The 54,845-nt window shown below is 72.0% G+C and carries 54 protein-coding genes and 2 pseudogenes (2 of these 56 cut by a window edge); 24 read left to right on the top strand and 32 right to left on the bottom strand.

Translation table 11 applies throughout. The features are described 5' to 3' along the window. Positions 1-262: the 3' portion of a hypothetical protein gene (locus tag E4U91_RS02305; RefSeq protein ID WP_137304965.1), read on the top strand. 173 nt of this gene lie to the left of the window's left edge; only the last 262 of its 435 coding nucleotides appear in the window; the start codon falls outside the window, past its left edge; the stop codon is at positions 260-262. A gap of 258 nt (positions 263-520) precedes the next feature. Further along, positions 521-1,804: a glycoside hydrolase family 16 protein gene (locus tag E4U91_RS02300; protein WP_137304964.1), complete on the top strand. Its 1,284-nt coding sequence runs from the start codon at positions 521-523 to the stop codon at positions 1,802-1,804. Positions 1,805-1,847: 43 nt separating this feature from the next. Here E4U91_RS02300 and E4U91_RS02295 read toward each other — a convergent pair whose 3' ends face one another. Beyond that, positions 1,848-2,333, bottom strand: a complete 486-nt coding sequence (locus E4U91_RS02295) for a DUF6174 domain-containing protein (RefSeq protein ID WP_137304963.1) — start codon at positions 2,331-2,333, stop codon at positions 1,848-1,850. 81 nt (positions 2,334-2,414) lie between these two features. Continuing rightward, positions 2,415-2,882: a winged helix-turn-helix transcriptional regulator gene (locus tag E4U91_RS02290; RefSeq protein WP_137304962.1), complete on the bottom strand. Its 468-nt coding sequence runs from the start codon at positions 2,880-2,882 to the stop codon at positions 2,415-2,417. A gap of 97 nt (positions 2,883-2,979) precedes the next feature. On the opposite strand from E4U91_RS02290, the gene E4U91_RS02285 reads away from it, so the two are divergent. Continuing rightward, the gene (locus tag E4U91_RS02285; RefSeq protein WP_137304961.1) at positions 2,980-3,474 is read left to right on the top strand and encodes a PaaI family thioesterase; all 495 of its coding nucleotides are present in this window, start codon (positions 2,980-2,982) and stop codon (positions 3,472-3,474) included. 106 nt (positions 3,475-3,580) lie between these two features. Continuing rightward, on the top strand, positions 3,581-4,549 hold the full coding sequence (locus E4U91_RS02280; protein ID WP_137304960.1) for a hypothetical protein: 969 nt from the start codon (positions 3,581-3,583) through the stop codon (positions 4,547-4,549). Positions 4,550-4,574: 25 nt separating this feature from the next. Here E4U91_RS02280 and E4U91_RS02275 read toward each other — a convergent pair whose 3' ends face one another. From E4U91_RS02275 to E4U91_RS02265, 3 genes are read right to left on the bottom strand one after another with little or no spacing between them, the layout of a single operon-like run. Then, positions 4,575-5,384, bottom strand: coding sequence for a hypothetical protein (locus tag E4U91_RS02275; RefSeq protein ID WP_137304959.1), 810 nt, complete (start codon positions 5,382-5,384; stop codon positions 4,575-4,577). A 54-nt stretch (positions 5,385-5,438) separates the two neighbouring features. Continuing rightward, entirely contained in the window at positions 5,439-5,870 is a 432-nt protein-coding gene (locus E4U91_RS02270; protein ID WP_241678482.1) for a hypothetical protein, read from the bottom strand. A gap of 53 nt (positions 5,871-5,923) precedes the next feature. Beyond that, positions 5,924-7,825, bottom strand: coding sequence for a hypothetical protein (locus E4U91_RS02265; protein ID WP_137304958.1), 1,902 nt, complete (start codon positions 7,823-7,825; stop codon positions 5,924-5,926). 366 nt (positions 7,826-8,191) lie between these two features. Here E4U91_RS02265 and rpmG point away from each other — a divergent pair, with 366 nt between their 5' ends. From rpmG to E4U91_RS02250, 3 genes are all read left to right on the top strand, one after another. After that, positions 8,192-8,356: a 50S ribosomal protein L33 gene (rpmG, locus tag E4U91_RS02260; RefSeq protein WP_067228403.1), complete on the top strand. Its 165-nt coding sequence runs from the start codon at positions 8,192-8,194 to the stop codon at positions 8,354-8,356. Positions 8,357-8,433: 77 nt separating this feature from the next. Beyond that, positions 8,434-8,556: a type B 50S ribosomal protein L36 gene (ykgO, locus tag E4U91_RS02255; RefSeq protein WP_067228404.1), complete on the top strand. Its 123-nt coding sequence runs from the start codon at positions 8,434-8,436 to the stop codon at positions 8,554-8,556. 198 nt (positions 8,557-8,754) lie between these two features. Beyond that, positions 8,755-10,563 (top strand): RecQ family ATP-dependent DNA helicase, encoded by a 1,809-nt coding sequence (locus E4U91_RS02250; RefSeq protein ID WP_137304957.1) that lies wholly within the window; start codon positions 8,755-8,757, stop codon positions 10,561-10,563. A 90-nt stretch (positions 10,564-10,653) separates the two neighbouring features. Here E4U91_RS02250 and E4U91_RS02245 read toward each other — a convergent pair whose 3' ends face one another. Both E4U91_RS02245 and E4U91_RS02240 read right to left on the bottom strand, forming a co-directional pair. Then, a complete protein-coding gene (locus E4U91_RS02245) occupies positions 10,654-11,235 on the bottom strand; it encodes a DUF488 domain-containing protein (protein WP_137304956.1) in 582 nt (193 codons plus the stop codon). Between the two features lie 45 nt (positions 11,236-11,280). Then, positions 11,281-12,456, bottom strand: coding sequence for a serine hydrolase domain-containing protein (locus tag E4U91_RS02240; RefSeq protein WP_137304955.1), 1,176 nt, complete (start codon positions 12,454-12,456; stop codon positions 11,281-11,283). 218 nt (positions 12,457-12,674) lie between these two features. Between E4U91_RS02240 and E4U91_RS02235 the strand changes: the two genes are divergently transcribed. Then, complete coding sequence (locus E4U91_RS02235; RefSeq protein ID WP_137304954.1) at positions 12,675-12,923, top strand: hypothetical protein; 249 nt, start codon at positions 12,675-12,677, stop codon at positions 12,921-12,923. Positions 12,924-12,949: 26 nt separating this feature from the next. Here the strand turns inward: E4U91_RS02235 and manD are convergent, their stop codons facing one another. Further along, complete coding sequence (manD, locus tag E4U91_RS02230) at positions 12,950-14,191, bottom strand: D-mannonate dehydratase ManD (RefSeq protein ID WP_137304953.1); 1,242 nt, start codon at positions 14,189-14,191, stop codon at positions 12,950-12,952. A gap of 135 nt (positions 14,192-14,326) precedes the next feature. Here manD and E4U91_RS02225 point away from each other — a divergent pair. Then, positions 14,327-15,133 (top strand): annotated as a pseudogene (locus E4U91_RS02225) (NAD-dependent epimerase/dehydratase family protein); the annotation flags it as partial. A gap of 360 nt (positions 15,134-15,493) precedes the next feature. Continuing rightward, positions 15,494-16,699 (top strand): PP2C family protein-serine/threonine phosphatase, encoded by a 1,206-nt coding sequence (locus tag E4U91_RS02220; protein ID WP_241678481.1) that lies wholly within the window; start codon positions 15,494-15,496, stop codon positions 16,697-16,699. 55 nt (positions 16,700-16,754) lie between these two features. Here E4U91_RS02220 and E4U91_RS02215 read toward each other — a convergent pair whose 3' ends face one another. Then, positions 16,755-17,456, bottom strand: a complete 702-nt coding sequence (locus E4U91_RS02215; RefSeq protein WP_137304952.1) for a 2-phosphosulfolactate phosphatase — start codon at positions 17,454-17,456, stop codon at positions 16,755-16,757. A gap of 292 nt (positions 17,457-17,748) precedes the next feature. Here E4U91_RS02215 and E4U91_RS02210 point away from each other — a divergent pair, with 292 nt between their 5' ends. Further along, positions 17,749-18,522, top strand: a complete 774-nt coding sequence (locus tag E4U91_RS02210; RefSeq protein WP_137304951.1) for a DUF5995 family protein — start codon at positions 17,749-17,751, stop codon at positions 18,520-18,522. Positions 18,523-19,528: 1,006 nt separating this feature from the next. Here E4U91_RS02210 and E4U91_RS02200 read toward each other — a convergent pair. From E4U91_RS02200 to E4U91_RS02190, 3 genes are all read right to left on the bottom strand, one after another. Next, complete coding sequence (locus tag E4U91_RS02200) at positions 19,529-20,374, bottom strand: NlpC/P60 family protein (RefSeq protein ID WP_241678480.1); 846 nt, start codon at positions 20,372-20,374, stop codon at positions 19,529-19,531. A gap of 176 nt (positions 20,375-20,550) precedes the next feature. Continuing rightward, positions 20,551-21,501 (bottom strand): WD40 repeat domain-containing protein, encoded by a 951-nt coding sequence (locus tag E4U91_RS02195; protein WP_241678479.1) that lies wholly within the window; start codon positions 21,499-21,501, stop codon positions 20,551-20,553. Positions 21,502-21,710: 209 nt separating this feature from the next. Continuing rightward, complete coding sequence (locus tag E4U91_RS02190; protein WP_137304948.1) at positions 21,711-22,499, bottom strand: TetR/AcrR family transcriptional regulator; 789 nt, start codon at positions 22,497-22,499, stop codon at positions 21,711-21,713. A gap of 200 nt (positions 22,500-22,699) precedes the next feature. On the opposite strand from E4U91_RS02190, the gene E4U91_RS02185 reads away from it, so the two are divergent. Then, entirely contained in the window at positions 22,700-24,412 is a 1,713-nt protein-coding gene (locus tag E4U91_RS02185) for an MFS transporter (RefSeq protein WP_137304947.1), read from the top strand. 108 nt (positions 24,413-24,520) lie between these two features. Here E4U91_RS02185 and E4U91_RS02180 read toward each other — a convergent pair whose 3' ends face one another. Then, the gene (locus E4U91_RS02180) at positions 24,521-24,997 is read right to left on the bottom strand and encodes a MarR family winged helix-turn-helix transcriptional regulator (protein ID WP_404767351.1); all 477 of its coding nucleotides are present in this window, start codon (positions 24,995-24,997) and stop codon (positions 24,521-24,523) included. A 61-nt stretch (positions 24,998-25,058) separates the two neighbouring features. Here E4U91_RS02180 and E4U91_RS02175 point away from each other — a divergent pair, with 61 nt between their 5' ends. Continuing rightward, positions 25,059-25,901 carry an alpha/beta fold hydrolase gene (locus E4U91_RS02175; RefSeq protein ID WP_137304946.1) on the top strand — a complete coding sequence of 281 codons (843 nt, stop codon included), beginning with the start codon at positions 25,059-25,061 and terminating at the stop codon, positions 25,899-25,901. A 50-nt stretch (positions 25,902-25,951) separates the two neighbouring features. On the opposite strand, the pseudogene E4U91_RS02170 reads toward E4U91_RS02175, so the two are convergent. Together E4U91_RS02170 and E4U91_RS02165 are read right to left on the bottom strand one after the other, a co-directional pair. Next, a pseudogene (locus tag E4U91_RS02170) lies at positions 25,952-26,903 on the bottom strand (ADP-ribosylglycohydrolase family protein). Positions 26,904-26,968: 65 nt separating this feature from the next. Further along, positions 26,969-28,039, bottom strand: a complete 1,071-nt coding sequence (locus tag E4U91_RS02165) for a thaumatin family protein (protein ID WP_137304945.1) — start codon at positions 28,037-28,039, stop codon at positions 26,969-26,971. Positions 28,040-28,227: 188 nt separating this feature from the next. Between E4U91_RS02165 and E4U91_RS02160 the strand changes: the two genes are divergently transcribed. Next, positions 28,228-30,171, top strand: coding sequence for a sigma-70 family RNA polymerase sigma factor (locus E4U91_RS02160; RefSeq protein WP_137304944.1), 1,944 nt, complete (start codon positions 28,228-28,230; stop codon positions 30,169-30,171). Between the two features lie 117 nt (positions 30,172-30,288). Here the strand turns inward: E4U91_RS02160 and E4U91_RS02155 are convergent, their stop codons facing one another. After that, positions 30,289-30,822, bottom strand: a complete 534-nt coding sequence (locus E4U91_RS02155; RefSeq protein WP_137304943.1) for a GNAT family N-acetyltransferase — start codon at positions 30,820-30,822, stop codon at positions 30,289-30,291. Positions 30,823-30,945: 123 nt separating this feature from the next. Here E4U91_RS02155 and E4U91_RS02150 point away from each other — a divergent pair, with 123 nt between their 5' ends. Next, on the top strand, positions 30,946-31,140 hold the full coding sequence (locus E4U91_RS02150) for an antitoxin (RefSeq protein WP_137304942.1): 195 nt from the start codon (positions 30,946-30,948) through the stop codon (positions 31,138-31,140). A gap of 104 nt (positions 31,141-31,244) precedes the next feature. On the opposite strand, the gene E4U91_RS02145 is transcribed toward E4U91_RS02150, so the two are convergent. Together E4U91_RS02145 and E4U91_RS02140 are read right to left on the bottom strand one after the other, a co-directional pair. Further along, on the bottom strand, positions 31,245-31,481 hold the full coding sequence (locus E4U91_RS02145; protein WP_137304941.1) for a hypothetical protein: 237 nt from the start codon (positions 31,479-31,481) through the stop codon (positions 31,245-31,247). 185 nt (positions 31,482-31,666) lie between these two features. Beyond that, positions 31,667-31,942: a DUF3253 domain-containing protein gene (locus E4U91_RS02140; RefSeq protein WP_266813986.1), complete on the bottom strand. Its 276-nt coding sequence runs from the start codon at positions 31,940-31,942 to the stop codon at positions 31,667-31,669. 219 nt (positions 31,943-32,161) lie between these two features. Between E4U91_RS02140 and E4U91_RS02135 the strand changes: the two genes are divergently transcribed. The 3 genes from E4U91_RS02135 (at position 32,162) to E4U91_RS02125 (ending at position 34,309) form a co-directional block, all read left to right on the top strand. After that, the gene (locus tag E4U91_RS02135; protein ID WP_137304939.1) at positions 32,162-32,971 is read left to right on the top strand and encodes a maleylpyruvate isomerase family mycothiol-dependent enzyme; all 810 of its coding nucleotides are present in this window, start codon (positions 32,162-32,164) and stop codon (positions 32,969-32,971) included. Positions 32,972-33,030: 59 nt separating this feature from the next. Beyond that, positions 33,031-33,423, top strand: coding sequence for a TraR/DksA family transcriptional regulator (locus E4U91_RS02130; protein ID WP_137304938.1), 393 nt, complete (start codon positions 33,031-33,033; stop codon positions 33,421-33,423). A 211-nt stretch (positions 33,424-33,634) separates the two neighbouring features. Further along, positions 33,635-34,309 (top strand): pyridoxamine 5'-phosphate oxidase family protein, encoded by a 675-nt coding sequence (locus tag E4U91_RS02125; RefSeq protein ID WP_137304937.1) that lies wholly within the window; start codon positions 33,635-33,637, stop codon positions 34,307-34,309. A 55-nt stretch (positions 34,310-34,364) separates the two neighbouring features. Here E4U91_RS02125 and E4U91_RS02120 read toward each other — a convergent pair whose 3' ends face one another. Both E4U91_RS02120 and E4U91_RS39545 read right to left on the bottom strand, forming a co-directional pair. Then, positions 34,365-35,249, bottom strand: a complete 885-nt coding sequence (locus E4U91_RS02120; RefSeq protein WP_241678477.1) for a serine hydrolase — start codon at positions 35,247-35,249, stop codon at positions 34,365-34,367. Between the two features lie 47 nt (positions 35,250-35,296). Continuing rightward, on the bottom strand, positions 35,297-36,268 hold the full coding sequence (locus tag E4U91_RS39545) for a LysR family transcriptional regulator (protein WP_137304935.1): 972 nt from the start codon (positions 36,266-36,268) through the stop codon (positions 35,297-35,299). A gap of 144 nt (positions 36,269-36,412) precedes the next feature. Here E4U91_RS39545 and bla point away from each other — a divergent pair, with 144 nt between their 5' ends. The 3 genes from bla (at position 36,413) to E4U91_RS02100 (ending at position 39,080) form a co-directional block, all read left to right on the top strand. Continuing rightward, positions 36,413-37,321: a class A beta-lactamase gene (bla, locus tag E4U91_RS02110; RefSeq protein WP_137304934.1), complete on the top strand. Its 909-nt coding sequence runs from the start codon at positions 36,413-36,415 to the stop codon at positions 37,319-37,321. 190 nt (positions 37,322-37,511) lie between these two features. Then, positions 37,512-38,081 (top strand): HdeD family acid-resistance protein, encoded by a 570-nt coding sequence (locus tag E4U91_RS02105; protein ID WP_137304933.1) that lies wholly within the window; start codon positions 37,512-37,514, stop codon positions 38,079-38,081. 162 nt (positions 38,082-38,243) lie between these two features. Continuing rightward, entirely contained in the window at positions 38,244-39,080 is an 837-nt protein-coding gene (locus tag E4U91_RS02100; RefSeq protein ID WP_371558318.1) for an RNA polymerase sigma factor SigF, read from the top strand. Positions 39,081-39,219: 139 nt separating this feature from the next. On the opposite strand, the gene E4U91_RS02095 is transcribed toward E4U91_RS02100, so the two are convergent. The 3 genes from E4U91_RS02095 to E4U91_RS02085 form a co-directional block, all read right to left on the bottom strand. Next, positions 39,220-41,490 carry a prolyl oligopeptidase family serine peptidase gene (locus E4U91_RS02095; RefSeq protein ID WP_137304932.1) on the bottom strand — a complete coding sequence of 757 codons (2,271 nt, stop codon included), beginning with the start codon at positions 41,488-41,490 and terminating at the stop codon, positions 39,220-39,222. Further along, on the bottom strand, positions 41,487-43,268 hold the full coding sequence (locus E4U91_RS02090) for an N-acetylglutaminylglutamine amidotransferase (protein ID WP_137304931.1): 1,782 nt from the start codon (positions 43,266-43,268) through the stop codon (positions 41,487-41,489). Before E4U91_RS02090 ends, E4U91_RS02095 begins: the two co-directional genes overlap by 4 nt. Positions 43,269-43,453: 185 nt before the next feature. Beyond that, on the bottom strand, positions 43,454-44,644 hold the full coding sequence (locus E4U91_RS02085) for a carboxylate-amine ligase (protein ID WP_137304930.1): 1,191 nt from the start codon (positions 44,642-44,644) through the stop codon (positions 43,454-43,456). A 401-nt stretch (positions 44,645-45,045) separates the two neighbouring features. On the opposite strand from E4U91_RS02085, the gene E4U91_RS02080 reads away from it, so the two are divergent. After that, positions 45,046-45,969, top strand: a complete 924-nt coding sequence (locus E4U91_RS02080; protein ID WP_137304929.1) for an NADP-dependent oxidoreductase — start codon at positions 45,046-45,048, stop codon at positions 45,967-45,969. Between the two features lie 66 nt (positions 45,970-46,035). Here the strand turns inward: E4U91_RS02080 and E4U91_RS02075 are convergent, their stop codons facing one another. The 6 genes from E4U91_RS02075 to E4U91_RS02050 form a co-directional block, all read right to left on the bottom strand. Further along, on the bottom strand, positions 46,036-46,452 hold the full coding sequence (locus E4U91_RS02075; RefSeq protein WP_137304928.1) for a nuclear transport factor 2 family protein: 417 nt from the start codon (positions 46,450-46,452) through the stop codon (positions 46,036-46,038). 98 nt (positions 46,453-46,550) lie between these two features. Further along, positions 46,551-46,982 (bottom strand): Rrf2 family transcriptional regulator, encoded by a 432-nt coding sequence (locus tag E4U91_RS02070; RefSeq protein ID WP_137304927.1) that lies wholly within the window; start codon positions 46,980-46,982, stop codon positions 46,551-46,553. A 170-nt stretch (positions 46,983-47,152) separates the two neighbouring features. Beyond that, on the bottom strand, positions 47,153-48,001 hold the full coding sequence (locus E4U91_RS02065; protein ID WP_137304926.1) for an endo alpha-1,4 polygalactosaminidase: 849 nt from the start codon (positions 47,999-48,001) through the stop codon (positions 47,153-47,155). Positions 48,002-48,063: 62 nt separating this feature from the next. Next, complete coding sequence (locus E4U91_RS02060; protein ID WP_137304925.1) at positions 48,064-49,395, bottom strand: sensor histidine kinase; 1,332 nt, start codon at positions 49,393-49,395, stop codon at positions 48,064-48,066. Beyond that, complete coding sequence (locus tag E4U91_RS02055; RefSeq protein WP_137304924.1) at positions 49,392-50,066, bottom strand: response regulator transcription factor; 675 nt, start codon at positions 50,064-50,066, stop codon at positions 49,392-49,394. Before E4U91_RS02055 ends, E4U91_RS02060 begins: the two co-directional genes overlap by 4 nt. A gap of 297 nt (positions 50,067-50,363) precedes the next feature. Continuing rightward, complete coding sequence (locus tag E4U91_RS02050) at positions 50,364-50,786, bottom strand: winged helix-turn-helix transcriptional regulator (protein ID WP_137304923.1); 423 nt, start codon at positions 50,784-50,786, stop codon at positions 50,364-50,366. Between the two features lie 85 nt (positions 50,787-50,871). Between E4U91_RS02050 and E4U91_RS02045 the strand changes: the two genes are divergently transcribed. Continuing rightward, complete coding sequence (locus tag E4U91_RS02045) at positions 50,872-51,768, top strand: NAD(P)H-binding protein (RefSeq protein WP_241678476.1); 897 nt, start codon at positions 50,872-50,874, stop codon at positions 51,766-51,768. Here E4U91_RS02045 and E4U91_RS02040 read toward each other — a convergent pair. Continuing rightward, a complete protein-coding gene (locus E4U91_RS02040) occupies positions 51,743-52,318 on the bottom strand; it encodes an RICIN domain-containing protein (RefSeq protein ID WP_137304922.1) in 576 nt (191 codons plus the stop codon). The two genes, E4U91_RS02045 and E4U91_RS02040, sit on opposite strands and share 26 nt — an antisense overlap. A 338-nt stretch (positions 52,319-52,656) precedes the next feature. Here E4U91_RS02040 and E4U91_RS02035 point away from each other — a divergent pair, with 338 nt between their 5' ends. Continuing rightward, positions 52,657-53,040, top strand: coding sequence for a hypothetical protein (locus E4U91_RS02035; RefSeq protein WP_137304921.1), 384 nt, complete (start codon positions 52,657-52,659; stop codon positions 53,038-53,040). Between the two features lie 202 nt (positions 53,041-53,242). On the opposite strand, the gene E4U91_RS02030 is transcribed toward E4U91_RS02035, so the two are convergent. Both E4U91_RS02030 and E4U91_RS02025 read right to left on the bottom strand, forming a co-directional pair. Continuing rightward, a complete protein-coding gene (locus E4U91_RS02030; protein ID WP_137304920.1) occupies positions 53,243-53,662 on the bottom strand; it encodes a hypothetical protein in 420 nt (139 codons plus the stop codon). Between the two features lie 921 nt (positions 53,663-54,583). Continuing rightward, positions 54,584-54,845 carry the end of a SpoIIE family protein phosphatase gene (locus E4U91_RS02025; protein ID WP_241678475.1) on the bottom strand. 2,189 nt of this gene lie beyond the right edge of the window, so the window shows 262 of its 2,451 coding nt (coding positions 2,190-2,451); its start codon lies off the right edge, out of view; the stop codon is at positions 54,584-54,586.

Genomic DNA, 54,845 nt, shown 5'->3' with positions numbered 1-54,845 from the left:
CACGCCGACGCCCATGTACCTGGCCATGACCGACCGCCGCTTCTTCGTGTTCCGGGCCAACCCCCACTTCGCCCGCCCGGAGGAGCACCTGATGACGATCCCGCGCGCCGGACTCGCCCGCACGGCCGTCAAGGAGCGCCTGCTCAACTCGTCGTTCGTGGTGTCGTCCCCGTACGACCAGCAGGGCCTGAAGATCATCTTCCCCCTGATCAGCCGTCGTGAGCGCCACCTGATAGCAGCCGCCCTGCCCGTGGCCGCCTGACCGCGGGGGTCCGGTACGGACCTGCGTACAGCAGGTCCGTACCAGTCTCTTGACACCCGCATTGCTCATCTCTTAAATCACGTAGTGAATTAACTCCTTCCGGCGAGGAACTCCCACCTGATCCGCACTTCCTGACGGGGTGACGGACGCAGTGCCGCATGGCCTGGCGTGCCGATATGTCATGAACACGACATTCGGACACAGGTGTGTGCGGCCACCGCGACCCGTCGAACCGTCAGGCACGAACGAGGGAGAGTCATGCATCCCCCACGCCTCCGCCGACGCCTGCTGACGTCGCTCGTCTCGCTCGCCGCCTTCGCCTCGGTGTCGTCCGGGCTCGCCCAGGGCGCGCCCGCGGCGCGGGCCGACGACCCCGCACGGCTCGCCGCCCCGGCCGCGGCGGCGGCCGCCGTCACGTTCGCCGACGAGTTCGACGGGCCGGCCGGCTCGGCCGTGGACGCCGGGAAGTGGCAGACGGAGACCGGCGACAACGTCAACAACCACGAGCGGCAGTACTACACCGCGGGCAACCGCAACGCCGCCCTCGACGGACAGGGCCACCTGGTCATCACCGCCCGCCGGGAGAACCCGGGCAACTACCAGTGCTGGTACGGCCGGTGCGAGTACACCTCCGCCCGGCTCAACACGGCCGGCCGGTTCACCACCACCTACGGGCACGTCGAGACCCGGATGAAGATCCCGCGGGGCCAGGGCATGTGGCCCGCGTTCTGGATGCTCGGCAACGACATCGGCACGGCCGGCTGGCCCGCCTCGGGCGAGATCGACGTGATGGAGAACGTCGGCTTCGAGCCGTCCACGGTGCACGGCACGATCCACGGCCCCGGCTACTCGGGCTCCGGCGGCATCGGCGCCGGGTACAGCCTCCCCGGCGGCCAGGCGTTCGCCGACGCGTTCCACACCTTCGCCGTGGACTGGAGCCCCAACTCGATCTCCTGGTCCGTCGACGGCACCGTCTACCAGCGGCGCACCCCGGCCGACCTCGGCGGCCGCCAGTGGGTCTTCGACAAGCCGTTCTTCATCATCCTGAACCTCGCGGTCGGCGGCTACTGGCCCGGGGACCCCGACGGCAGCACCGCCTTCCCCCAGCAGCTCGTCGTCGACTACGTCCGCGTCAGCACCGACTCCGCCCAGCCCGGCACCGGCGGCCCCATCACCGGCGTCGGCGGCAAGTGCGTGGACGTGGCCGGGGCCAATCCGGCCAACGGCACCCCCGTGCAGCTCTACGACTGCAACGGCACCGCTGCCCAGCGGTGGACGGTGGGCGGCGACGGCACGATCCGCGCGCTCGGCAAGTGCCTGGACGTGGCCTCCGGCGGTACGGCGGACGGCACCGCCGTACAACTGTGGGACTGCAACGGCACCCCCGCCCAGCAGTGGGCGACCCCGGCGGCCCGCGACATCGTCAACCCCCAGGCCAACAAGTGCCTGGACGCCGCGGGCGGCAGTTCCGCCAACGGCACCCGGCTGCAGATCTGGACGTGCACCGGCGCCGCGAACCAGAAGTGGACGGTGACCCGTTGACCGGCTGACCCGGTGACCGGTTGACCCGGTGACGCCCCGACGCCTACCCGGACGCCGGCCGGTAGGCGTCGATCCGGTAGTCGGCCTCGTCGTCGATGGCGTTCGTGTCCCAGTCGAGGGAGATGCGCAGGGGGCGTCCGTCGGCGGCGTACCGTGCCTCCGCCTTGTCGGCGTGCTCCGCGACGGCCCGGTCCAGCCGGTCCAACAGGAGCCCGATCGTGGGCACGTGCGCGAAGACCTCCCGCGCTTGGCGCCGGCTGTCCTCGTCGAGGCCGGTCACCTCCGTCACCCTGCCGTGCTCCACCCGCACCCGGAACTCCCCGGCGAGCACCTGGGACTCGGCCCTCAGCGTGTAGGAGTACGAGGCCGGTTCCCGCCACGAGGTCTTCGTGCGGGGGGCTTTCGCGCTCGCGGTGGCCTGCGCGGACCCGCAGGCCGTACTCGCGGACGCGAGAACGAGCAGCAGTCCGGCGGCTGACACCCGGCGGGCGCGGGCGCGGGTGGGGGTACGGGAACGTCCGGCGGTCATGAGTGACCACTCCCTCGGGTCGGTTACCCCTGTGACGCCGGGGGAGGGGCGAACGTTCAGGGCTCGCGCCCGCCGCGCCGGTCAGCGGGCGGCGCGCGCCGAGGTCCCGGCCCGGGTGTACGCCTCGCGCGGGGTCAGCATCCCGTGGCCGCCGGAGCAGACGACGGCCACCTCGGCCGGCTCGCCGCAGTCGCGGTGCAGCACGTCCAGGGGCGGTCCCTCGGGGTCCGCGGTGTACCGGTCGCCCCACTGCTTCAGGGCGATCATGGCGGGCCACAGGTCCCAGCCCTTGCGGGTGAGCCGGTACTCGTGCCGGGTGCGGCTGCCGGGCTCGCGGTACGGGACGGTCCGCAGGATGCCGGCCGCGACGAGCTTGCGCAGCCGGTCCGCGAGGACCGCCTCGGACAGCCCCATGTGGCGGCGGAAGTCGTCGAAGCGGCGCACGCCGTTCATCGCGTCCCGCAGCACCAGCATCGACCACTTCTCCCCGACGAGGTCGAGCGTGCGCTGCACCGTGCAGTTCTCGGTGCTGGTCTCCAGCCAGGTCATGGACCCCATCGTAGGCTGGCTTCGGCGTTGACAGCCAGAGGTGTCACTGGCTAGCTTCGGGAAGCGAAGTCAGTCGGCCGGTTCCGGAGGAGACCCCATGACGAGGTCACGCACCATCGAGTGGGAGGACCCGCGGGTCTCCGCGGCCGCGGTCGGCCGGGGCAGCGGGCTGGACTTTCTCCGGGACGTCCTGGCCGGGCGCCTGCCCGCGCCGCCCATCAGCGCCACCCTCGGCTTCACCCTGGAGGAGGTCGAGGCCGGCCGCGCGGTGTTCGCCATGGAGCCGGGCGAGGAGCACTACAACCCGATCGGCAGCGTGCACGGCGGTGTCTACGCGACCCTGTTGGACTCCGCCGCGGGCTGCGCCGTGCAGTCGGTCCTGCCGGCGGGCACGGGCTACACCTCGCTCGACCTGACCCTGAAGTTCCTGCGTCCCATCACCGTCGACACCGGCAAGGTCCGCGCCGTCGGCACGGTGCTCCACCAGGGGCGCCGTACGGCCCTGGCGCAGGCGGAGCTGTTCGACACCACGGACCGCCTGCTCGCCCACGCGACCAGCAGCTGCATGCTCTTCCCGGTCCCGGCGGCCTAGCCGATCCCCCTTCGCTCGCCCGGCCGCCCGCGGTGACCCACACTGGGCATTCCAGATGTACGGGACCCTCGGCGGGCGTACGAGGCACGGGTGGCCAGGAGCGCGGATGGATCTGGACGCTGTCGCCGACGAGCTCTACGGCTTGTCGCCGGGCGACTTCACCTCCGCCCGGGAGGTGCGGGCGAAGAGCGCCCGCTCCGAGGGCGACCGGGACCTGGCCGAGCGCATCCACCGGCTGCGCCGCCCGACCCTGTCGGCCTGGGCCAGCAACCTGCTCGTGCGTGACCAGCCCGAGGAGACCCGGCGTCTGCTCCGGCTCGGGGAGGCCCTGCGGCAGGCCACCGAGGAACTGGACGGCGACCAACTGCGCGAGCTGTCGGCGCAGCAGCGCAAGGTGACCTCCGCGCTGGCCCGGCAGGCCGCCCACCTGGCCCGGCAGGCGGGGCAGCCCATCAGCGAGGAGGCCCAGCGCGAGGTCCAGGAGACCCTCCAGGCGGTGCTGGCGGACCCGGACGCCGGCCAGGAGTGGGCGGCGGGCCGGCTCGCCAAGCCGCTGAGCGCGCCGGTCGGCTTCCCGGCCCTGTCCGCACCGTCGTCGCAGGCGTCCCGCCGGGATTCTTCTCGGGTGTCCTCGAACGGGCGCCCGGCGTCCCGGCGCAAGGAGGCGACCGGCCCGACCGCGACCGAGCCGGCCGCAAGGACCTCCGCCCGGACGGCCGACCTGGAGGCCGCGCGTGCCCGGCGCCGCGCACAGCAGGAGCGCCTGGAGCAGGCCCGGCAGCAGGCCGCCGAGGCCGACCGCGAGCTGACCGAGCGGGAAGGGCGGCTCACCGCCGTCGAGGACGAGCAGGGTCAGGCCGAGGAACTGGCCCGGCGCGCCGAGGAACGGATCGCCGAACTGACCCGTGGGCTGGCGGAGGCCGAGGGGGAACGCGACCGGGCCCAGGACGCCGTACGGGAGGCCCACGACCAGGCCCGCGAGGCCGAACGCTCCGTGAAGGAGGCCCGCCGCCGCGCCCGGGACGCCGCCGTGCAGGTCCGTCGGCTGGAGGGGCAACTGCGCCGCACCACATGAGCCAGTGCCCCGCACACCGTGGCCGTCAGGACGCCTGCGGTGCCTCGCACTGGGTCGACGGCGGACAGAACCACGCGCGCGCCGTGTCCAGCAGCGCGCGCTCGTCCTCGGGCCCGTCGTCCTCCGCGCCGTAGACGATCAGGGCGTACCGCTGGCCGTCCTGGGCCTCGAAGCGGTAGTCGATGACGTGGAAGGGGGCGCCGGTGCCGGACTCGCCGCTCAGCTCGTCGGCGGTGTACTCGTGCTCGGCGGCCTCGCCCCCGGAGGGGTCGGCCACGTACTGCACGTGGATCTTCCGGTAGCCGTCCAGCTTGCTCTGCGCCTGCTGGGCCTCCACCACCGAGGCGTGCGGGGAGGTCTCCATGAGCTGGAACACCTGCGCCCGGCGGACGCCGTCCGGGCCGCGGTAGTCGACGATGTCGATGCCGTACTGCGACGCCTGGCTCTCCCGGGTCCACCCCGAAGGCAGGGCGATGCGGAAACCCTCGGAGTCGTCGAGCACCTCGTAGCCCGCGGGCGGCGTCGGGGACGCCGGGTCCGTCGGCGTGGCGCCGTCGGAGGTCCCGGTGCCCGAGGTGTCCCCGCCGGAAGGGGTGTCCCCGGCGGTCACGCCCGGCTCGGCGGGCCCCTCCTGCGCCGGGGGCCGGTACGGCTCCGGCTCGTCCTTCCAGCCGAGTGCCCACACGCTGAACGACACCCCGCACACGGCGAGGACGACCGCCGTGTGCTGGAGGACCTTGCGCTGGCGCGGCAGGTCGAGGTACCGGTCGGCGTCGAAGAGGCGCTCGCGGCGCGAGCCGCCCCACTCCTGCCGCTCGGTGTCGAACACTCTCATCGTCGCCGTCCTCCGTGCCGTGACGCCGTCTCCGCCATGGGTGAAGCCCGCCCGTCAGCCGAGGAGTTGGGCGACGCCCTGGACGACGGCGGTGGCCGAGGCGACCGCGCCGACGGCGGCGGCCTGGGAGCCCAGCCAGCCGCGGACCCCGCCCAGCAGCCGGGTGAGCCGACCGGGACTGGCGCTGCCCGCCCCGACGATCTCGGCCTCGGCGTCGGCCAGTTCCCGGTCCAGCGCTGCGTCCTCGTCGCTGCGGTCCGCCGTCGCCGGCAGGTCCTCGCGCAACTGGCGGATGGCTTCGAGCAGTTCGGCGTGGCGGGGGTCGGGGCCCGCGCCCGTCGTGTTGTACGAGGTGGCGGTGCCGTGGCTGCCGGTGGCGACCGAGCCGCCGCTCATCGAGCCGATGCTCACGCTGCCGCCCCCCGTGCCGCCGGTGTCCCGGCCGGGCTGCTGCTGGTCCGGAGTGCCCTGTCCGTTGCTCGGCATGCGGTGCGTCCCCTGTCTCGTAGCACTCGTCACCGTCATGGCGTCCACGCTGCTCATGACGTCGTACTGGCGTTGGTGGCCGGAGCCGTCGGCGGGTGCGGTGCGGCGGCGTGGTGGGCGGCGCTGCCGTGGCTGCCCGTGGCCACCGCGCCGCCGGACATGTCCTGGATGAAGACGCTGCCGCCGCTGAGCTGGTACACGTGCTGCTCGAACTCCTCGGTCCGGTAGCCGTGCGCCTTGAGCGCCTCGCGGACCCCGTTGACGATGCGCTCCTGGATCGTCTTCACGTAGCGGGTGCTGTCCATCCGCTGGAACGCCGACAGCCGGCTGGTGCTCGCCAGCGCGCGCAGGGACACCCTGGGCACGTCCGGCAGGCGGTCGTCGTCGGACCAGCCCGCGGTGAGGGTGCTGCGCAGCGTCGTGAAGCCGCCCAGGCCGCTCTCGACGCCGATCACCGGGGCGTCGCGCAGGGCGCGCAGGGCCGCGCGGACCCAGGTCTCGGGCAGCTTGTCCACGAAGGCGTCGACGGCGCGGAACTCCTTGCGGATCGGGCCGAGGACGTACGGCACCACTTCCAGGACGAGCATGCGGCCCTGGGTGTGCACCCGCACGAGGACGGTGACCACGACCTGCTCGTGCCAGGCCCCGACCCGGATGCGCAGGAACACGCGCCGGCCCTCGCCGCCCTCGTCGACCGCCTCCCTCAGGTGGGCGGCGACCTGGGCGGGGTCGTAGACGGTCAGGCCGCGGCGGTGTCCGTCGCCGCGGGTGAGGGCGGTCGACGGGTCGCCGACGCCGCCGACCTCCAGTTCCTCGTCGCGCGCCACGCCGCCCGGGAGATAGACGAAGCGGTCGATCTCCAGGTCGCGCAGCCGGTCCTTGCCGGTGCGCCCCGCGGACTCGCGCAGCGTGGTCAGCTGCGGCTCGATCATGGCGAGCGCGCTCTCCGCACTGAGGGGGCCCGCGGCCTGGCGCGGCAGCACCCCCTTGCCGCTGCCGCTGCCGCTGCTGCTGCCGCCGCTGCTCCCGTTGCCGTTTCCGCTGCCGTCGCCGGTGTCGGCGTCCTCGGGGCCGGTGTCGCCGGGGGTCCGGGGGCGCCTGCGCAGTTCCATCGCGAACGACCAGGACGCGCCCTGCTCGCCCAGGCCGAGGAACGGGCTGTCCTCGTCGTACAGGGTGAGGGCGGCCTCCTGCTCGCGGCGCACGTCGTCGCGCAGCACCTCGAACAGCGGGCCCGGGGGCAGGTCGGGCTGGGTGGCGGTGGGGAAGGTCCAGCGGGCCAGCCAGCGGCACAGGTCCGTGCGCTGCGCGGTCTGGTACCACCAGACGATGAGTGCCATGGCGAGGGGGAACAGCAGGGGGTACGGGGTCTGGGCGTGGCCGCCCAGGAGGGCCTTGAGGTACCAGCCCCAGTAGAAGAGGGCGAAGCCCCAGGCCGCGAAGGAGATCAGGGAACCGGCGCCGTCGGCGGCCTTGGCGACGGGGTCCGGCAGGCCCGCCGAACGGGCCGCGCTGCCACCGCGTTCCCCGGCGGCGCGCGCGAACCACAGGGCGAGGGCGACGAGCGCGTACAGCACCGACCAGGGCAGCGGGAGCCCGTCGGTGAGGCGGTCGTCGCCCTGGAATAACGCGGTCTGCACGTCGCTGTAGTGGATGTCGGCGCCGTCGCCCCAGCGGTCGGCGAGGCTGTCCCAGAACATCATCACGTCGGACAGGTAGAAGCCCACCCAGGCGCCCAGCATCAGCCAGGCCGCCCGCGCCTCCAGGCGGTTCACCCGCAGCGCGTGCGACAGCACGGGCAGGACGTCCACGCCGTTGGCCGGGGCGACGGGGCGCTCCCGGTGGTCCAGCAGCTCCTTGATCACCCGCCGGCGGAAGCCCGCGTCCTGGTAGACACCGACGCACAGCAGGCGCGTGGCCTCCGTGCGGCTGTACCGGTGTTCTGGAAGGCTCACGCCGGCCACGTCGCTCCCCCTGCTGGTCCGTCGTACCCCCGGTCACGACACGGGGGTGACGAGCATGGCGGCCGAGCACCCCGGTGTCGAGGGATGAGGCGGTAACGGTACGGCCACCGTGATCGTGCGCGGGCAGGGTACGACGAGGATGCCCCGATGGAGTGAAGGTCGCCGCAGTGGCTGGACGGCGGGCCGCGCCCTGTGCAAGGCGGTCCGCCGACCGCTCCCGGCACCCGGTCGGGCCGTCGTCGTCAGGCCCCGGGAGGGGGTCTGAGCCGCGGGAATGCCGCACCGGGTCGCCTTGTTGTACCGCACGTCTGACATGTTCGAGTCACTCGACTCGGATGGTGACGGAAGGAGCACCTCATGGCACGCAGCACCGCGCGACCCGTCGTCAAGCTGAAGTCGTCGGCCGGGACCGGGGTCACCTACGTGACCCGCAAGAACCGGTCGAACGACCCGGACCGGCTGGTCCTGCGCAAGTTCGACCCGGTGCTCGGCGAGCACGTCCTCTTCCGCGAGGAGCGCTGACCTCCCGAGTTCCCGCACGGGGGCACAGTCCGGGCCCGCCGTCAACGGACCCGCCCGATCGACCCGAGGAGGCCGCCATGAAGGTGCGCAAGTCGTTGCGCTCCCTGAAGAACAAGCCCGGTGCCCAGGTGGTGCGCCGGCGGGGAGTGACGTTCGTGATCAACAAGAAGGACCCGCGGTTCAAGGCCCGCCAGGGCTGACGGTCCTTCCCCCCGCAGTGAGCCGGCCCGGCACCGCACGCGCGGTGCCGGGCCGCCGTGTGTTCCGGCAGGACATGGCTCCCTTCCCCGGCACGGACGCCCGTGCGCGGGCGTGCGCGCGGCGACCGCGGGTACCCAGGACAGCTGTGCGGGCCCGCGAGCCAGGTCGGTCCCGCACGAGGACTGGAGGAGTGTGCGATGAGCGGCGGGGTGCGGAGAGCGGACGCGGAGCGGTCCGGGCGGACGGCGGGCGGGGAACGGTCCGGGCGGTCGGGGAAGGACGGTCGGCCGGAGCAGGTGCCGGGCGAGGGCGCGCGGGACGGCGAGGGTGCCCGGCGGCTGCGGGAGACCGCCGCCGAGGTGTTCGGCTGGGACGAGCTGCGTCCCGAGCAGCTCACGGCCATGGAGTGGGTGCTGGAGGGCCGGGACGCCCTGGTCGTCATGCCCACCGGGTCCGGCAAGTCCGCTGTGTACCAGGTCCCCGGCCTGCTGCTGTCCGGCCCGGTGGTGGTCGTCTCGCCGCTCCTCGCCCTCCAGCGGGACCAGATCGCGGGCCTGCCCGACGGCGACCGCGGCCCCGCGGCCGTCGCCGTCAACTCCGACCTGACGGCCGCCGAGGAGGACGCCGCCTGGACGGCCGTGCGCGAGGGCGAGGTGCACTTCCTGTACCTGTCGCCCGAGCAGCTCGCCAAGGACGAAGTGGTGGACCGGCTGGCCGAGGTGGACCCCGCGCTGTTCGTGGTGGACGAGGCCCAGTGCGTCTCTTCCTGGGGCCACGACTTCCGGCCCGACTACCTGCGGCTGGCCCAGGCCGCGCGGCGCCTCGGGGGCCCGCCGGTCCTCGCGCTCACCGCGACCGCCGCGCCCCCGGTGCGGCAGGACATCGTCGAACGGCTCGGCATGCGCGACCCGCGTGTCCTCGTCACCGGCTTCGACCGGCCCAACATCCGGCTGGAGGTCCGCCGTCACCTGGAGGACGCCGAGCGGCGCCGGCTCGTCGTCGAGCGTGCCGCCGCCGAGCCGAAGCCCGGCATCGTCTACGCGGCGACCCGCAAGGACAGCGAGTTCTACGCCGGGGAGCTGGCCGCGCTCGGGCTCGCCGCGGAGGCGTACCACGCGGGCATGCGCGCCTCCGAACGCCGTCGCGTCCACGAGGCGTTCCTGGCGGGGGAGACCGACGTGGTGGTGGCGACGTCGGCCTTCGGGATGGGGATCGACAAGGAGGACGTGCGGTTCGTGCTGCACGCCGCGCTGCCGGGCTCCCTGGACGCGTACTACCAGGAGGTCGGGCGCTGCGGCCGGGACGGGAAGCCCGCCCTCGCCGTCCTGCACTACCGCCCGGAGGACACCGGCATGCAGGCGTTCTTCAGCGGTCGCCGGCCCAGCCCGGACACCGTGCGCAAGGTCGTCGACGCGGTGCACGCCCACGGCGACGAGCCCGCCCGGCTGGAGGACCTGCGCCGGGAGACCCGGATGACGCGCGGCCGGGTCACCTCCACCGTGAACCTCCTGGAGGAGGCCGGAGCCGTCGCCACGGACGCCGCGGGCACCGTGCGGCCGGTCACCGGGGCCGACCCGGCCGACGCCGTGCACCGGGCCACGGACCGCGCCGAGGCCCACCGGCGCATGGAGCGCTCCCGGGTGGACATGGCGAGGGCCTTCGCGGAGACCACCGGCTGCCGGCGCCGCTTCCTGCTGGGCTACTTCGGCGAGGAGTACGAGGCGCCCTGCGGCACCTGCGACGTCTGCGAGGCGCAGGAGGCCGGGGACGGCCCCGCCCCGGCCGACGAGCGCCCGGCGCACCCCGATGTCGGCGCCTACCCGATCGGGGCGGAGGTCCGGCACGGCGAGTGGGGCCCGGGCACGGTGCTGAGCGAGGAGGGCGACCGCATCACCGTGCTGTTCGAGGAGGTCGGCTACCGCACGCTCTCGCTGGACGCCCTGGCCGAGAAGGACGACCTGCTCGCGGTGGTGGGACAGGGCCGGGAGGAAGGGTCCGCCGCCTGACCGGGTGCCGTGCCGGAGGGCCGGGAGGAAGGGGCGCCGCCTGACCGGGTGCCGTGCGGGAGGCCGGGTGCGCGCGGCGGGCCGTACGGCTCACCGGGCGGCGTCCTCCACGTCGTACACCAGCAGGCCGTCCTCGCGTCGGCGGACGCCCGGCGTCGGGGTGTGCGTCATGAACCGGCCGTCGTGCATCAGGTGCCGCACGGTGGCGCCGTGGGCCAGGACGGCGAAGTCGGCGATCAGCCGGCGGTGACAGCGCCACCACACCGCCTCCCGGCACATCACGGCGGTGCGCTCCTGCCCGGCCTGCCGCACCAGCTCGTCCATCGCCGCGACGAACTCCGGGGCGCGGGTGTGGGCGGCGTAGCCGCGGAAGGACTCGTTGCGCCAGACCGTGTCGGGGGAGTCCGGAGGCGGCTTGCGGAACCCGCCGAGGCGCGGCTCCCACCGGTAGGCCAGGTGCTCCCGCGGCATCCACTCGACCATCCGGTCCCGGGCCAGGTGCGGGTACCGCCGGCTGCCGGGGGCCGTCCGGACGTCGACGACGGCCGTGACCCCCGCCGTCCGCAGCAGCTCCGCCAGCGTCTCCTCATCGGCGCTGCTGTGCCCCACGGTGACCAGTTCGAGTGCCGGGCGCGGGAGGGCTTCGGGGGAAGTGGTACGCACACGCCCCACCGTACGGGTGCCGTGGACCGGACGGCGTTCTCCGGGCGGCCGCGTTCAGGGCCGACCGGCCGCCGCGCACTCCCAGAAGCTCCGCATGATGGGCGTCGGCGTCGGGCTGTCCATGGCCACCTGCGTCAGCAGGATCGTGGTCATGGCCGTAGCCGTGGTCGCGCTTGTGGTCGTGGCCGGGACCAGGTGCGCCGTCGTCCCGGTCCCGCCCACCCAGCCGTAGCGCCCCGGGACGTTCCAGGGTGCGCGGGTGCTGACGTCGACCTGGCCGCCGTAGCCCCAGCCCTCGCCCTCCAGGAAGAGGGTGGCGGCGCCGCGCTGCTCCGGCGTGAGGTGATCGGTGGTCATCCGGCGGACCGACGCCGGGTCGAGCAGCCGGCGTCCGTCGCCCTCGCCCCCGGCCAGCAGCATGCGGGCGAATGCCAGCAGGTCGTCGGCGGTGGAGACCAGGCCCCCGCCGCCCGAGTGGAAGCGCGGTACGTGGGTCCAGGCGCCATCCGGGGCGTCCGCGAGGGTGAGGGTGCCGTCCGGGGCGCGGGTGTAGGACGAGGTGAGGCGGTGCCCCTGCCGCGTGGACGCCGCGAACCCCGTGTCCGTCATGCCCAGCGGTGCGAAGATCCGCTCGGCGAGCAAGTCGGGCAGCGCCCGCCCCGAGGCCCGGGCGACGAGGATGCCCTGGAGGTCGGAGGAGGTGCCGTACAGCCAGGCGTCCCCCGGCTGGTGCAGCAGGGGCACCTGGGCGAGCAGCCGCAGCCAGGTGTCCGGGTCGGGCCAGTCCCGCAGGTCACGGCCGTCCTTCTGCACCCCGAACAGGGCCTGCACGGCCGGGAGCGAGAAGTCGTCGGGGAAGCCCCAGCCGGTGCGGGAGCTCAGCAGGTCCTCCACGGTGATCGGGCGGGCCACGGGGACGACGTCGTCGACCGGTGACTGCGGGGTGCGCACGACGACCGGCTCGGCGAGTTCCGGCAGCCACCGTTCGACCGGGGCGTCCAGGGCGAGGGTGCCCTCCTCCACCAGCATCATCACCGCGGCCGCCGTGACCGGCTTGGTGAGGGAGGCGATGCGGAACAGCGAGTCCCTGGCCATCGGCGCGGAGCCGTCGGTGTCGACCGAGCCGACCGCCACCACCTCGACGTCGTCGCCGCGCGCCACGAGGCCGACGGCGCCCGGCACCGTCCCGTCGTCGACGTACCGGTTCAGGGTGGCGTGCAGGGTGTCCATGGAGCGGCCTTCCGGTCGGGACGGCACAGCGGTGCACGACGGGGCCGTGCGTGCTGTGCCGTGGCGGTCTGTCGTGGGGACGAAGGGGCGGTCCGTCGTGGGTACGACCGTGGCGGCGCCGCCGATTCATCGGTCGGCTTCGGCGCGGGCATGACCGGGGCCGGGCTGGGGAACCGGGGAGGGCCACGAGAGTCAGCCCACCGGAAGGACGTAGTGACGTGATCACCCCGGAGCACGTGCAGGAACTGCTCGCCTCGGACGCCGAGCGTCCGGTCCTGGTCGTGGTGGAGAGCGCCGTCACGGTCGTGCCCGAGGCGGCGCTGGACACCGACGACCACCGGGGTGCGCTGGAGGTCGTCACCCAGCGGGACCTGCGCGCCCAGCTGGACACGGACGCGCCCTCGCGCCACGACCTGGAGGAGGTCGCGGCGCGCCTGGACAGCACGGTGACGCGTCTCGGCGCCTGACCACCCGCCCGGTCGGCCGATCCGCGCTACCAGTCGTGGACCGTACCGTCCCGCAACCTGCTGACCGGCAGGTACGCCTGCTGGTACGGGAACCGCCCGGCCGCCTCCACGTCCAGCTCGACGCCCAGGCCCGGGGTGTCGGACGGGTGCAGCAGACCGTCCTCGAACCGGTACGAGGTGCGGAACACCTCCAGGGTCCGCTCGGAGTGCCGCATGTACTCCTGGATGCCGAAGTTGTGCACCGCAAGGTCCAGGTGCAGCGCGGCGGCCATGCCGACGGGGGAGATGTCGGTGGGGCCGTGCATCCCGGACCGGACGCCGTACACGGCCGCCAGGTCGAGCAGCTTCCTCATGGCGGTCACCCCGCCCGCGTGCGTCACCGCCGACCGCACGTAGTCGATGAGCCGCTCGCCCAGCAGCGTCGTGTAGTCGTGCACGGAGTTGAACACCTCACCGATCGCGAGCGGCGTCGTCGTGTGCTGGCGGATCAGGCGCAGGGCCGCCTGGTCCTCCGCAGGGGTGGCGTCCTCGAGCCAGAACAGGTCGTACGGTTCGAGCTCCTTGCCGAGCCGCGCCGCCTGGATCGGCGTCATCCGGTGGTGCCCGTCGTGCAGGAGCGGCAGCTCGGGCCCGAACTCCGCCCGGACCGCCTCGAAGACCGAGGGCAGGTGCCGCAGGTACGCGCGCGTGTCCCACGTCTCGACCGCCGGCCGCGGCACGGGACCGACGGCGCGCCGCGCGGGTTCGTAGTCGTACCGCTCCCCGCCGCCGGCGCCCGAGGAGGCGACCCCGTACACCGAGTCGAAGCCGGGGATGCCGGTCTGCACGCGGATCGCCCGGTAGCCCTGCTCCAGGTGGGCGCGCACGGAGTCCAGCAGTTCGGGCACGTCGCGGCCGGAGGCGTGGCCGTAGGCGAGGGCGCCGGTCCGGCAGGCGCCGCCGAGGAGCTGGTAGAGCGGCATGCCGGCGTACTTCGCCTTGATGTCCCACAGCGCGGTGTCCACGGCCGCGACGGCGGCCATCGTGACGGGGCCGCGCCGCCAGTACGCCCCCCGGTAGAGGTACTGCCAGGTGTCCTCGATGCGGGAGGCGTCCCGGCCGAGGAGGAGCGGTACGACGTGGTCGTCCAGGTAGGAACGCACGGCCAGCTCACGGCCGTTGAGCGTGGCGTCGCCGAGGCCGGTGACGCCGTCCTCGGTGGTGACGCGCAGGGTGACGAAGTTCCGTCCCGGGCTGGTGACGACGACCTCGGCGGACACGATCTGCATGGTGGATCCCCCCACTTTCCGGTGGTCGGCTGTTCAGTATGTGGCCGCTCGCGCGACGCCGGTGCGCCGGGCGAGCCGGGCCGGGACCGACTGGTCGGCGGCAGCCACGGTCGCTGACCCGCCGAGCCGGGAACCGGCCACGTCCTGCACGTCGCCTCGCCCACCCTGCGGCACACGCCGGCCGACGACGACGACCTGGTGGTCCCGGCACGCGAGGGCGTCCTGCGAGTGCTGCGCGCCGCCCGTGACACCGGTGTGCGCCGGGTCGTCCTGACCAGCGCCTTCGGCGCCATCGGGATCGGACACCCCCCGCGCTCGACCCCGTTCACCGAGGAGGACTGGACCGACGTCGACAGCGACATCCCGCCCTACCAGCGCTCCAAGACACTCGCCGAACGCGCCGCCTGGCAGTTCATCCACGACGAGGGCGCCGGCCTGGATCTGGCAGCGGTCCACCCCGTAGGAGTCCTCGGACCGCTGCTCGGCCCGGACGACCCGCCGTCCCTGCGTCTGGTCCGCAGGATGCTTGAAGGGCAGGTTCCCGCCTGCCCTCCCTTCGGGATGGGCTTCGTCGACGTCCGCGACGTCGCCGACCTGCACCTGCGCGCGATGACCGATCCGGCTGCCTCCGGCGAACGCTTCCTGGCCATCGCCGGGCACAGCATGCGCGTCATCGACATCGCGCGCGTCCTGCACGACCGCCTCGGGGAGCGCGCCGCGAAAGCCCCCACCCGTGAACTGCCCGTCTGGGTCGCCCGCGCACTGAGCCTCGTGAACCCGGAACTGCGCCTGCTCAAGCACCAACTCGGCCGGGACCTCGACGCCACGAGCAGCACGGCGGAGACCCTCCTCGGATGGCGAGCGCGCTCCATCGACGACACCATCGAGGACACCGCCGAGAGCCTCCTCGCCCACGGCATCGGGGCGAACACCGGATCGTAGCCACTGCACCGGGCAGTCCTCCGTCGGCCGGGTGCGGCTGGGCATCGCGGCCGGGGGGAGGTGGCCCTGCTCACCGGCAGGGCCCTGATGATCAGTCGCCGCCTTCACACAGCTGACCGAGCCGACGAGTGGATGGTGAACCGGTGGCGGGGGAGCCGGGACGGCCGGCCTGTTCCTGCGGGCGCACCGTGCAGTGTTTCCGTACGGCTGCGGGCGGCTGGGACGGATGTCGACTCTTGTCCGGGGTAAACAGAAGCGATCGGCGCTTCCGCCCCCGCGCCCAAGCGGTGGGGCAGGCGGTCGTGACGGCGATGTCTGCCGTGCCGGTGGAAGCGGCGTTCACAGTTTCGGAGGCTCGGAGTGCGGGACCGGATCGGTCTGGCGGATGTACTGGCGGCGGCGGAGGAGGCCGCGCCGGTGCGTTCGCTGGACATCGTGGCGCGCAACCTGCGCGAGCGTTTCGGGGCGCGGTACGTGTCGTTCCTGTTCGTCGACGTCGTCGGCCGGCGCCTGCTGCGGGTCAGCGACAAGGCGGCCACCAGCGACGAGCGCGGCGCCGATCAGGTCCCTCTGACCGACAGCAGCGTCTACGACGAGGTCCTGCGCACCCAGCAACTGCTGAAGGCGCCGCACGACGGACCGGAGCGCGGGCTGCGGGTCCTCGCCCCCGTCACCAACCGGGGCGACGCCATCGGGGTGCTGGAGCTGTTCCTCACCGACGTCACCGACGACGTGCTGGAGCAGGTCGAGGAGGCCGCGCACGCACTGGCGTACATCATCGTCACGGACCGCCGTTTCACCGACCTCTACCACTGGGGCAACCGCACCACCACGGTCAGCCTCGCCGCGGAGATCCAGCGCCAGCTCCTGCCCTCCGCTGCCGCGTGCGAGGCGCCCGAGTTCGACCTCGCCGGCGCCCTGGTCCCGGCGTCCGACATCGCCGGCGACACCTACGACTACTCCCTCGACCAGCAGACGCTGCACCTGTCCGTCACCGACGCCATGGGCCACGACGTGGACGCCTCCCTCATGGCCACCCTTGTGGTCAACGCCTCCCGCGGCGCCCGCCGCGCCGGGGTCGACCTCGCCGAACAGGCCCGCCAGACCCACCAGGCCCTCGTCGCACACGGACGGCGTACCTTCGCCACCGGCCAGCTGGTGCGCATCGCCCTGGACGGCCGTGGCGCGCAGCTCGTCAACGCGGGCCACCCGTGGCCGCTACGGCTGCGCGACGGCACGGTCGAGGAACTGCGCCTGGAGGTGAACCTGCCCTTCGGCGTGGCCTGGCAGGGCGCCTACCGGGTCCAGGACCTGGACCTGCGCCCGGGCGACCGCCTCCTGCTCCACACCGACGGCATGCAGGAACGCGAAGCGCAGACGGTCGACCTGTGCGCCCTCCTCCACGACACCGCCGCCGAGCACCCCCGCGAGGTCGTACGCACCATGGTCGGCGCGGTCTCCGACGCCTACGGCGGCCGACAGCCCGCCGACGACGCCACCGTCCTGTGCCTGGACTGGCACGGCCCGCTGGGCGGAAGCCGCCGCGCGAACACGGGTGCTGCGTGAGCATCTCTTAGGACGCGGTGGCCACCTCTCGGTTGGCGAGACTGGACCTCATTAGTTAGACCGAAGCCTCGTCGGTGAGCGAGGGCCCGGTGCACGGACGCAGGACCATGAGCGAGTCTTCCAAGGCCGCCACCATGGCGAAGGGGAACCGATCGAGCTCAAGACAGAGTGCGACGTCATCAGGATGGACCCCTTGACGCACACCCTCCGCCAGCTCGGCAGCGGCGCGCGACTCGCCGGCGCGACGGAGGAACTCAGTCGCATCCGTCCCGGCCCCGGCGGCCCTCCGGGCGATGTACTGAGCACACGCCAGGTCTTCATCGGCGTGCCCATCCTCGCCGGTGACCACGAACGTGGCGCTGTCACAGTCGCGTGTCCGCAGGAGCCGAGCCGTTGCCTCCGCGACCACGAAGCTTGCGCACAGCACCAGCGACGCTTCCTTGACCGCGAGGGCGCCGACCGTCCCTGCCGTGGTCTTCTGCACGACAGTCCGTCCGCCAAGGTCAACAGCCCGCAGGAGGCCTGGCGAGTTGACGAGGTCGAACCCGGGCGCGGGCGGACCGTCTTTGAGCGCCACCGAACCCAGGTGGCGGGCCTTGAGCGCCAGAGCTTCATCCAGCGATTCAGCAAGAACGATCTTTTCCGCGCCCTGGGCAAAGGCCCAGGCGGCCACCGTGAAAGCACGCATGACGTCGACGACGACTGCCACGGACGGAGCTTCGACCAGCTCCGCGATGCCAAGGAAACGAGCATCCATCCGGTCATGATCGCCCACGCTCGAGCCGACGCACCCAGTCGGTGACACGCATCACGTCGACGGGATCGGAGCGCAGTACTTCCAGCTGCCTGCGTCGCAAGAGCAGTCCGCATCGAGACGCCTGCTCAATTGGGTCATAGCGGCGGCCGGCGCGCGGTGTTCGCCGAAGGACGCGACCTGCCCGTCCTGTGGCCGAGCGGCTACCGCTTCCCGCCGTGCTCGTGCAGTGGTAGGACGGGTCTGCAGTCGGCGCCTTGTTCGCTAACACGCTTCCATTGAACGGGAGTTGGGCATGAAGGCACAGAACATCGACGAGGTCGTGGACGGACTTGCCGGGATCGTGCGGGAGGCCACCCGCGCTGGTGACCGGATCGGCTACTTCGCCGCGCTCTACCGCCAAGTGACCGTCGAGGTCCGCACGGCGATCCACAGCGGGCTGTTTGACGACGGCGCCCGCATGAACCGCTTTGACACGGCCTTCGGCAACCGCTACTTCGACGCGCATGACGCCTGGCATCGCAACAGGACCGGCCCGCGTTGCTGGCGTGAGGGGTTCGGACTGCTGGAGAACGCCGACACCGTCATCGTCCAGCACCTGCTGCTCGGCGTGAACGCGCACATCAACCTCGACCTGTCCGTCGCAGCCGCCCGGACCAGCCCGGGCGGGGCCATCCACAGCCTGCGACGCGACTTACTGCTGATCAACGACATCCTCGGCCGGGTGGTGCTGGCCGTGCAGGACTCGGTCGGCGCTCTCTCTCCGCTGCTGTCCCTGCTGGACCGGGTCGGAGCCCGCACCGACGAACAGATCCTCGACTTCAGCATCCGCCAGTCGCGCCAGGAGGCCTGGTACAACGCCGTCTTGCTGGCCGGCCAGACCGAGGAGGAACGCGAGGCGACCATCGACCGGCTCGACGTCCGCGCCGCCGTGCTTGCACGCTTGGTGGCCCGGCCGAGCGGTCTTGTCCGTCCGGCCCTGGAGCTGATCCGCAGCACCGAGAGCGATGACGTACCGGCTGTCATCACTCATTTGGACCACGCCATGGCCGGCCCCTCCGTCCCGTAGCAGGGAAGAAGACATCACACACTTCTCGCGCACTCGTGTTGCGCCGCTCACAGTCTCCCTCGGGATCGGTGCTCTGATTGGACTAGCGGGTCCGATCACTGAAAAGTGGGACAATCCCGTTTGCGTCTCACTGAATGTTGTTTTATCCGATGGGTGGGCATGGGTCTGTTACGCGTTCTTGGTTGGTTATTGCGCCCGATCTAAAGCTCGGGCTGCATTGCTGTCCTCTTTGGGGTTGGCTATCGGTGTGGTCGCGTACTACGTATTCAAGGACCTGAGCCCCACCAGCTCGGCTGGACTGGAATCTGGCGCCACCGGCGAGGTGAATTACTCGAGTATGCTCGCCTGGGGAGTGGCGGCTTTCGCCCTTGGGGCACCCGTTGGGATCTTGGGCAACCTGGCTATTATTCCTAGTCTTGGCGGTCTCTCATTCCGACTGATCGTTCCGTTCGTCGCAATTTTCGAGACCTCCATGCAATTGACTGCAGAGGCGGAAGGGCAGCGTGCGGTTGTAGGAATCACTTGGAATGTAATCCGGTTCATCGCGGGTGCTGTTGCTATGGCTCTAGTGCTTCACGCCATCTGGAGTTGGCGGCACTCTCGACGTACTTGTTCCGCGGAGTTGGAGCGTCGCGCCAGAAGCGGCGTTTCGCCTTTATGACCTCCGAAGGCGTGGGTTCATAGCCCGGTCCCCAGGGGACTTCCGGCCTATGGAAGGGGCAAAACGTGGTCGACACGGCTCCTCTCAGGCATCCAAATCGCACTGGGGGAGTGCTCCTTGCTGTTGAGGTGACGCGAGAGCGCGTCGGGCTGCATGTTCAAGGTGACGTCCGACGCCCGACGTGTCGGGAACTCCTCGTCCGCCAGTCCGCGGAGGTGTTGCACCTGATGTCCGACGACACGGAGGCGTGGTCGTAGGAATGACGCACGGCCGGGCTCCCCTCACGCGTCAGCAGATCGGCGCGTGAGGGGAGCTCCGGTGGGCGAGGGCGAGGGTGAGGGTGGTTCAGGGGCAGGTGGGGACGCCGTCCAGCCAGGACGGGCCCTGGATGTAGATGTTCGTCATCCAGGCCTTGTCGCCGGGCAGGTAGGCCCAGGCGTCGTTGGTGTAGCCGTCAGAGGTGACGACCTCCGCGTGCTTCTGGCACTCGACCCGGATGGTCGTGGGGCCGGGGAAGGCGTAGACGCGTCCGGCTGCGACGGAGGGCGCCTGCTTCGTCCAGACGCCGGTGCCCCAGGTCTCGAAGACGTGTTCGGTGACGGCGCCGGTGTTGACGTGGACGGCTCCGAAGTAGTCGTCGCCCAGGCGGACGTCACTGACCATCAGGTGCGTACCGGACTGTTTCGCCTCGACCATCTTGCCCGCGCCGAGGTAGATGGCGATGTGGTGCAGATCCGCCGACGTCCCGTAGGCCAGCAGGTCACCGGGGAGCAGCGGCGCGGTGCCCTGGGCGGCGGTGAAGCGGGCGGCGGCGCGGACCGTGTAGTACTGCCGGCTGGCGTCGCCGTTGAGGATGTCGGAGCCGGCGGCCTGAGCGTAGGCGTACCGGACCAGTCCTGAGCAGTCGAAGCCGAGCCGCTCGGGGTCGTGTTCGCTGGCTGGGTCGGTGGGGTCGACCTGACCGTAGGTGGCGCCGGGCTGGGCGCCGTGTCCGCCGCCCCACGTGTACCAGGTGCCCGCGTCGACCTGGGCGCAGGCCGCAGCGATCGCGCGCTCGGCGGCCGCGGAGGCGCCGGGCGCGAGGACCCCGCAGCCGCTTGCCGCCGAAGCGGCTGACCTGGTGAACGCTGCGGGCGCCGCGGGCGCGGCGACTGCCGCGGGCGTCCAGAGGAGAAGGGCCAGTAGCCCCATGAGTGTGCCGATGATTCCGGTCCGCCGGAGCATGCCGGGACCCCCGTTTTCCGTGATGCGCTGATGGTCGTGCCTCAGCCTGCCGACCGGGCCGCGACCGGTCGAGCACCCGGCGTCGCCCCCCTGCGAAAAGGCAACGGGAAACCCCCTGCCGGCAGCGGGTTCGGCCGTGTCCGTCAGGGCCGCACACACGCGGTGGAGAGGGTGACGGGCAGCCCCGGCATCAACGCCTCGAGCTCCTGCGGACCCACCGCCCTGCGCAGCCGGCAGATCCGGTCGAGCCGGGCGCGGACGTCCAGGTCCCACAGCCGTACGGTGCCGTCGTTCCTGCTGCTGGCGACCGTCCGCCCGTCGGGGGCGAACGTACCCCCCCACACCGCGTTCGTGTGCCTGGTGAGCGTGGCCCAGGGCCGCCGCCGGGGCACGTCCCACAGCCGTACCGTACGGTCGCTGCCGCTGCTCGCGAGGAGCCTGCCGTCCGGTGAGAAGGCGATGCCGCGGACCGAGCCGGTGTGGCCGGTCAGGGCTGCCTCCGGGCGGCGGTGGCGGACGTTCCACAGGCGGACCGTGCCGTCGTTGCCGCTGCTCGCGAGGGTCGCCCCGTCGGGGCTGAAGGCGACGCCGCGTACTGCTCCGGTGTGACCGGTGAGGGTGGCGAGGAGGCGGTGGCCGGCGGCGTCCCACAGCCGTGCCGTCAGATCGTCGCCCGCGCTGGCCAGGGTGCGGCCGTCCGGGCTGAACGCGACATCGTTGGCGTAGTCCGTGTGCCCGGCCAGGACGGCGAGCTGACGGTGGGTCGCCACGTCCCACAGGCGGACCGTGCGGTCGGCACCCGCGGACGCGAGGGTGCGGCCGTCCGGCGCGAAGGCCACCGAGAAGACGTCTCCGGTGTGGCCGGTGAGGGTGTCGAGCGGGCGGCGCGAGGGCCGCAGCCGGACCGTGCCGTCCCAGCCCGCCGAGGCGAGGGTGCGGCCGTCCGGTGCGAAGGCCACCGAGAACACGCTCTCGCGGTGGCCCGTGAACGTCGCCACGATGCGGTGCCGGGCCACGTCCCACAGCCGTACGGTGTGGTCCACGTCCGCGGTGGCCAGGAGTTCGTCGTCCGGGCTGTACGCGGCCTGCGACACCTCCGTGAACGGACCGCCGCCGGGAAACCGCGGGTGAGTAGGGATGTTCCGCATCGGCGGTCAACCGGCTACCAGTGAGGGGGCGCGGTGAGCAGCGCGCCGCAGCAGGCAGGTGGCGACGGGGGAGGGAGCCGCCCGTGCCGACGGCCACGCCCCTGGCACGAGGGCCGCTCGGCGTTCGGGCGGCCCCGACCGGGGGGCGCGGACGGTCAGTCGTCCGGGGTCGCGCGGTCCGTCCGGTCCGGCAGGTAGCTCGCCAGGCCGCGCAGGATGATCTGCAGGCCGATGTCGAACCGCTCGTCGGAGGAGTCCGTCACCATCAATCCGGACAGGGCGCGCAGGTGCGGGAAGTCGGCCTCGGGCAGGGAGGCGAAGTAGTTCTGCATCTCGCCGGCCATCTCGCGCCAGTCGGGGCGGCTCGGGGAGGAGGCGGCGCCCTGCTGGGCGGCGCGGTCCCGCCACATCCCCTCCTCCAGGACGAACCCGTCGATGTACGTGGAGATGAGGTCGCCCGCCTCCGCGGCGATGCGGTCGGGCAGGCCGGCCGTGCGGAAGATGGCGAGCAGCCCCTCGACGTGCGGGAGCAGTTCGGCGGTGAAGGGGACGTGGGCCATGGAGATCCGGGCCATGTCGCGGTGGGACAGCAGGCGCTGTCTGCTGGCCCGCGCGAACTCCAGCAGCTGCTCCTGCCAGCGGTCCGGGTCCGCCTCGGGCATCCGGAAGCCGTCGAAGAGGCGGGTGTACATCAGCTCCAGGAGGTCGTCCTTGGAGCTGACGTGGGCGTAGAGGGCGGAGACGGTGACGTCCAGTTCGGCGGCCACCTGACGCATCGACAGTCCGTCGAGTCCCTGCCGGTCCAGCACGGTGAAGGCCGCTTCGACGACGCGGTCGCGGGACAGCGGTGTGCGCGCCGGAGCGGTGTGGGCACGGGCAGGGCGCTCCCGCTCCCACGGAGACGGCGGTGGGGTTGCTGGGCTGTCGGCTACCGCGTCTGTCATGCGGCCAGTCTAGGCACTCCGGGAGAACAGTGTTCTCCGCCGGTCGGCGAGCTCAAGTGCCCCGCCGGTACGCGATATATCTTGTACCGCTCGACAAGGTCGCGCTATATCTTGATGAACACCGTTCTCTGACTGAGCACTGTTCTGCTACGGTGAACAGCGTTCACCGAGCTGTCCGCCTTTTCCTGCGAGGAGTTCCCATGACCACCACCGGTGTCGCGTCCGCGGAGACGCCCACCGACTCGCCCGCGCCCTACCGGTGGCGCTGGGCCGCGCTCTTCGTGATCCTCGCGGCGGAGGTGATGGACCTCCTCGACGCCGTCGTCACGAACATCGCCGGCCCGTCCATGCGCGCCGACCTGGGCGGCGGGGCCTCCACCCTCCAGTGGCTCGCCGCCGCGTACACGCTCTCGATGGCCGTCGGGCTCGTCACCGGAGGGCGGCTCGGGGACATTCACGGACGCCGCACGATGTTCCTGGTGGGCGCCGCCGGCTTCACCGTGGGCTCACTGCTGTGCGCGGTGTCCGTGTCGCCCGAGATGCTGATAGGCGCCCGCGTCGTGCAGGGCCTGTTCGGCGCGGTGATGCTGCCCCAGGGTCTCGGCATGATCAAGGAGATGTTCCCGCCCAAGGAGTCGCAGAAGGCCTTCGGCCTGTTCGGCCCGGTCATGGGACTGTCCGCGGTGTGCGGGCCGATCCTGGCGGGCTGGCTCGTGGACGCCGACTACTTCGGCACCGGCTGGCGGATGATCTTCCTGATCAACCTGCCGCTGGGGGCCGCGGCCTTCCTCGGGGCGGTGCGCTACCTGCCCCGCAGTCGCTCGGAGGCCAAGCCCCGCCTCGACATTCCCGGCATGCTCCTGGTCTCGCTCGCCGCGCTGCTCATCATCTTCCCGCTGGTCCAGGGCCGCGAATACGACTGGCCCGCGTGGACGTTCGTGATGATGGGCGCCTCGATCGTCGTCTTCGCGGTCTTCGCCAGGTACGAGTCGCGGCGCAGCAGCGCCGGTCTCGACCCGCTGGTCGTCCCGAGCCTGTTCCGCAAGCGCGGGTTCAGCGGCGGCATGGTCCTGGGCCTGGTCTTCTTCTCGACCATGCAGGGCTTCATGCTGGTCTTCAACCTCTACACCCAGATCGGTCTCGGGTATTCGCCGCTCAAGGCGGGCCTGGTCATGGTGCCCTGGTCCGGCGGCATGATCGTCGGGTTCGGGATCGCGCAGGGTGTCGCGCGGTTCGGACGTGCCGTCCTCCAGGCGGGCACCGTCATCATGGCGGCCGGCGTGTTCGGGGTGTGGCTGACCCTCGACCTGGTGGGCAGCGGCGTCGGCCCCTGGCAGCTCCTGCCGTCCCTGCTCGTCACCGGCATCGGCATGGGCCTGCTCATGGCTCCGTTCTTCGACATCGTGCTGGCCAGTGTCGAGCAGCACGAGACGGGTTCGGCGTCCGGCACGATGACCGCGATGCAGCAGCTCGGGGGAGCCTTCGGCGTGGCCATCCTCGGCACCGTCTTCTTCGGCCTGCTGGGCGGCGGGATCGCCACCGCCGTCGACCACCGCTCGGACGGTCTGCGTGAACAACTGGCCGCCGCCCACGTCGCGCCCGCGGCTCAGGACCGCGTCGTGGCGGACCTGCGCGCGTGCGCCTCGGACCGCGCCGTGGCCAAGGACCCCGCCACCAACCCGGCGTCGTGCGCGCGCCTGGAGAAGGACACGCGGTCCGCGGTGACCTCGCCCGAGGCCGGTGCCCGCATACCCGCGGCCCTGGAGGCCACCGCGACCTCGGCCTTCAAGGGCGGCTTCGGATCGGTCATGAAGACGGTGCTGTGGATCGTCGACGCCCTGCTCGCGCTGACCTTCCTCCTCTCCTTCCTCCTGCCGCGCCAGGCGCGCCCTGAGGAGCCGGGCGGACACTGACCCGCCGACCGGCGCCCGAACCATCGGCTGCACCGGCGAACGCGACGGCCGGGCACCTCTCTTCGAGGGTGCCCGGCCGTCGCCGTGGTGCCGAAGTGATTGACCGAGTCAGCTGTTGTCTTCGGGATCGTCGAAGAGGGCGAGCATCCGGCTGAGCACCCGGACGCAGGTGTCCACGTCCGCTGTGGTGAGGACGTCCGCGGCCTCGCGCAGCAGCGCGTGTTCCCGGGCGACGACGGCTTCGATCGCTGTGCGGCCGGCGTCGGTCAGGCGGATCAGCGAGGATCGAGCATGCGCGGGGTTCGGTACGGCCTCCACCAGACCGTCCGCCGCGGCGTCGTTGACCATCCGCTGGACGAACTGACGGCTGATCGACTGCGCCCGGCCCATTTGGGGGACCGTCATCGGTCCGTGCTCCCGCAGCAGATCGAGCACCGCGCGTACGCCCACCGACAGCCCCTGCCGCGGGGCGTCCTGCTCGATCTTGCGCTGGACCCGCCGGTAGAGCGGTCCCACCAGGGCGAAGACCTCCATCAGTCGCGGACCCGCCTCGTCGGGAGGCAGCGGGCGTGCTTCATCATTCACACACCGATGATAAATGACAATCGAGTTGTCAACCTCCCTCTCTCATGACAACCTGGTTGTCATGAGAAGAGCTTCCGATCTCCGCTTCTTCGCGTCCACCGACGGCGACCTCGCCTACCGCGACAGCGGCGGCCCAGGCATCCCCGTCGTGCTGCTGCACGCGGGGTTCGTCGACCACACCATGTGGGACGAGCACATACCGGTCCTCGCGCAGGAGTTCCGCGTCATCGCGCCCGACGCCCGCGGTCACGGCCGGTCCGCGAACGCGAGCCGCCCGTTCCGCCAGGCGGACGACCTCGCCGAGCTGCTCCACCACCTGGACGTCGGACCCGCCGTCCTCGTCGGCGTCTCCATGGGCGCGATGATCGCCGTCGAAGCCGCGCTGGAACACCCCGATGTGGTCCGGGCCCTGGTCGTCTCCGGGGGCGGCACGGACGAACGCGTACTCACCGAGCCGTGGTCCAAGCAGGTCTACGCCGCGCAGTTGCAGGCTCTGGCTGCCGGCGACATCGAGGCGTGGCACCGCGCGAGCGACGCCTGGGCACACGGGCCCGGGCGGCCGCGGGAGGCCGTCCGGCCCGAGATCTACACCCACCTTCGCGAGATGCGCCAGCGAACCATCAGCAAGCACACTCCCGACGAAGCCGATCACCACATCCCGGCCCGGGATCTCGGCGCCCGGGCCGGCCGGATCGCCGTCCCCGTCCTCGCCCTCAACGGCGCACAGGACGTACCCGAGCTCCGGGCCATGGCCGACTCCATCGCCCGCACGGCCCCTCGAGGCCGCACGGCCCTGATCGATGACGCCGCGCACTTCCCCAACCTCGAACGCCCCGAGGAATACCTCCGGATCCTCACCGACTTCCTCCACAGCCTGGACCAGGAACTGCCCGCCCGTTCCTGAGGACCCCTTCAGTGCCTTGGTGCGCTTCGGATGCCGGCCCTGACTCCTGGTTACTCCGCCACGGGCGACGGCCACCCTGTGAGGCGGTGTGCCAGGTGGAGCAGATCCGTCAGGTGCAGTACCCGCCCGTCGAATCCGGGGAGGGGGACGTGGAGCGGCTGGGTCCAGCGGGCGGGGGATCGCGTCCAGGCCGTAGTACGCCCCGGCGAGGCCTCCGGTGACCGCGGCGACGGTGTCCGTGTCACCGCCGAGGTCGATCGCGGCGCGTAGCGCGTCTTCGAAGCCGGTGGTGGTGCGCAGGGCCCAGACGGCGGAGCCCAGGCAGGGCCAGACGGCACCGTTGAACTCGGTTGCCTGATCGGGGTGCCAGTCGGGAGCGAGGACGGCGGCGTAGCGGCCGCGGTGGTCGGGGTGGACGAGGGCCAGGATGTCCGGGAGCACGGAGAGGGGGTCGGTGTCCTCGAAGGTGACGCGGATGAGTTCGTGGAAGATCGCCGTTCCTTCCCACGCCGCGCGGTCACCGTGGGTGAGAGCGGCGATGCGGCGCGCGGCGTCCATGGTGGCTTCTTGGCCTTCGGCCGCGAAGTGGACTGCGGAGGTCGACGCACGCATCAAGGAGCCGTTTCCGGCCGCTCGTCGGTTGACCTGGAAATGGAGCGCGGCGGCGAGGTCCCAGGGCATGCCGTTGGTCAGGACGTCTTCGGTCTGCAGACCGATGTCCTTGGGCTCTGACGCTGCCCACCGCTGGAAGCGGGCGAAGATGTCCGGCAGGTCCAGTGCCCCCCGCTCCAGCAGCGACTCCGCGACCAGGACGGCCATCTGCGTGTCGTCAGTGGCCTCGCCGGGGTCCCAGCCACCGCCTCCGCACATCTCGCCACCGGCACCGGGCGCGGGGAACCGCGCGGAGAACGCTCCTTGAGGACCGAACTCGAAGGGGCCACCCAAGGCGTCACCCACCGCTGAGCCGACTACCGCGCCGGCGGCCCGCTGCATCCGCTTCATCCGCGCAGGCTAGTGCTCTGACCGCACATCGAAGGCAACGACCCCGTCCGCAGCCGGTGCGGGCGTCAGGTGTCGTTCGTGGTGCCGAAGGTCACCCGGTAGTAGCACTCGTGTGCGCAGGACATGGTGGCCGCGTCGTCGAAGGCGTACGAATAGGCGTAGGGCGCGGCCCGTTCGAAGACCTGGGTGTAGTCGACCGGCCACTTCGCGGGGACGCAGTGCTCGCGGCCCGCCCAGGCGCCCCGGCAGCAGTAGGTGTCGCCGCCGAACGCCGCGCACGGGGGCTTGCAGCCGATCTCCTGGCCGTTCAGGAGGGTCTGCATCGCCTTGGGGCAGGTGACCTCCGTGGTGCAGCGGCCCTGGTAGCAGCCGGAGGAGCTGACCGGGTCGACGGTCGTGGTGTGGGAGACGTTGATGTACATCGGCAGGTTCGAGCCGTCGACCATGCTGACGTCGTAGAAGTCCATGTCGTCGAAGGCGGCGAAGGTGAACTCGCCGAGTGTGGTGGGCGGGTTGCCGCCGGAGCAGACGCTGGTGCAGTCGCCGGAGGCGCACGTGCTCGCGGCCGTGGTGGCGCAGCCGGTGCGGCCCCAGATACGGCCGGCCCAGTCGTTCGCCACGGTCACCGACATGCTCCGGCCGGGGGCCAGCTTGCGGCCGGCCGGGTAGACGGCGGTGTTGGTGACGACGGCCCAGACCGTCTTGCGGGTCTTGTTGACGACGGTGATCAGGCGTTTGCCGGCGGGGGCGGCGGTCGGCTGCGGCTGGGCCAGGTCCGAGGTGCCGGAGCCGGTGGCCGGTCGCCTGGTGGCCTTCGCCGACGCCTCGTCCGATGCCTCGTCCGATGCCTTCGGCTTCCGCTGTGTGTTCGCCTTCGCCGACGGTGATGCGGAGGGCTTGGTGCTGCGGCCCGGTGAGGCCGACGGAGTGGGCGGGACGGCGGCCCGTGATCCGGACGGCAGCGCCTCGGTGACCCGGTCGCCGTGCGTGGTGCCGACGCCGTCACTCCCGGACGGCGTCCAGGCGTTGTGGACGATCAGTACGGCCGCGGCCGCGACGAGGGCTGCCGCTGCGGCGTGCCACCAGCGCCGGCCTCGCGGTGGGTGCGCGCCGTGTCTCCTGCGTCCTCGTGCCATTCTTGTGCCTTCCTCGGGTCGCCGGATGCGTGCCTTCCTCACGGAGACCTCGCGGACGGGGTCCGTACAACAGGAAGTGCGGGGCAGGAAGCGGTTCTTGACGTCGATCCACCGTTTTCTGTTGTCCCCGTGCCCCTCGGGCGGTCTCCGTTCCGACAGCCGATCCCTGCATGGAGGAACACACCCACATGATCGAGAACCATCGGAGCGGGCCTGATCCCGGCTTGGTCACGGCCGCCCGCGCGGGTGACGGACGGGCCCTGGAGGAACTGGTGGGCCGTTGCCTGCCGTTGGTCTACAACATCGTCGGCCGCGCCCTGAACGGTCATGCCGACGTCGACGACGTCGTACAGGAGACGCTGTTGCGCATGGTGCGCGGGCTGCCGAAGCTGCGGGATCCGTCCGCGTTCCGGTCCTGGCTGGTGGCGATCACGATCCGGCAGGTACGGAACCGGGAGCAGGCGCGGGCCACGGACCGGGACCGCAGGGCGCAGCTGGACGACGCGGAGACGATCACCGATCCCGCCCTCGACTTCGCCGGGCTGACCATCCTGCGGCTGGGACTGACCGAGCAGCGCCGTGAGGTCGCCGAGGCGACGCGCTGGCTCGATGCGGAGGACCAGGAGCTGCTGTCCCTGTGGTGGCTGGAGGAGACCGGCGAGCTGGAGCGCGCCGACCTCTCCGGTGCGCTGGGGCTGTCCGACCGGCACACGGCGGTACGGGTGCAGCGGATGAAGAAGCAGATGGAGATATCACGGGGCGTGGTGCGGGCGCTGGGCGCCGAGCCGCGCTGTACGGAGCTGGACCAGATCGCCGCGCCGTGGGACGGCACGCCGAGCCCCCTGTGGCGCAAGCGGTTCGCCCGTCATCTGCGCGGCTGTGGGGTGTGCGCGGGCCTGGAGCGGGGGCTGCTGTCGATGGAACGGCTGCTGGGCGGGCTGCCGCTGGTGGCCGTGCCGGCCAGTCTTGATCCAGCGCGGGTGCTCGCCCATGTCCGGACGGCGACGACCCCGTCGTCCTCGGGGTCCGAGGGGTCTTCCGGCCCGGGGAGCGGTGGAGACCGGGCGGCCGGGCGGGGGCACCGGCGGCATGCGCGGACGGGCAGGAGGGTGGCGGGCAAGCAGGCCGTCGTCGTCGGCTCGGCGGCGGTCGCGGCCGTCGCGGTGACCGCGCTGGTCGCCACCCGGCTGACGGCGGGGCCGTCCGCGCCGGCCGCGGCGACGGTTCCGCCGCCCACGCCGATGGCCGTCACTTCGTCGAGCGCCCCGCCGAGCCCGAGTCCGAGCGCCAGTCCCCGTTCCACTTCCAGTCCCAGTAAGTCCCCTTCACCGTCGGCCAAGGCGTCGGTGAAGGGGAGTGCTGAGCGGCACTCCGCGCCCCCCGTGCAGGTCGCGTCCGGCGTGAAGAAGGGTGTCGGGGTGTGGACGTTCAACGGGGTGAACCAGGCGCTCGCCGCGAGCGGGGCGAGCTGGTACTACACCTGGAACACCCAGCACCAGGGCGTGACGTCCGCGAAGTCGGCCTCGTTCGTGCCGATGATCTGGGGTGCCGCGTCCGTCACCGACGCGGCGCTGGCACAGGCCCGGGCCGCGGGGCCGTACCTGCTGGGTTTCAACGAGCCCGACTTCGCGCAGCAGTCGAACATGTCGGTCGACCAAGCGCTCCAGCTGTGGCCGAAGTTGATGGCGGCCGGGAAGATCCTGGGCAGCCCCGCGGTCGCGACGGGCGCGGCAACACCGGGCGGCTGGCTCGACCGGTTCATGGCCGGGGCGGCGGACAAGGGTTACCGGGTCGACTTCATCACGCTGCACTGGTACGGCGGTGACTTCCGCACCCCGCAAGCGGTCGAGCAGCTGAAGTCGTACCTGGCGTCGGTGTACGCGCGCTATCACAAGCCGATCTGGCTGACCGAGTACGCGCTGATCGACTTCTCGCAGGGGACGCGGTTCCCCTCCGCCGCGCAGCAGGCGGCGTTCGTCACGGCGTCCACCAAGATGCTGGACAGCTTGCCCTACGTGCATCGCTACGCGTGGTTCGGGCTGGGTGCGGACCCGTCGAAGCCGAGCAGTGGGCTGTTCACGGACGGTACGACGGCCACGGCGGCCGGCCGAGCGTTCCAGGCGGCGCGCTGAACCGAGGGGGCCGGTACGGCGGTTGCGCCGGCACCGGCCCCCGGGCTGACGCCCCGGGTGACGCGGTAGCCGCGCACCCCGGAGCAGCGCTGGGGCGGGCCTTCGCTCCGTCGCAGGTCAGGCTTTCGTATCCGCCATCGCCCCCGGTGGGCGCATCATGAAGACGTCGATCGCGTCCTGGGCCTCCACGACGAATCCGTGGCGCTCGTAGAGCCGACGGGCACCACTGCCCCGCAAGACGTTCAAGCCCACGGTCACGCCCTGGGCGTCCGTTCGCTCCAGCACCGTGCGCAAGACAGCGGATCCGAGCCCGCGCCCCTGACAGTGCGGAGCAAGGTAGAAGTGCTCCAGCCACTGCCTGCCTTCGGCGGGCCGGACGGTGACGCATCCTGCGAGTTCACGGCCGAGCATGATGATCGACGTGTACCGCGGGGAGAAGGAGTCCCGCAGCCGCTGCCGTACCCGCTGGTCGTCGTAACGCCCGAGGCGTTCCAGGTCCGCACGCATGACCGTGGCCCGCAATTCGGCGATCGTCTCGATGTCCGCTGCCACCGCAGGACGCAGAGCCCAGGCCGCAGCGTGCGACGACGCGGTTCGGGCAGGCAGCGCCGTGTCCGGTCGCGTAACGCTCCGTATCCCACCAGCATCCATGGCCGTAGTGTCTCAGTGCGCTTCATCCCGGCATGACGGCGGATGCGCCATGCACGCATCGAACCGGACGAGGCGGGTACTCCCCGCCGGGTACGACACACGCACAGCTCCGGGAGGTACCTCATGGGCAAGCTGGGAGACATGGCGAACAAGGCCAAGGAGATGGCGAAGGCCCATCCGGACCAGGCCGACAAGGGTGTCGACAGTGTCGAGCGGATGGTCGACGAGCGTACGGGAAACAAGTACGACGCGCAGACCGACAAGGCCGCCGACGCCGCGCACCGTTCCTACAGCGGCGGCGAGGCGACGGACCGCTGATCTCGCGGCACCCGGAACCGGGCCCCGGCGTCGATCGCCGGGGCCCTGTCGTGTTCCGGACGCGGAGCGACGGGCAGAGCACGGGCAGGGCAGGGCCCCGGGCTTCAGAACAGGGGGTCGGTGACCTCGGTCGGAGCGGGGGACGGTGAGTGGGTGCGGCGGGGACGCGGCGGCTCCGGGGCCTTGCCGAACAGCGCCTGGGTCCCGCACGCGTCGGGCACAGCGGGCACGGGCCGGCACAGGGCCGCGTCCTCCTCGTCGACCAGGTCGAGCGGCGCGCAGTCGTCGAAGTCGGCGCGCTGCATACGGGTCCAGTCGCGGCCCTCGGGAACGGCGGTCACTGACGGCCTCCTGTCTGTGCTCGGGGCGGGGGCGCGCCCTCATGTGTCCTCGCCTGGAGCGCCGGCCTGGCTGTCCAGGCCGACGACACATGGTCCACTTCCCTGAATTGACCGGTACAACTCGGAGGCGCACCGGCGCCGTTGTCCCGGTGGCCGTGGACGGCCCGTCGCGGCCGACGCCCTGGCTACCGGCGGGCCCGACGAATGCGGATCGGTCCCCGTGTCTCGCCCTTCACGGCGGGCCGCCCGGCCTGGGTCACCTCGACCTCGCCGGCCTCCACCAGGCGCCAGGCCGCCCGGCGCACCGGTTCCATGAGGTCGCGCCAGCCGTCGTCGTCCCCTTCGTAGGCCGAGCGCGCGGCGTCGGACGGGCAGATGGAAGCCGTGGCGGCGCGGCGCTCCAGCAGGCTCATGATGGTCTGCTCCAGTCGCTGGTCGAGATGCCGGTCCGACTCTGCCACGCCGCCCAGTGTGACACGGTCCTCAGCTGCGCTCTCCCTGACCATGACGACTGCCCCGACGCTGCACGAGTGCCCCGACACTGCACGAGACGCGGACCGCCGCAGTGATCGCACTCGGGGCCGTCCGCCCACTGCACCCCGGGCCGATTCACCTTCGAGCGCGCTCCAGCCGCCACACTGATCGCGAAATCGAGCGCACGGCACGAACGGCGGCTGCAGATGACGACGACGGACCAGGCGGGGCACCCCCTGCCGTACGACACCTACCGCGAGGCGATCGGGCGGGAGACCCTCCGGTTCGCCGACGCGGTGCGGGATGCCGACCCGGTCGGCGCCGTGCCGTCCTGCCCCGGCTGGACCCTGGCCGATCTCACCCGGCACGTGGGGGCGCTGCAACGCTGGTTCTGCGTCCTGCTGTCCCGGCGGGTGCAGGAGGTTCCCCGCGACCGGGACGTCGAGCTGGGGCTTCCCGAGGACGTGCGGGCCTACGCCGACTGGCTGACGGCGGGCGTGCCCGCTGTGGCGGCCGTGCTGCGGGACACCGATCCCGGCGCGGCGATGTGGACCTGGGGCGCCGACCCGCACGCGCGGTTCTGGGCCCGGAGGATGCTGTTCGAGACGCTGGTGCACCGGGTGGACGCGGAGCGTGCCGTCGGCCGCGACGCCGATGTCGACCCGGAGCTGGCCGCGGACGGCGTCGACGAGTTCCTGGTGAACCTGCCGTACGCGGGGCTCTTCGCGCCGGGGGTGACCGAACTGCGCGGCGACGGCGAAGTCCTCGCGTTCGGGTGCACGGGCGCCGGTGGCGCGGCCGGCGAGGAGTGGCGGGTGCGGCTGGAGCCGGACGGCTTCCGACCGGTGGCGGGTGGCGGGAGCGGCCCCGGGGCGGCGGACTCCGCGGCCGTTCGGGCTCCGGCCGCGGACCTCCTGCTGCTGCTCTACGGCCGCCGTTCCTACCGGGAGCCGGCCTTCGAGGTGTCGGGGGACACCGGGCTCCTGGACCGCTGGTTCGCGCACACGGCGTTCTGAATTGGACCGCTGTGAGGCCTCCCGGGAATCGGACCCAAGGCGAAAACGTTCCCTCACCTATGAGTGATCCGTCCGGAAATGCTGCCTCTCCCGTACCTCCGGCCGAGGCGGAGGCGATACGTGCGGCGCTGGCGGCCGACCGCGTCGGCACGCTGCAGCAGATCTCCGCCCTGAGCCGTGAGTTCGAAGGGATCGTCGAGGCGAACGCCCTGGTGGCGATCGACGACGAGCACGACCCGGAGGGGTCGAGCACGGCCTTCGAGCGGGCGCACATCGCCTCCCTGCTGTCCCAGGCGCGCGAGCATCTGAACGATCTCGATCACGCACTGGAGCGATGGGAGGCGGGCGACTACGGGCGCTGCGAGCAGTGCGGCGAGCCGATCCCGACGGAGCGCCTCGAGGTTCGCCCGGCGGCGAAAACCTGCGTGCGCTGCGCGTCCGTCGCTCGTTGAGGCGTTGGCGAGCCCGGATCCCCGTCAGCCGTCACGGTCGCGGAACCGCGTCGTAAGGCCATGTCCCGAAGACTGGTTCGGCATCATCGTGCTCTCGACTATTGAGGCAGCATGCGCCCGTGAACTACTGATTTCGTTGTCCGCCAGACTCCGTACCGCTGGTCTCGTCATGCATATGGTCCTCGGTGTGCGTATTCGGTAGTTTCCTCGCATGACGCCGCAGCCGCTTCCCTCCTCCCTCCCGCTGACCGATCGCACCCGGCACCGCCGCCTCCGTGAGCAGGGCAGCCTGGCCCGGGCGGACCTCGACGCGATCCTGGACGCCGGGTTCATCTGTCATCTGGGCGTGGTGATCGACGGGCGGCCCCTCGTCGTACCGACCGTCTACGGCCGCGACGAGCGGTGGCTGTACGTCCACGGCTCCGCCGCCAGCCGCAGCCTGGCCGCCCCCGCTCCCGTGTGCGTCACCGTCACCCACGTGGACGGCCTGGTCCTCGCCCGGTCCGTCTTCGAGCACGGTGTCAACTACCGCAGCGCCGTGATCCACGGCGAGGCCCGCACCGTCACCGACCCCGACGAGAAGCTGGAGGGGCTGCGCCGGCTCACCGAGCAGGCGACACCCGGTCAGTGGCCGTACGCGCGCCGCCCAAGCCGCAAGGAACTGGCCGCCACCACCCTGCTCGCCGTCTCCCTGGAGGAGGCCTCCGTCAAGATCCGCGCCGGCGCGCCCGACGACGGCGACGGCCCCGACGCCGAGCTGGGCCTGTGGGCCGGAACGCTTCCCCTCACCCAGGTCTGGGGCGCTCCCGTCCCCGACCCGGTGCTGCCCCCGGGCATCCCCGTGCCGGCGCACATCGCACGGCGCGAGGGGACCCGGCACGGCTGATGCCATGTCAGGCGCGGTGCACGCCGTGAGGAGTCGTACGCCCGGCCGGGGACGACTACGTGCGCAGGGCCTCGAACGCCTGTCGTGCGGCGATCCCGATCGCCAGGTCGATGTCCGGTGCCTGCGCCGCCCGCCGGTCCGCTCGGGTCAGCGCGGCCATGGCCACCCGGGTTCCGGAGTCCGCCTCGACCACCCCGATCTCGTGCCGCAGGTGCAGGAAGGTGCCCGTCTTCCCGCTCAGTCGCAGGCTGTCGGTGCGTAGTTCGCTCGCCAGCCGCTGGGTGAACACCTGATGGCCCATCAGCCGTCTCAGCTCGGCCGTGGCCCGCGGCTGTGCCACCTCGTCGCGCCACACCCGCTCCAGCAGGGCGACCAGCCCGGAGGCGGTGCCGGTGTTGGCGTGCGCGGGATCCAGTGTCCTGATGGTGTGGTGCTGCGTCCGCTCGTCGCGGACGGCCAGTTCCAGGGCGAGGGAGAAGTCGTTGCCCGTGGCGCCGGCGGCGCACTCGTACATGTGGTTCAGCCGGTGCCGTACGTGGATGCCGGCGCAGTCCCAGGCGCGCAACCGGGCGTCGACGTCGGCCACCGGCACCAGGTCGAACAGCGCGTCGGCCGCGGCGTTGTCGCTCACGGACAGCATGAGCAGGAGCAGGTCGCCGACGGCGACCGTGGCCGGATGCCGGAACGCCGCGATGCCGGTGGGGCCGACGCTGCTGGTGGCCGGGTCGACCGTCACCGGCCGGGCCGCGTCGAGGTCGCCGTTCGCGATCAGGTCCAGCATGACGAGGGCGAGCGGCACCTTCACCACGGACGCGAGGGGCACCGGCTCCTCGATGGCGAAGCCGAGCTGCTCGCCCGTGTCGATGTCGCGGGCGAGGAACGCACCGCTGACGCCGAGCGCCGTCCAGTCCCCGACGATCCCCTCGGCGACTTCCCGCAAGTGGCCCTCGCCGCAGATCCCTTCCGGACGGTGTGCCGTGCCCTCGGTCACCCCTGCGCCGCCAGTCGGGTCGAGGTGTTCACCGGCTCGGAAAGCCGGTCGGCGCGTGCGACGGCACCGGCCGCCGCCGCCAGGACCGTTGCCAGCCACTGCGGTACGTCACCGCCTCGCTGACGGGGGCTCGCGCGCACGTCGTACCCGCGGTGCAGCGAGGCGTCGGCCAGCGGCGCCCAGTCGGCCCCGTGCCGTCGCGCGAACGACTCCCCGCAGAGCAGCACCGTCCGGCCCGCGAGTGTCTCGGCGAGCGCGGTGGCCGCCGGCCCGGCCGGCCGTACCGATCGCTCGGGCAGTCCGCAGCGGGCCGCCGCACGCGCCAGCCTGTCGCGCGCGTACGGCACGTCGTCCTCCGCCAGGGTCAGGATCGGCAGCGGAGCGGGCCGGGCGCCGGTGGCGGCCACGCGGTGCGGCCGCAGGTCCTCGAGATGGACCGGGCGCCCCTGCCGGGCGTCCGCCGGCCGGTGTGCATCACGGGGCGGCGCGGTGGCCACGCCGAGCGGCACCCGGTGCGCTGCGCCCTCCGGCGGAACGCGCAGCACGGCGTAGGCGAGCGTGCCGTCCGCCAGCCGGGCGTCCCGCTCCGCGGGCGGCAGTTCGCGCACACCGAGGGTGGTGCCGTGTTCCGTCCCCGCGCGGATGACCCGCGCCAGCCGGGCCGGCGCACAGTCGACGGGCACTCCCACCGCCCGGACTCGGGACCGCTGGGCCGAGCGGGCGGCCTGGTCGAGGCGCTGGGCCCGGCCCAGGACGTCCCGCGCGTAGGGGAGCAGCAGCATGCCCAGCTCCGTCGTCGCGACCTGTCGCCGGGAGCGGTCGAACAGCAGACCGCCGAAGTGCGTCTCCAGCGTCTTGATGCGGCGGCTCAGGAGCGGCTGGGCGATGCCGAGCCGGTCGGCCGCCCGCGAGAAGTTCGCTTCGTCGACGGTGGCGACATACGCCTGGAGGTGTGCCAGCAGGTCCATCCAGCAGTCATATCACTTCGGTATGGGCCCTTCACTTTTCACTCTTGGACATGAGTGGAGTTCCGTTGTTTCGCTGTTCCCGTCGGTGATCCACCGAGCCGACGCCCGACGCCCTTCCACCGACGACCTGGGAGATCCACGGACATGACCAGCGCCGACCCGATGCCGCGCCGCCGCCTGTTCAGGACCGGCCTTGCTCTCAGCGCCGCGGCCGCCGCCCCCGCCGCGGCCGCCGCCCCCGCCGCAGCCGACGAAGCCGCCGATCTCAGCGAGGAGTTCCGCGCACTTGAACAGAGCTACGGCGCAAGGCTCGGTGTCTACGCCCGCAACGTGCGTACCGGCCGGACCGTGGCCCACCGAGCCGGGGAACGGTTCGCGATGTGCTCGACGTTCAAGGCGTTCGCCGCGGCGGCCGTACTGCGCGACCACGGCCACTGCGCTCCTCTGGACAGGGTGATCCACTACCCGCCCAGGGACATCCTCGACAACTCGCAGCACTCCGAGGACCACCTGGCCACGGGACTGACGGTGGGCCAGGCATGCGCCGCCGCCATCCAGTACAGCGACAACACCGCGGGCAACCTGCTGCTGCGCCAGATCGGCGGGCCCCAGGGCCTCACCCGGTTCTTCCGCTCGCTCGGGGACCGGGTGAGCCGGCTCGACCGCTGGGAGACCGACCTGAACACCGCCGTCCCCGGCGACCTGCAGGACACCAGCACGCCGCAAGCCCTCGGCACGAGCTTCGAACGGCTGACCCTCGGACGGGCCCTGGCCCGCACCGACCGCGAGCAACTCGTCACCTGGCTGAAGGGCAACACGACCAGCGCCCAGCGGTTCGGCGCCGGGCTCCCGCAGGACTGGACCCTCGCGGACAAGACCGGCACCGGCAGCTACGCCACCGCCCACGACATCGGCATCGCCTGGACGACGCGGCGCACGCCCCTGCTGCTCACCGTGCTGTCCACGAAGGACGCCGGGGACGCGCCCGTCGACAACGGTCTGATCCGTGACGCGGCCGCCCTCCTGGCCGCCACCCTCGCCCCCGGCGAGTGACTGACCGCAGTCGTGCCTTCGGCCCTCTCCCCTCGGCCCTCTCCCCGCGGCCCTCTCCCCTCGGCCCTCGGAGCGAGCGGCGCGACCGCGAGGCGCCCTCCGATGCAGTGGTGGGGCTTCGGGTGCGCGATCCGCGCGCAGCGGGGTACCCGCCGCTCCGGACCGGTGTCGGCCGAGCGAAGGGCGTGGGATGCGGCGGCAGTTGATGTGGACCCTGGTGGTGCGGAGCTTCGCGGCTCTGATGTTCGGGGCGCTGGCCCTGGTGTGGCCGGAGGTGACCGTACTGGCGCTGGCGCTGCTGTTCGGCGCGTACGCCCTCGCCGACGGTCTTGCCCTCCTGACGAGCGCCCTGCACAGGGGAGGGGACGTGGGTCACCGCACGGCCCACGCCGCCGGGGGCGCGCTGGGCATCGTGATCGGCGTGATCACCGTCGCCTGGCCCGGGATCACCGCCCTCGCGCTGGTCAGCCTGATCGGCGCGTGGGCCGTCGGGGCCGGCGCCGCGGAGATCTGGGCCGCCGCACGTTTCCGGCACGAGCTGCACCATGAGTGGATGCTCTTCGCGGCCGGCGGTGCCTCGGTCGTGGCCGGCGTGCTCGTCTGGGCCCGCCCCGACGCCGGAGCGCTCGTCATCGCCCAGGTCGTCGGCGTGTACGCCATGATCGTCGGCCTGCTGACCCTGGCCGCGGCCTGGCGCCTGCACGGCGCCACGGCGGCGGCCCACCGACCGCGCCCCACCCGGCACGCCTGGCACACGTGAGGCCTGGGCGGGGGGTGAGAAGGGCCCATGAAAAAAGTGAAAAGAAATCGCTCGGATGGCACGCATGGACCCTGGATGAGAGGGTAGGCGGTGTGTCGCCCGCCCGTGCGGTGGGCTCAAGATCTGGATATGGCTCTAGGGAGGGGACACCCCATGACGCTCATGGGTATGACGACGACGGGCACGCGGACGGCGGACCTGCCTGAGATCGCCGATCCTTCGAAGCTCGCGCCGAAGGACGCCCGTGAGCTGTCGAAGGTGTTCTTCGATCGGCTGTCGGTGCTGGAAGAGGGCACGCCCGAGTACAGCTACGCGCGCAACACGCTGATCGAGATGAACATGTCCCTCGTCCGCTTCGCGGCCGGCCGCTTCCGCAGCCGTGGCCCGGAGGAGATGGAGGACATCGTCCAGGTCGGCATGATCGGCCTGATCAAGGCGATCGACCGGTTCGAGCTCTCCCGGGAGGCGGAGTTCACCTCCTTCGCCATTCCTTACATCGTCGGTGAGATCAAGCGGTTCTTCCGTGACACCACCTGGGCGGTCCACGTGCCCCGGCGCCTCCAGGAGGCCCGCGTCCAGCTGGCCCGCGCCACGGAGGAGCTGAGCAGCCGCCTGGGCCGCACCCCGACGGTCAAGGAACTGTCGGAGCTGATGAGCCTGCCCGAGGACGAGGTGCGCGAGGCGCGCCTGGCCGCCAACGGCTACAACTCCTCCTCGCTCGACGCCACGATCAACGGCAGCGAGGACGGCGAGGCCGCGCTCCAGGACTTCATCGGCAGCGAGGACCGCGCGCTGGACCTGGTGGAGGACTTCCACACCCTGGCCCCGCTGATCGCCGACCTCGACGAGCGTGACCGCCAGATCATCCACATGCGTTTCGTGGAGGAGCTGACCCAGGCCCAGATCGGCGAGCGCCTCGGCGTCTCGCAGATGCACGTCTCCCGCCTGCTGTCGCGCACCCTGGCCCGTCTGCGCGCGGGCATGTTCCCCAAGGACTGATCCTCCGCCCCGGCGCACGGTCACCCCTCCCGCTGAGTCGACGTCCGTCGGCCGGTCCCCACGGTTCCCCGTGGGGACCGGCCGATGGACGTTTTCGCGAGCGGACGGCCGGACGAGCGGACCGGTGGGCCGGCCGTGATCAGCTCGTCAGGTGCCGCTGCAGCCAGTCCGCCGTCGCCCGCCGGAACAGCCGCCGGTTGGGGGCGCGCTGGAAGTCGTGCCCCTCGTCGAGCAGCGTGAGCAGCTCGGCGGTGCGCCCCCGCGCGCGGGCCGCCCGGACGAACTGCTCCGACTCCTGCGGCGGGACGTTGGTGTCGTGCTCGCCGTGCACCGCCAGCACCGGGGCCCGCAACGCGTCGATGCGGCTCATCGGCGACAGCGCGCGCAGCAGGTCGCGGTCCCGCTCCGGATGGCCGTACTTGTGGGCCGCCGACTGCGCGATCCACGGTTCGGTTCCCTCGAAGAACGTCAGCAGGTCGGACATGCCGCACACCGCCACCCCCGTCCGGAACAGGTCCGGGTGCCACACCAGCGACGCGAAGGTGAGGTAGCCGCCGTAGGAGCGGCCCATGACGGCCAGCCGTGCGGGGTCGGCCGGCCCCGCCAGCACGGCGTGGGCGGCGCAGTCCGCCACGTCGTCCAGCGCGGCGAAGCGGCCCTCGCCCAGGTCGGCGTCGACGAAGGAGCGGCCGTGTCCCGAGGACCCGCGGACGTCGGGGGCGAACACGTCGAGGCCCCGGCCGAGGATCTCGTGGTACAGCGGGTTGAAGACGGGGCGTTCCTGCTCCTCCGGGCCACCGTGCAGGTGGATCACGCAGGGCGCCGGTTCGCCCGGGTCCCGTCCGGGCGCGCGGTAGTACCAGCCGTGCAGCGGCAGCCCGTCCCGCGCGGTGGGGCGCAGCGGCACCGGGCGCGTGGGCCGACGGCCCGGCGGTACGGCGTCCTCGTCCCGGGACGACCAGGGGGTGCGCAGCAGGGAGGTGCCGCCGGCCAGCCACCAGACGCCGGGGCGGCGCTGGGAGCCGGACAGGGCCAGCACCAGGCCGGCGCCGCCCGCCGGGACGATCCGGGTGACGACCTCGTGCGGCAGCGGCACCGGCCGGGGCGCTCCGGCGGGGGAGGGCCCCGCGCCGGCCGCCCTGGCCGGGGTGTCGACGACCTCCAGTTCGGTGGCGCCGCCGACGTTCCAGGCCAGTACCGCGGTCCGGCCGTCCCGGCCGAACCCCAGCAGCTCCAGGTCGCTGCCGTCGCGCTCGGCGGCGACGGACCAGCCGTGCACGTGGCCCTCGGCGTCCAGGGTGGCGGCGATCAGGGCGGCGAACTCCCGGTGGGCGTTGCTGCGCAGCCACAGGGTGTCCGCCCGCGGTGAGAACCGGCCGATCCACGGGTCGCCGTCGGCAACCGGGACGACGTAGGTCGGGGTGGCGTCGGCGGTGCGCACGACGACGGCCTCCCGCCGCCCGCGCGGCCCCCGGCGCAGCAGGGCGAACGAGCCGTCCCGGCTGAGGTCGCACACGCGCAGGGTCGCCGCGTCGGCCTCGGTGGCGAGGAGCACGGGGGCCGCGATGCCGTCCGGGTCGAGCAGGTAGGCGGACAGCCCGTCCGCGAAGCCGGGCGAGGTGCCCGCGCCGTGCTGGTCCTCGCCCTGGTCCGCGAGGGCCGCGAGCGTCGTGAAGGGGGGCGCCGGTGCCGGCGTCGTGGTGCCCGTGTCGTACCGGGCCCCGGCGCCCAGGAGGACGGCGGTCCCGTCCCGGCTCGACCAGCCGGCCGGCAGACCCTCGGTGTCCCCGTTCGCCGCGGCCACGGTCACGGGCGCCGCGTACGGGGCCGTCGGGACGGCGACGGTCACGGCGAGGGCCGAGCCGTCGTGCGCCCAGCAGCCCAGGTACGCGGAGGTGCCCGGCTCGGCCCCGGCCAGGATGTGCCGGTCGGTGCCGTCGGGCCGTACGCACAGGACGCGGGTGTGCTCGCCCCCGCCGGGGGCCGTGGTGTAGGCGATCCAGCGGCCGTCGGGGGACCAGGACACCTCGCGGACGGGGTCGGGTCCGGCGTCGAGCAGCCGTACGTCGTCGCCCGCGACCGGTCCCGCCCACAGCTGGGGCACGCCGCCGCGGTCGCAGATGAACGCCACCCGGTCCCCGCCGGGGTCGGCCGACGGGTACCAGCAGCCGTGGGAGGTGAGCCGGGTGGTGGGCTCGCGCGGGCCGCGGGCGTCGGCCAGCGGGGCCCGCGCCGGAGCGGCGTACGCCTGGCCCCGCCCGTCCGCGCCGTCGTGATCCGCCGCCGCGTCCGGCTGCCGGGGCAGCGGGTGCGGCCCGGACGGCGGGTGCGTGGACGGTCGCGGCGGGTCGGGCCGCCGGCCGGGAGCCGCCGGTCCGGTGCCGTCGGTGGTGGGGCGCGCTTCGGTCATATCCCGTGCGTCTGAAGCCATATCTCCAGCAGAGCAGCCTGCCACAGGGCGTTCGCCCCGCGCCGGGTGCGGTGGTCGTCGGGGGCTGACAGGAGGTCGTCGACGTAGCCGTCCCGGTAGAGGCCGCGCCCCCGCGCCTCGGGGGCGTGCAGCGCCTCCTGCACCCGCTTGAGGACGGGGCCGGCCATGTGGGTGATCGCCGGGACCGGGAAGTACCCCTTGGGCCGGTCGACGACCTCGCGGGGCAGCATCTTGCGGCCCGCCTCCTTCAGCACGCCCTTACCGCCGTCGGCCAGCTTCAGCTCCGGCGGGCAGGCGGCGGCCAGCTCCACCAGCTCGTGGTCGAGGAACGGCACGCGGGCCTCCAGGCCCCAGTCCATCGTCATGTTGTCGACGCGCTTGACCGGGTCGTCCACGAGCATGACGTGGGTGTCCAGGCGCAGCGCGGCGTCGAGCGTCGTCTCGGCACCGGGCGCGGCCATGTGCTCCTGGACGAAGCGCGCGGAGACGTCGTCCGGGGCCAGCATCGCGGGCTGCAGGATCTTCGCCAGGTCGGCGTGCGAGCGGTCGAAGTACGTCTCGGCGTACTGGTCCGCCGCCCGGTGGCGGGGAGCCGCGGCGATGTCCGGGTACCAGTGGTAGCCCGCGAACACCTCGTCGGCGCCCTGGCCGCTCTGGACGACCTTGACCTCCTTGGACACCTGCTCGGACAGCAGGTGGAAGGCCACCACGTCGTGGCTGATCATCGGCTCGCTCATGGCCGCGACCGCGGAGTCCAGCGCCGCGGACACCCGCTCGGAGGGCACGGTCAGCTGGTGGTGGTCGGTGGCGAACTCCTTGGCCACGAGGTCCGAGTAGTGGAACTCGTCGCCCTCGGCGCCGCCCTCGGACTCGAAGCCGACGCTGAAGGTCGCCAGGTCCCGCTGGCCCTCGTCGGCGAGCAGCGCCACGATCAGGCTGGAGTCGAGGCCGCCGGAGAGCAGCACGCCCACCGGCACGTCGGCGACCATCCGGCGCCGTACGGCGGTGCGCAGCGCCTCGAGCACCGCGTCGCGCCACTCGTCGGGGCCCATGCCCTCGTGCTCGGGGCGGCGGGTGTACGACGGCTGCCAGTAACGGTGGTCCCGGTGGCTGCCGTCGGGCTCGACGACGCGGACCGTCGCCGGGGGCAGCTTGCGCACGCCGCGCAGCACGGTCCGGGGCGCGGCGACCGTCGCGTGCCAGCTGAAGTACTGGTGGAGGGCGACCGGGTCCAGGCCGGTGTCGACGTCGCCGGCCGCCAGCAGGGCGGGCAGCGACGAGGCGAACCGCAGCCGGCCGGGGGTCTCGGCCAGGTACAGCGGTTTGATGCCGAGCCGGTCGCGGGCCAGTACCAGGCGTCCGGTCCGGTGCTCGAAGACGGCGAAGGCGAACATGCCGTGGAAGTGCTGCACGCAGTCGGTGCCCCACTGCTGGTACGCCTTGAGCACGACCTCCGTGTCGGAGGTGGACGCGAAGCGGTGGCCGAGGCCGGTCAGCTCCTCGCGCAGCTGGCGGTAGTTGTAGACGCAGCCGTTGAAGACACCGGTGACGCCCTGCTCGGCGTCGGTCATCGGCTGGGCGCCGCGCTCGGACAGGTCGATGATCTTCAGGCGCCGGTGGCCCAGCGCCACCGGGCCGCGCGACCAGGTTCCCTCGTCGTCGGGCCCGCGGGCGGCCATCCGGTCCGTCATCCGCTCCACGGCCGCGAGGTCGGGCCTGCGGCCGTCGAAGCGCATCTCACCGCACAGTCCGCACATCACGCATCACCCCGTCGCTGGGCGTACGCGGTCCGCGCCTGAGGCGTGGGGGCGGACCTGCTGGTCGGGACCTGGGCAGGACTGGTCGGCATGGCGGGTACATCTCCTTTACTCGGGGGACCGGAACGAGGGGTCCGTGGGGAGGGCAGCGGAACAGGGGGTGACTGGCGCACGGTCGCGTCGCCTCACGCGCCGGGCAGCGCGGCCGGCGGGGTGCCGAGGGTGCCGTTGACGTTCAGGCGTGCGGCGGTGAGCGGGGCCGCGGACGGGGCGGGCCGGCGGCGCCGGGTGCGCTCGCCCCGGGTCTCCGCGATGGCCAGGTCGGTGCCGGCCAGCAGGTCCTCGTGCTCGGCCGTACGGCGGATGCGGTGGGCGGCGCTGCCGTCCCGGAGCGCCCGCTCCGCGAGGGCGCGCACGGTGTCCCAGTCGCCGTTGGCCTCCAGCGCCGGGCGCAGCCGGCGCAGCATGCCGCGCACGACGTCGGCGGCGGCGGCCTCACGGCGGGTCTCCGGGTCGACCAGGGCCCCCTCCAGGCCCGAGCGGGCGGCCCGCCAGGTGGCGGCGCGCAGCCACTCGTGGCGGCCGTCGCAGGGGGGCGCGTCGGAGGCTTCGAGCCGCTGGAGGGCGTCCACGACCAGGGCGCGGAACAGTCCGGCGACGAGCACCGCCGTCTCCGCGCGCGGGCAGGCGTCGCAGATGCGCAGTTCGAGGGTGCTGAGGTGGTCGGAGGGGCGGACGTCGTAGTAGATCATCCCCGGGTCGCTGATGACGCCGGAGTCGATCAGTCCCCGTACGGCCCCGTCGTAGGCGTCCGCGTCGGCGTAGCAGCCGATCGGGCCGGCGGTGGGCCAGCGCTGCCAGAGCATGGTGCGCCAGCTCGCGTAGCCGGTGTCGGCGCCCTGCCAGAACGGGGAGGAGGCCGACAGCGCGAGCAGGGTGTGCAGCGACGGCGACACCTCGCACATGACGCGCACGGCGGTGTCGCGGTCCGGGACGTCCACGTGGACGTGGGCCCCGCAGATCAGCTGCTCGTCGGCGACCAGCCGGTACTCGTCGACCATGTGCGCGTAACGGGACCCGGCGGTCGGGAAGCTCGCCGCGGGGCGGGCCAGCGGCACGGTGCCGGCGGCGACCACCGCCAGTCCGTGCGCCGAGGCCGCCCGGTCCAGGCGCCGCCGGCTGCCGACGAGGTCGTCGTACAGCGTGTCCAGCGTCGTGTGCACGGCGCTGTTCGACTCCACGGCTGCCTGCTGCAGCTCGGTCGTGAACGTGTCCGAGGGCAGCTTCTCCAGCACTTCGTCGGCCCGTGGCACGAGCTGCCCGGTCTCGATCTCCACCAGGTGGAACTCTTCCTCCACGCCGATACGCACGGTCACGACCACTCCTCGGAACGACGGGCTCGAATCGGCCCGAATGGGTGCCCTTCGGAGTTCCCCGCTGTCCGGCACTCAATCATGAACGCTCGTTCGAGCGTGGGGGAGGTCAAGTGAGCGCGCGGGTGCGGGGAGTGACCTCCCGCGGGGGTGAACTGGGACCACGGACCGCCGCGGGCGGAGCCGTCGCGGGGCCGAACGCCGGGAGCGGCCTGGGAAAGCGGCCCCCGTCCCGGATACCCGACGCCGACGGCCGCATTCGGTCCGGTGCCGCGGCCCGCCGGGGACGCGCACCCGATGCTGTGATCTGCATCTCAGTCGATTGCCCCTGACGTCAATGTCAGAGGTGAGGATGGCGACAGCGCCCGGAATCACCGGGTAGGTCGTACGAGAGGCGGCGCACGATGGGACAGGCGTGGGGTTACGGCAGGCATGGCGGGCCCGAGGTGCAGGAGTTCTTCGATCGTCCCGAACCCGTCCCCGGGCGCGGCGAGGTGCTGATCCGGGTCGACGTGGCCGGTGTGAACCCCCTCGATCACCTCCTGCGCTCAGGTCTGGTCGACGGGCTCGACGGCGGGCGGCCGTTCCCCCGCGTCCTGGGCATGGAGGCAGCCGGAACCGTTCTCGCCCTGGGCGAGGACGTCGACGGGCTCGAGGTGGGTGACGCGGTCTTCGGCTTCGCCCTCACCGGTGGCGGCACCTACGCCGAGACGACGGTGCTGTCCGCGCCCAATACCGCGCGCATCCCGGAGGGCCTGTCCGCGACCGTGGCGGCGACGCTGCCCGTGGCGGGGACGACCGCGGTGGACGTGCTCGACCAGCTCGGCCTCCCGGCCGGCGCCGCGATCCTGGTCAACGGAGTCGGGGGCGGGGTCGGCCTCGCCGTCGCCCGGCTCGCCGTCGGGCGCGAGCTGCGGGTGATCGGCACCGGGAGCACCGCCAAGCGCGAGCACGCCGAGGCCATCGGGGTGCGGTTCATCGACTACACAGCCGAGGACGTCGCCGTTGCGGCACGCGAGCTGGTTCCGGACGGCTTCGACGGGATCGTCGACCTGGCGGGGGGCACCTCGCTGCGGGCCGTCGCTCCGCTGGCCCGGGATCCCCGCAACGTCATCTCCGTGGGTGACATGTCCGTGCCCGATCTCGGCGGGCGTTTCGTCGAGCGTCGTCTCGACCGCGAGAACCTGGAGCGGGCGGCCCGGCTGGCCCTGGACGGGATCCTCGCCCCTGTGATCACCGCGGTCCATCCGCTCTCCGACGCCCCGGCCGCCCTGGCCACCGTCGAGAACGGTCACACCTCCGGCAAGGTCGTCATCAAGGTGGCATGAGACAACCGAGGACTGCGCGCCTGCCCCCGGTTGCCCCGGGCCGTAGGGGCCCTGAAGTCGCTGCGCTCAGCAGGCGTCGAACGCCTTGGCGACGGTCAGGGTGTCCTCGTACAGGTGCATGCGAGCGATCCGGCCGTCCTTGATCGCCAGGTGCATGGCCACCGGTGTGGTGAACCGCTTGCCGGTGGGTACGGCGGTGTGTGTGAAGACCGCCAGCAGTACCACGTCACCACCGTCGACGATGAAGCGCTCCAGTACGACCCTGCTCTGCCCGTGCGCGAAGTGCTGCCACATCGTGCGGAAATACGGCGCGACCTCCTCCCGGCGGGTGCGGCGGCCGGTCCAGCGCAGCGCGCCACTGCCGGGGACGTGCCAGTCGATCTCCTCGGAGAACAGTTCCTGGATGCCGTCGGGGTCCTGCCGGCCGAGGCGCTCCAGGAACTTTTCGACGACGGCCCGCGAGATCTGAGTGTCTGTTGTCATCGTCCTCGTCTTCTGTCTCTTCCCTGATGTAACTGTTTTTGTTACATCGGCGGCTGTGGAATGCGATTCCCTCGGTCGGGGGGAGTGCGGGGTCGAGGTCAGGCGGCTTTCAAGACGTCGCGCAGTACGTCTTCCAGTGTGGTCTTGGCCAACTCCCTGCACAGGGCGGCCTCCACGTCGTCGTACACGGCGGTCATGGCCGGCCCGAGGCCGCGGCCCACGACGCACTCGGGGTCCGGTGTCGCTCGATGCAGGGCGAATACGGGCCCCGCTCCGATCGCTTGATAGACGTCGAGCAGAGTGATCGCCGCCAGGTCGCGTGCGAGCATCCAGCCCGCCCCCGCACCTCGCCGTGAATCGGCGAGGCCGGCCTTGCGCATCTCACCCAGCAGGCGGCGGATCACCACGGGGTTGGTGTTGACGCTCGTCGCGATCTGCTCGGAGGTGGCGACCTCGTGACCACGCCGCTGATACAGCCCGATCCAGGTCAGGGCGTGCGCCGCGATGGTCAGCCTGCTGTTGGCGCTCATGTCGGACTCCACCTCCCGTACCCCTGGGCGCCAATCGTAACAATATTTGTTACGACCGCAACCACATGCGTCGGGTCTTCCGGGGCCGCGTCCGCGCGGACAGGCCGAGGACCACGCAGTGCCCCGGCCATCGCGTTCCAGCGCCGTCACAACGACCCAACCGAGTCGTATCAGCAGGTCCGAAAGGTGTAGCCTCCGGCTCCGCGAGGGGCGACGTCCAGGTCGCGCTGGACGATGCCGAGCCGGGCGCCGAAGCCCGCGCAGGCCTGGCTGAAGCCGGCGTTGCCGTACTCGATCACGAAGACGCGGTCCGCGTAAGCCTTGGCGTAGTCGCCGCACTCGTTGTACTCGCCGCATTCCTCGGCGACGGCGAAGTCGAAGCCGATCTTCTTGCTTTCCGACAGCATGTCGACGGTGTTCTTCTGTCCGACGGCGAGCCCTGCGGAGTGGGCCCGGGTGGCCAGGAGCTTGGCGAAGGCCGCATTGTCCGCCTTGGTCAGGCGCCCGCCCGAACGCTCGTAGGAGTCGAGGTTGTCCGGCTCCACGGCCTGGAAACCGCTCTTGGCGCAGCCGTCCACCCACGCACCGGCGACGTCGGCGAGCCGGGAGCGCTTGTCCGCCGTCGAAGTGTCCAGAAGGGCCTCGTCCCAGTCCTCGTCGATCACCGGACGCTTGTTCCTGTCGCGCAGGATCAGGTCGGGGTGGTTCTTCTGCCACCAGTCGAGCGCGTCGGGCTGCGCCTGGAACGCGTTGACGTAACAGACGTTGTACAGGCCCTTGACGGGCTGGGCGGACCGGTCGCGTGACACGGCGGTCACCCCCTTCGCGGGGGTGTACGGGCCGCCGATCTGATAGTCGAACACCGCATTGGCCGTAGGAGGCACCACCTTCGGTGCGGGAGCGGCTGCGAAGACGTGGGAGAGGGTCACGCCCACTCCCAGGGCAGTGACGGCGCCGACCGCCCCGGCAACGGCGGTGCTCCTGCGGCGGAGGAGAGGTACAGCGGCGTGGTTCGGCACACGTGCTCCCGAGCGACGTTACGGACGGACGGACCCATCCTGGTCCGGGAACCGTGAGGGAATCATGAGGAGGAATCACGGTCGGCGGAACGGCGTCGTGTCCTGGGGCGTCCCGTCCGCCGCTGAGCCGGACCGAGCATGAGCACGAAGACCGAACCGCCGCCGGGCCGCCTGCGCACCGTGATGTCTCCGCCGTGGGCGGCAGCGACGTCCCGCACCAGTGACAGCCCGATGCCGGTGCCGCCGCCGGGGGAGCGGTACCGGACCAGCAGACCGGGCAGGCTCTCCGGATCCAGTCCGGGGCCCCGATCAGCCACCGTCACCGTCGAGCCATGGACGGCGATGTCCACCTGGGCCCGCTCCAGGGGGTCGCCGGGGGTCCGCCCGTGTCGCAGTGCGTTGGCGAGCAGATTGCGCACCGCTGTCCGCACCAAGTCCGGGTCAGCGGTCACCACCGACGGTTCGAGCAGCGGTCTCACCGTGTGCCGGGACGGCGGCAACTCCTCACAGACCTGCTCGACGAGCTGGTCCAGGCGCAGGGGGACCGGACGAGACGTGTGCCCGGCCTGCAGGCGGCCGCGGGTGAGGATGTTGTCGACGACGTCCGTCATCCGGTCCGCGGCCCGCCGCAGGCGCGGCAGGTGCGCGTGCAACCGGTCCGGGTCGGCGTCTGCGAGATCGACTGAGCCCCGCATCACGGCCACCGGCGTGCGCAGTTCATGTGCCGCGTCAGCGAGCAGCCGTTCCTGGGCGTCGAGTGCCTCCGCGGCGGGACGCATACTGCGCCCGGACAGCACGTGCCCCGTCACCGCCGCCGAGAGCACCAGGAGAGCGGAGCCGGACAGTACCGCCACCACCAGCCGGTGGTGTTCGGCGCGCCCCTCGGCGGGGTCCCCGACCACCACCACCGCGCCCGACGTCTTCTGCGCCACATCGTCGTAGAAGGGCACAGCCAGCAGGTACACCGGCTGACCGGCGTGGGTACGGCCTCCCGCACGTACGGTGTCGTCGCGCGCCATCGCGCTGCGTGCCACCCGGTCGATCGCACCCGCCCCGACGTCTGCCGCGGGACCGCGTGAAATGAACACCTGCTTCAGCCCGTTGCGGCGGGACTGGAGCACGATCACCTGGGGACGGCCACTGGTCGCCTCGTCGTCGTACAGACCGTCGAGCTGGATCCCGGCGTCGGTGTAGTACACGAGCGAAGCGGTCACCGCCGCCCGCCGGCGCATCTCCTCGTACTCGGCGGCCTGCCAGGACCGTCCGTCCGTGCGGATCACCAGCCAGGACAGCGCTCCCACTCCGGCCAGCGTGATCAATGTGTACGCCAGGGTGAGCCGCCGCTGCAGACGGCTCAGGCGTCGACGGGCCGGAGACGTCCGTCCGTCCGTCATGACGGATCCGCACGGTCCGTGAGCCGGAAGCCGTGACCGCGGACGGTTCGGATCAAGGCCGGCTCGCCCAGCTTGCGCCGCAGGCCCGCCATGACCGCGTCGACGACGTTGGAGACGGGGTCGGCCATCTCGTCCCAGCAGTGCTCGATCAACGCGGTGCGGGTGACCACCTCGTCCGGGTGCAGCAGGAGGTGGTGCAGGACCGCGTACTCCTTGGGCGTCGGATACAGCAGGACGCCGGCGCGACGCACCTCGCGTCTGACCTCGTCGAGCTCGATGTCGGTGTAGCGCAGCACCACGGGCAGCCGCTCCGGTGCCCGGCGGACGAGACTGCCGACGCGCAGCACGAGTTCCACCATGGCGAATGGTTTTGCCAGGTAATCGTCCGCTCCGGAATGGAAGCCGTCCACACGGTCCGCGACCTCGTTCAAGGCCGTGAGACACAGGACCGGTGTCGTCCAGCCGCGACGGCGGCGCTCCTGGAGCGGCAGCAGCGTGTCGCCGGACGGCACGATGCGGTCGAGCACGACGCAACTGTAGGACACCAGGTCGAGCATGACGTCCGCCTCGGGCCAGTCGGACGCGGTGTCGACGGCGTACCCGGCGTCCCTCAGGCCCGCCGAGATCACATGCCGCAGGTCTTCCTCGTCCTCGACCAGGAGTACGCGCATGGCTCTGATCTCGTCCTTCGCTGGAGAGGGTTGCATGAGAACTGGGCTGACCAGGCACACCGCCCGTCAGGCTGTGAACCACCGGCCGGGGGAGCACACGGCCGGCGGACCACCGACGTGTTCACCGTCCCGCGTCATGGTAAGAGGTCCTGCGCGGGGCACGGCTGCTCACCTGTCCGATCTCCGGGCGGCCCGAGCTGACGGAACATCGGGGCCGGGCGCCCATGGACGCGACGATCCGCCGTACCGACTGCTGGGGGCATGACGCTGGGGGCATGACGTTGTCGACGCCGACGGTCAGCGGATCTCGTTGTCGGGATGCTGCGCGTCGTAGGCCCGGCGGGCATGGGCGATGGTGTCCCGGTGCTCTAGTGACCAGTCGGCCAGTGCCTTGACGAGGTGGGTCAGGCTCGCACCGGTCTCGGTGAGTCGGTAGTCGACCTGGGCGGGCACGGTGGGGTAGACGGTCCGAAGTACCAGCCCGTCGCGTTCCAGCCGGCGGACCGTCAGCGTCAGCATCCGCTGGGAGATTCCGTCGATGGCGCGCTGGAGTTGCCGGAACCGCCGCGCACCGTTCGCCAGCTCGACGATCACGAGGACCGACCACTTGTCGCCCACGCGGTCGAGGACGTCGCGGATCCCGCAGTCGAGGTGGTCCGGCTGCCCGCACGGCTCCAGCTCCGCGGGTTCAACGGTTACCTCCGTGTGCCTCACTGACATGCAACTGCCTCCTTGTGGGCCGACCCCGGCCGGTTCACGATCGCCGTAGTTACTGAAGAGAACCACGGTAGGAGATCGAGCCCCGATGATCATGGTGACCGGCGCGAACGGACAACTCGCCTCCCTCACGCTCCAGGAGTTGGCTGTCCGGAAGGTGCCCGCCCTGGGTGGCAGCCGGACACCCGCCTACGGGCAGCGCCACCTGGACTTCGACGACCCCACCACCCTGGACCTCACCGGCGTCTCGACGCTGGTCCTGGTCTCGGCCGGATATGCCGAGGACGACCGGGTCATCGCCCGCCACCGGGCCCTGCTCGACGCTGCGGTCCGCGACCGCGTCGCGCACGTGATCTACACCAGCCTGACCGGCACCGGGGAGCACCTCGGGTTCGCGCTCGCCCACCGAGCCACTGAGAACCTGGTCAAGGCCAGCGGCCTCGGGTGGACGATCCTGCGCAACGGGCTCTACGCCGAGCTCTTCGGAGCGTTGCTGACGTGGACCCCCGACGGCCTGGAGTCAGCTTTCGGCGATGGCGCTCTCTCCGCGGTGGCTCGGGCGGACCTGGCCGCAGCCGCAGCCATCGTTGCCGGCCACCCGACCGCGCACGTGGCCAAGACCTACGACCTGGTCGGCGACCCGATCACCGCCGGCGACGTCGCCGGACGTCTCGACGTCGCCCACCGAACGATCGGGCTCAGCGAGTACCGCGCCCGACTCCTCGCCGACGACGCCCTGCTGCCGTTCCAGCCGCCCATGCTCGCGTCGATCGCCACCAGCATCCGACATGGATTCCTCAGCACCCATAGCCCTGACCTCGTGAAACTGCTCGACCGACCGCTCACCGACGCGCTGGCCGTTGCGGCGGACACCGCGGGTGCGATGCGTCCCGGCGCACGCTGCCCCGGACCCGTCGGCAGGGCCGTCCCTGTCGACGGGCTGACCCGGTCGAAGGACGTCAGGCGACCTTCCACAGCTGGTTGACCTGTCCGTCGCCGTAGCAGTCCCACAGCTGTACCCGGCCCCCGTTGCCGCCGAGTTGCTGGTACTGCCCGTCCAGGCAGCGGCCGTTGTACTGCGTCCGCAGGCGGTACACGTCGGCCTGGTTGGTGGCGGGCTCGAAGCGCCAGTGCTGGTTCGTCTGGACGGTACCCAGGCACTCCCAGACCTGGGCCCGGGTCCCGTTGCTGCCGATCGTGTTCAAGTCGGCGTCCAGGCAGAGGCCGCTGGCGGAGTTCCGCAGCTCGTAGTAGGCGCCGATCGGGGTGTAGACCCAGTTGACCGTCCACTTCTGGCGGGCCTCGCCCGTGCAGTCCCAGAGCTGGGCACTTGCTCCGCTGAAGGTGCCCATGGCGGTCAGGCAGCGGTTGTTGTAGGTGTTGACGACGCTGACGCCGGCCGTGGGCACGGCCTGTGCGGCGACCGGGTCCGGGGCTCCGGTCGGAGTGGCTCCAGCCGGTGCGGCGCCGAGGAGGGCGGCCGTCAAGGTGAGCGTGCCGGTGATGACGGCCGTACGAGTGCGCGACGTGAACATGCTTGTCCCCCCGATGGGTTCACGGATACGGATGCCGCTGCCGGACGCCGATCAGCGGGGCGGGCGGCGAGGACAAGGCTCGCAGTCCCGTCAGGCCCGGCCCATCCCAGAAATGTGGGGGGATACCGGGCCATCCACATGCTGACGATCAATGCCGCGGTGCTTTGGGATTCTCGTTGCCCCGACTGCGTTCGGCGAAGGGAGCCTGCACGCGGTGGGCCAACTCGCGTCCGGCAGCCTCCAGTCCGGAAGGTGACACCGGCAGGCGGGCCGGGCAGGACGGCGGCTGCGAGCGGATTTCCGGGCGGTCAGGCCGTCAGGCTAACTAGCATTGGCCCATGACTAGTCGACGTCAGCTGATACATCGCGTGCCACTGCCCCTGCTGTTGGCGTCCGCGCTTGCCCTGGCGGCCTGCAGCTCGACGCCCTCTAAGGCCACGGTGGCGGCGCGCGAGTCCGCCAAGTCCGCCTGCGCCTCCCTGCAGCAGCTGACCGACCAACTCGCCCGTCCCCGGCCGTCCAGTCTGACCGACCCCTACTACCGGACCGCCGAGGAGTACCTGTACACGGCGACCAACCGCGCCACCGACGCGGCTCAACAGGACCATGGCTACCAGGAGTTCGCCGATACCCTGCACCGGGCGGCCCAGACCTGGCAGGTCACCTTCACGGTGGACAAGGCCGAGCCGCTGATCCAGCAGGCGCGGAAGGAGAAGTGCTGACGCTCTCGGCGTTGACCTAGTCGGGGGGCGGATCTTCTGGTTGGGCCTGTTCGTCCTGGCTGACCTGCCGTTGCGCCTTCCAGCAGTTCACCACAGATGCAGTGCTGCGCAGAGCGGGTGACCGACCAGTCGTGCCGAGGAAACGTGAGGGGGTGCTGCTTGTGAGGAGGCGGCCGCGTACCTGGTGGTCGCCGACCACGATTCAGATCAGGCGCGTGCAGACGGAGCGGGTGCAGGACTCCCTTGCCACGATGTTGCCGTTCTCGTCCATCATCTCGATGACGACCCGCTGGACCCCGCCGGGGAGGGGAATGGAGAACGACTCGTTGAGGACCTGGTCCGGGCCCCCGGCGTAAGCCCAGGCGCTGCAATAGCCTTGATCCTTCGCGCTGCCGTTGTAGGCGTCGGCGCAGATCGCGCGCTGGCCGCTGGCCGCGTGCACCACGCCGCTGAGGGACGCCGTGTAACCGCCGGTGAAGTGGATCGAGCCCGACGTCTGGCTGTTGCCGTACGTCATGGCGAAGGGCCTGTTCACGTCGCCGGTGGCCGCCTGCGCCGGTGCGGCGGCGAAACCGATCGCAGCGGCAGCCGCGAGGGTGGTCGTCAGGAGCGTCTTGCGCATGTTCGGCACCTTCTTCGTCGGACGAGATTCGGTGGACCATCGTGAGCGACCGGCATCATCGTGCCTCCCGGCGACCGCGGACAAGGGCGCCACACCGGCCACCGGTCACGGTGAGCCCTGCCCGCGCGTAGCCCCGTGGCGTAACCCCCGCGGAAATACCCTCTGTTCACTCGCCTGCACTGGTCGACCTGGCGCCGACGATGACAGCACCGGGCTCGCACCAGCCACTACAAACGCCCCGGAACTCCCCTGACCTGAACTTCAGTCATGGCAAGCACCGTTGGCAGTACTAGGCGCGTTGCTACACCACGGCATCGGCATTCGTGGGGCTCGGCCCGTGGTCAGCCCGTCGGCTCCCTCAGTGATCAAGAGGCGAAGGGGTATCGGGCGCTTATGACGACGTGGTGGAGGCGGATCGGTGCTGCGACGGCTCTGGCAGTGGTGGTGAGCGTCATCACGACGCTCGTGAGCAACCGGTCGTGGGGGTTGGACTTCGCATTTCGATGTCTGCTGTACGCGGTGCTCTATGCGTTCTTAGGATCTGTGGTGGCACGATCTCGACGTCGGGCCGAGGAACGGGATGCGCAACACAAGCGGAAGCTGCAGGAGATGCGGCGCGGCCGACGTTGACGGTGGTCCGTTGCAGGCCATGCGAAAGGTCCCCCTTGTCGCAGCAATAGCTGCTGCCCTCGGTGCAGCGCTCCTCAACGCGGCGCCGGCCCCCGCGTCCGGCTGCGGGGTACGAAGCCACCAGCACCGTGCACCGGCGCTGAGGACCAGGCGCCCGCTACACCTCCCTCGGACTCCTGCGCCCCTGCGACCGGATGGGCGACTTCAAGTCGCGCCGGCACGGCTGTGGCGCCCGCGTGGACCGCACCCAGTCAGGCAACAAGCCCGGAGAACTCGGCCGTCAGTCGCGGGTCAGTCGCCGGCGCGCTGTGACGGGACGCTGATGTGCAGCGCGCAGACGTCGTCGCGGTGTTCGGTCACGGCCAGGGCGGCGTGCAGGGCGGGCAGGCTGTCCGCGTCGGCGGTGCGCAGGAGGGCCTCGGCCGTCGTGGCCAGCTCCTGCAGGCCCGTCCGCAGGTCCTGCCCGGGGCGCTCGATCAGGCCGTCCGTGAAGAACAGCAGCTGGTCGTCGTCCTGGAGTCGCAGCGTGGCCTCGCCGAACACCGGGGTGTCG

The sequence above is a fragment of the Streptomyces lasalocidi genome (assembly GCF_005280215.1).
Classification (GTDB): Bacteria; Actinomycetota; Actinomycetes; order Streptomycetales; family Streptomycetaceae; genus Streptomyces; species Streptomyces longwoodensis.
The sequence above is the reverse complement of the archived record's forward strand: the minus strand, read 5'-3'. Positions and strand labels throughout refer to the sequence as shown.

Excerpts from the sequence above, each read along its gene's own strand:
- E4U91_RS02175 (WP_137304946.1), top strand. The coding sequence starts at position 25,059 with ATGAGAAGAGCTTCCGATCTCCGCTTCTTCGCGTCCACCGACGGCGAC.
- E4U91_RS02165 (WP_137304945.1), bottom strand. The coding sequence starts at position 28,039 with ATGGCACGAGGACGCAGGAGACACGGCGCGCACCCACCGCGAGGCCGG.
- E4U91_RS02240 (WP_137304955.1), bottom strand. The coding sequence starts at position 12,456 with ATGGACACCCTGCACGCCACCCTGAACCGGTACGTCGACGACGGGACG.
- E4U91_RS02200 (WP_241678480.1), bottom strand. The coding sequence starts at position 20,374 with ATGGGGCTACTGGCCCTTCTCCTCTGGACGCCCGCGGCAGTCGCCGCG.
- E4U91_RS02290 (WP_137304962.1), bottom strand. The coding sequence starts at position 2,882 with ATGACCTGGCTGGAGACCAGCACCGAGAACTGCACGGTGCAGCGCACG.
- E4U91_RS02185 (WP_137304947.1), top strand. The coding sequence starts at position 22,700 with ATGACCACCACCGGTGTCGCGTCCGCGGAGACGCCCACCGACTCGCCC.
- E4U91_RS02295 (WP_137304963.1), bottom strand. The coding sequence starts at position 2,333 with ATGACCGCCGGACGTTCCCGTACCCCCACCCGCGCCCGCGCCCGCCGG.
- E4U91_RS02060 (WP_137304925.1), bottom strand. The coding sequence starts at position 49,395 with ATGACGGACGGACGGACGTCTCCGGCCCGTCGACGCCTGAGCCGTCTG.
- E4U91_RS02045 (WP_241678476.1), top strand. The coding sequence starts at position 50,872 with ATGATCATGGTGACCGGCGCGAACGGACAACTCGCCTCCCTCACGCTC.
- E4U91_RS02285 (WP_137304961.1), top strand. The coding sequence starts at position 2,980 with ATGACGAGGTCACGCACCATCGAGTGGGAGGACCCGCGGGTCTCCGCG.
- E4U91_RS02210 (WP_137304951.1), top strand. The coding sequence starts at position 17,749 with ATGAAGGCACAGAACATCGACGAGGTCGTGGACGGACTTGCCGGGATC.
- E4U91_RS02075 (WP_137304928.1), bottom strand. The coding sequence starts at position 46,452 with ATGACAACAGACACTCAGATCTCGCGGGCCGTCGTCGAAAAGTTCCTG.
- E4U91_RS02270 (WP_241678482.1), bottom strand. The coding sequence starts at position 5,870 with ATGCCGAGCAACGGACAGGGCACTCCGGACCAGCAGCAGCCCGGCCGG.
- manD (WP_137304953.1), bottom strand. The coding sequence starts at position 14,191 with ATGCAGATCGTGTCCGCCGAGGTCGTCGTCACCAGCCCGGGACGGAAC.
- E4U91_RS02080 (WP_137304929.1), top strand. The coding sequence starts at position 45,046 with ATGGGACAGGCGTGGGGTTACGGCAGGCATGGCGGGCCCGAGGTGCAG.
- E4U91_RS39545 (WP_137304935.1), bottom strand. The coding sequence starts at position 36,268 with ATGGACCTGCTGGCACACCTCCAGGCGTATGTCGCCACCGTCGACGAA.
- ykgO (WP_067228404.1), top strand. The coding sequence starts at position 8,434 with ATGAAGGTGCGCAAGTCGTTGCGCTCCCTGAAGAACAAGCCCGGTGCC.
- E4U91_RS02030 (WP_137304920.1), bottom strand. The coding sequence starts at position 53,662 with ATGCGCAAGACGCTCCTGACGACCACCCTCGCGGCTGCCGCTGCGATC.
- E4U91_RS02280 (WP_137304960.1), top strand. The coding sequence starts at position 3,581 with ATGGATCTGGACGCTGTCGCCGACGAGCTCTACGGCTTGTCGCCGGGC.
- E4U91_RS02150 (WP_137304942.1), top strand. The coding sequence starts at position 30,946 with ATGGGCAAGCTGGGAGACATGGCGAACAAGGCCAAGGAGATGGCGAAG.
- E4U91_RS02105 (WP_137304933.1), top strand. The coding sequence starts at position 37,512 with ATGCGGCGGCAGTTGATGTGGACCCTGGTGGTGCGGAGCTTCGCGGCT.
- bla (WP_137304934.1), top strand. The coding sequence starts at position 36,413 with ATGACCAGCGCCGACCCGATGCCGCGCCGCCGCCTGTTCAGGACCGGC.
- E4U91_RS02040 (WP_137304922.1), bottom strand. The coding sequence starts at position 52,318 with ATGTTCACGTCGCGCACTCGTACGGCCGTCATCACCGGCACGCTCACC.
- E4U91_RS02035 (WP_137304921.1), top strand. The coding sequence starts at position 52,657 with ATGACTAGTCGACGTCAGCTGATACATCGCGTGCCACTGCCCCTGCTG.
- E4U91_RS02130 (WP_137304938.1), top strand. The coding sequence starts at position 33,031 with ATGAGTGATCCGTCCGGAAATGCTGCCTCTCCCGTACCTCCGGCCGAG.
- E4U91_RS02190 (WP_137304948.1), bottom strand. The coding sequence starts at position 22,499 with ATGACAGACGCGGTAGCCGACAGCCCAGCAACCCCACCGCCGTCTCCG.
- E4U91_RS02055 (WP_137304924.1), bottom strand. The coding sequence starts at position 50,066 with ATGCGCGTACTCCTGGTCGAGGACGAGGAAGACCTGCGGCATGTGATC.
- E4U91_RS02215 (WP_137304952.1), bottom strand. The coding sequence starts at position 17,456 with ATGGATGCTCGTTTCCTTGGCATCGCGGAGCTGGTCGAAGCTCCGTCC.
- E4U91_RS02275 (WP_137304959.1), bottom strand. The coding sequence starts at position 5,384 with ATGAGAGTGTTCGACACCGAGCGGCAGGAGTGGGGCGGCTCGCGCCGC.
- E4U91_RS02095 (WP_137304932.1), bottom strand. The coding sequence starts at position 41,490 with ATGACCGAAGCGCGCCCCACCACCGACGGCACCGGACCGGCGGCTCCC.
- E4U91_RS02100 (WP_371558318.1), top strand. The coding sequence starts at position 38,244 with ATGGGTATGACGACGACGGGCACGCGGACGGCGGACCTGCCTGAGATC.
- E4U91_RS02135 (WP_137304939.1), top strand. The coding sequence starts at position 32,162 with ATGACGACGACGGACCAGGCGGGGCACCCCCTGCCGTACGACACCTAC.
- E4U91_RS02155 (WP_137304943.1), bottom strand. The coding sequence starts at position 30,822 with ATGGATGCTGGTGGGATACGGAGCGTTACGCGACCGGACACGGCGCTG.
- E4U91_RS02300 (WP_137304964.1), top strand. The coding sequence starts at position 521 with ATGCATCCCCCACGCCTCCGCCGACGCCTGCTGACGTCGCTCGTCTCG.
- E4U91_RS02090 (WP_137304931.1), bottom strand. The coding sequence starts at position 43,268 with ATGTGCGGACTGTGCGGTGAGATGCGCTTCGACGGCCGCAGGCCCGAC.
- rpmG (WP_067228403.1), top strand. The coding sequence starts at position 8,192 with ATGGCACGCAGCACCGCGCGACCCGTCGTCAAGCTGAAGTCGTCGGCC.
- E4U91_RS02070 (WP_137304927.1), bottom strand. The coding sequence starts at position 46,982 with ATGAGCGCCAACAGCAGGCTGACCATCGCGGCGCACGCCCTGACCTGG.
- E4U91_RS02050 (WP_137304923.1), bottom strand. The coding sequence starts at position 50,786 with ATGTCAGTGAGGCACACGGAGGTAACCGTTGAACCCGCGGAGCTGGAG.
- E4U91_RS02250 (WP_137304957.1), top strand. The coding sequence starts at position 8,755 with ATGAGCGGCGGGGTGCGGAGAGCGGACGCGGAGCGGTCCGGGCGGACG.
- E4U91_RS02160 (WP_137304944.1), top strand. The coding sequence starts at position 28,228 with ATGATCGAGAACCATCGGAGCGGGCCTGATCCCGGCTTGGTCACGGCC.
- E4U91_RS02125 (WP_137304937.1), top strand. The coding sequence starts at position 33,635 with ATGACGCCGCAGCCGCTTCCCTCCTCCCTCCCGCTGACCGATCGCACC.